The sequence below is a fragment of the Pseudomonas sp. MF5691 genome (assembly GCF_016405645.1).
Taxonomy (GTDB): domain Bacteria; phylum Pseudomonadota; class Gammaproteobacteria; order Pseudomonadales; family Pseudomonadaceae; genus Aquipseudomonas; species Aquipseudomonas shahriarae.
The window spans coordinates 170,070-227,740 of the sequence record NZ_JAEKDC010000006.1; the positions used below are offsets into that span (position 1 = coordinate 170,070).

General features: G+C 59.7%; 43 protein-coding genes (2 of these 43 cut by a window edge). 38 read left to right on the top strand and 5 right to left on the bottom strand.

Features of this window, described 5'->3' with window-relative positions:
* From JFT44_RS11595 to JFT44_RS11610, 4 genes are all read left to right on the top strand, one after another.
* A protein-coding gene (locus tag JFT44_RS11595; protein ID WP_233098336.1) for a M48 family metallopeptidase crosses the window boundary here: on the top strand, positions 1–833 show its 3' portion. It extends 196 nt beyond the left edge of the window; the window shows 833 of its 1,029 coding nt (coding positions 197–1,029); its start codon lies off the left edge, out of view; the stop codon is at positions 831–833.
* A gap of 303 nt (positions 834–1,136) precedes the next feature.
* Positions 1,137–1,991, top strand: a complete 855-nt coding sequence (locus JFT44_RS11600) for a hypothetical protein (RefSeq protein ID WP_198830690.1) — start codon at positions 1,137–1,139, stop codon at positions 1,989–1,991.
* Between the two features lie 722 nt (positions 1,992–2,713).
* Positions 2,714–2,920 carry a hypothetical protein gene (locus tag JFT44_RS11605; protein WP_198830691.1) on the top strand — a complete coding sequence of 69 codons (207 nt, stop codon included), beginning with the start codon at positions 2,714–2,716 and terminating at the stop codon, positions 2,918–2,920.
* A gap of 417 nt (positions 2,921–3,337) precedes the next feature.
* Positions 3,338–4,504 (top strand): hypothetical protein, encoded by a 1,167-nt coding sequence (locus JFT44_RS11610; RefSeq protein ID WP_198830692.1) that lies wholly within the window; start codon positions 3,338–3,340, stop codon positions 4,502–4,504.
* A 139-nt stretch (positions 4,505–4,643) separates the two neighbouring features.
* Here the strand turns inward: JFT44_RS11610 and JFT44_RS11615 are convergent, their stop codons facing one another.
* The 3 genes from JFT44_RS11615 to JFT44_RS11625 all read right to left on the bottom strand — a co-directional run bounded on the left by JFT44_RS11615 (position 4,644) and on the right by JFT44_RS11625 (position 12,789).
* Positions 4,644–8,969, bottom strand: a complete 4,326-nt coding sequence (locus JFT44_RS11615) for a hypothetical protein (protein ID WP_198830693.1) — start codon at positions 8,967–8,969, stop codon at positions 4,644–4,646.
* 1,117 nt (positions 8,970–10,086) lie between these two features.
* On the bottom strand, positions 10,087–11,706 hold the full coding sequence (locus JFT44_RS11620; protein ID WP_198830694.1) for a hypothetical protein: 1,620 nt from the start codon (positions 11,704–11,706) through the stop codon (positions 10,087–10,089).
* Between the two features lie 678 nt (positions 11,707–12,384).
* Complete coding sequence (locus JFT44_RS11625; protein ID WP_198830695.1) at positions 12,385–12,789, bottom strand: DUF2251 domain-containing protein; 405 nt, start codon at positions 12,787–12,789, stop codon at positions 12,385–12,387.
* A gap of 185 nt (positions 12,790–12,974) precedes the next feature.
* Between JFT44_RS11625 and JFT44_RS11630 the strand changes: the two genes are divergently transcribed.
* The 10 genes from JFT44_RS11630 to JFT44_RS11675 all read left to right on the top strand — a co-directional run bounded on the left by JFT44_RS11630 (position 12,975) and on the right by JFT44_RS11675 (position 27,324).
* Positions 12,975–13,202 carry a hypothetical protein gene (locus tag JFT44_RS11630; protein ID WP_198830696.1) on the top strand — a complete coding sequence of 76 codons (228 nt, stop codon included), beginning with the start codon at positions 12,975–12,977 and terminating at the stop codon, positions 13,200–13,202.
* A gap of 107 nt (positions 13,203–13,309) precedes the next feature.
* On the top strand, positions 13,310–14,035 hold the full coding sequence (locus JFT44_RS11635; RefSeq protein ID WP_186625374.1) for a molecular chaperone: 726 nt from the start codon (positions 13,310–13,312) through the stop codon (positions 14,033–14,035).
* 23 nt (positions 14,036–14,058) lie between these two features.
* The gene (locus tag JFT44_RS11640; RefSeq protein WP_169989710.1) at positions 14,059–15,045 is read left to right on the top strand and encodes a hypothetical protein; all 987 of its coding nucleotides are present in this window, start codon (positions 14,059–14,061) and stop codon (positions 15,043–15,045) included.
* Positions 15,046–15,109: 64 nt separating this feature from the next.
* Positions 15,110–17,920 carry an ATP-binding protein gene (locus JFT44_RS11645; RefSeq protein WP_198830697.1) on the top strand — a complete coding sequence of 937 codons (2,811 nt, stop codon included), beginning with the start codon at positions 15,110–15,112 and terminating at the stop codon, positions 17,918–17,920.
* Positions 17,907–19,100 carry an EAL domain-containing protein gene (locus tag JFT44_RS11650; protein WP_057959499.1) on the top strand — a complete coding sequence of 398 codons (1,194 nt, stop codon included), beginning with the start codon at positions 17,907–17,909 and terminating at the stop codon, positions 19,098–19,100. The genes JFT44_RS11645 and JFT44_RS11650 overlap by 14 nt, the downstream gene beginning before the upstream one ends.
* 82 nt (positions 19,101–19,182) lie before the next feature.
* Positions 19,183–22,371 carry a hybrid sensor histidine kinase/response regulator gene (locus JFT44_RS11655; protein WP_198830698.1) on the top strand — a complete coding sequence of 1,063 codons (3,189 nt, stop codon included), beginning with the start codon at positions 19,183–19,185 and terminating at the stop codon, positions 22,369–22,371.
* A gap of 73 nt (positions 22,372–22,444) precedes the next feature.
* Complete coding sequence (locus tag JFT44_RS11660; protein WP_057436542.1) at positions 22,445–23,092, top strand: response regulator; 648 nt, start codon at positions 22,445–22,447, stop codon at positions 23,090–23,092.
* Positions 23,093–23,239: 147 nt separating this feature from the next.
* On the top strand, positions 23,240–23,842 hold the full coding sequence (locus JFT44_RS11665) for a fimbrial protein (RefSeq protein WP_057436544.1): 603 nt from the start codon (positions 23,240–23,242) through the stop codon (positions 23,840–23,842).
* A 73-nt stretch (positions 23,843–23,915) separates the two neighbouring features.
* Positions 23,916–24,662: a molecular chaperone gene (locus JFT44_RS11670; RefSeq protein WP_115128233.1), complete on the top strand. Its 747-nt coding sequence runs from the start codon at positions 23,916–23,918 to the stop codon at positions 24,660–24,662.
* Positions 24,663–24,858: 196 nt separating this feature from the next.
* Positions 24,859–27,324 carry a fimbria/pilus outer membrane usher protein gene (locus JFT44_RS11675; RefSeq protein WP_057959496.1) on the top strand — a complete coding sequence of 822 codons (2,466 nt, stop codon included), beginning with the start codon at positions 24,859–24,861 and terminating at the stop codon, positions 27,322–27,324.
* Here the strand turns inward: JFT44_RS11675 and xerC are convergent, their stop codons facing one another.
* Positions 27,325–28,239, bottom strand: a complete 915-nt coding sequence (xerC, locus tag JFT44_RS11680) for a tyrosine recombinase XerC (protein WP_057436550.1) — start codon at positions 28,237–28,239, stop codon at positions 27,325–27,327. It lies immediately after the preceding gene.
* Positions 28,240–28,347: 108 nt separating this feature from the next.
* Complete coding sequence (locus JFT44_RS11685) at positions 28,348–29,133, bottom strand: M949_RS01915 family surface polysaccharide biosynthesis protein (RefSeq protein WP_057959495.1); 786 nt, start codon at positions 29,131–29,133, stop codon at positions 28,348–28,350.
* A gap of 453 nt (positions 29,134–29,586) precedes the next feature.
* On the opposite strand from JFT44_RS11685, the gene arnC reads away from it, so the two are divergent.
* From arnC to JFT44_RS11805, 24 genes are all read left to right on the top strand, one after another.
* Positions 29,587–30,621: an undecaprenyl-phosphate 4-deoxy-4-formamido-L-arabinose transferase gene (gene arnC / locus JFT44_RS11690; protein WP_198830699.1), complete on the top strand. Its 1,035-nt coding sequence runs from the start codon at positions 29,587–29,589 to the stop codon at positions 30,619–30,621.
* The gene (gene arnA / locus JFT44_RS11695; protein ID WP_198830700.1) at positions 30,618–32,621 is read left to right on the top strand and encodes a bifunctional UDP-4-amino-4-deoxy-L-arabinose formyltransferase/UDP-glucuronic acid oxidase ArnA; all 2,004 of its coding nucleotides are present in this window, start codon (positions 30,618–30,620) and stop codon (positions 32,619–32,621) included. The genes arnC and arnA overlap by 4 nt, the downstream gene beginning before the upstream one ends.
* The gene (gene arnD / locus JFT44_RS11700; protein WP_170059307.1) at positions 32,618–33,505 is read left to right on the top strand and encodes a 4-deoxy-4-formamido-L-arabinose-phosphoundecaprenol deformylase; all 888 of its coding nucleotides are present in this window, start codon (positions 32,618–32,620) and stop codon (positions 33,503–33,505) included. Before arnA ends, arnD begins: the two co-directional genes overlap by 4 nt.
* Complete coding sequence (gene arnT, locus JFT44_RS11705; protein WP_198830701.1) at positions 33,502–35,157, top strand: lipid IV(A) 4-amino-4-deoxy-L-arabinosyltransferase; 1,656 nt, start codon at positions 33,502–33,504, stop codon at positions 35,155–35,157. The genes arnD and arnT overlap by 4 nt, the downstream gene beginning before the upstream one ends.
* Positions 35,154–35,501 (top strand): 4-amino-4-deoxy-L-arabinose-phosphoundecaprenol flippase subunit ArnE, encoded by a 348-nt coding sequence (gene arnE / locus JFT44_RS11710; RefSeq protein ID WP_057959490.1) that lies wholly within the window; start codon positions 35,154–35,156, stop codon positions 35,499–35,501. Before arnT ends, arnE begins: the two co-directional genes overlap by 4 nt.
* Entirely contained in the window at positions 35,498–35,902 is a 405-nt protein-coding gene (arnF, locus tag JFT44_RS11715) for a 4-amino-4-deoxy-L-arabinose-phosphoundecaprenol flippase subunit ArnF (protein ID WP_057959489.1), read from the top strand. The genes arnE and arnF overlap by 4 nt, the downstream gene beginning before the upstream one ends.
* Positions 35,899–37,272 (top strand): UDP-glucose/GDP-mannose dehydrogenase family protein, encoded by a 1,374-nt coding sequence (locus JFT44_RS11720; RefSeq protein WP_198830702.1) that lies wholly within the window; start codon positions 35,899–35,901, stop codon positions 37,270–37,272. The genes arnF and JFT44_RS11720 overlap by 4 nt, the downstream gene beginning before the upstream one ends.
* A gap of 3 nt (positions 37,273–37,275) precedes the next feature.
* Positions 37,276–38,883 (top strand): glycosyltransferase family 39 protein, encoded by a 1,608-nt coding sequence (locus JFT44_RS11725; protein WP_057959488.1) that lies wholly within the window; start codon positions 37,276–37,278, stop codon positions 38,881–38,883.
* 190 nt (positions 38,884–39,073) lie between these two features.
* On the top strand, positions 39,074–39,292 hold the full coding sequence (locus tag JFT44_RS11730; RefSeq protein ID WP_233098337.1) for a type VI secretion system contractile sheath small subunit: 219 nt from the start codon (positions 39,074–39,076) through the stop codon (positions 39,290–39,292).
* A 188-nt stretch (positions 39,293–39,480) separates the two neighbouring features.
* A complete protein-coding gene (locus JFT44_RS11735) occupies positions 39,481–40,185 on the top strand; it encodes an HPP family protein (RefSeq protein WP_120733143.1) in 705 nt (234 codons plus the stop codon).
* A 158-nt stretch (positions 40,186–40,343) separates the two neighbouring features.
* Complete coding sequence (locus JFT44_RS11740; protein WP_057959485.1) at positions 40,344–41,450, top strand: enoyl-CoA hydratase/isomerase family protein; 1,107 nt, start codon at positions 40,344–40,346, stop codon at positions 41,448–41,450.
* 3 nt (positions 41,451–41,453) lie between these two features.
* Entirely contained in the window at positions 41,454–42,605 is a 1,152-nt protein-coding gene (locus JFT44_RS11745) for an acyl-CoA dehydrogenase family protein (protein ID WP_120733147.1), read from the top strand.
* Positions 42,606–42,703: 98 nt separating this feature from the next.
* Positions 42,704–43,153 carry an SRPBCC family protein gene (locus JFT44_RS11750; protein ID WP_198830703.1) on the top strand — a complete coding sequence of 150 codons (450 nt, stop codon included), beginning with the start codon at positions 42,704–42,706 and terminating at the stop codon, positions 43,151–43,153.
* A 166-nt stretch (positions 43,154–43,319) separates the two neighbouring features.
* Positions 43,320–43,766: a DUF411 domain-containing protein gene (locus JFT44_RS11755; RefSeq protein WP_057959482.1), complete on the top strand. Its 447-nt coding sequence runs from the start codon at positions 43,320–43,322 to the stop codon at positions 43,764–43,766.
* Between the two features lie 3 nt (positions 43,767–43,769).
* Positions 43,770–44,198: a YqaA family protein gene (locus JFT44_RS11760; RefSeq protein WP_057436587.1), complete on the top strand. Its 429-nt coding sequence runs from the start codon at positions 43,770–43,772 to the stop codon at positions 44,196–44,198.
* Positions 44,199–44,231: 33 nt separating this feature from the next.
* Positions 44,232–45,185 carry a D-2-hydroxyacid dehydrogenase family protein gene (locus JFT44_RS11765; RefSeq protein ID WP_057959481.1) on the top strand — a complete coding sequence of 318 codons (954 nt, stop codon included), beginning with the start codon at positions 44,232–44,234 and terminating at the stop codon, positions 45,183–45,185.
* A gap of 558 nt (positions 45,186–45,743) precedes the next feature.
* Positions 45,744–47,303 carry a glycogen synthase GlgA gene (glgA, locus tag JFT44_RS11770; protein ID WP_057436591.1) on the top strand — a complete coding sequence of 520 codons (1,560 nt, stop codon included), beginning with the start codon at positions 45,744–45,746 and terminating at the stop codon, positions 47,301–47,303.
* A 14-nt stretch (positions 47,304–47,317) separates the two neighbouring features.
* On the top strand, positions 47,318–49,075 hold the full coding sequence (gene treZ, locus JFT44_RS11775; protein ID WP_057959480.1) for a malto-oligosyltrehalose trehalohydrolase: 1,758 nt from the start codon (positions 47,318–47,320) through the stop codon (positions 49,073–49,075).
* The gene (malQ, locus tag JFT44_RS11780; RefSeq protein ID WP_198830704.1) at positions 49,072–51,156 is read left to right on the top strand and encodes a 4-alpha-glucanotransferase; all 2,085 of its coding nucleotides are present in this window, start codon (positions 49,072–49,074) and stop codon (positions 51,154–51,156) included. Before treZ ends, malQ begins: the two co-directional genes overlap by 4 nt.
* Positions 51,153–53,906: a malto-oligosyltrehalose synthase gene (locus tag JFT44_RS11785; protein WP_198830705.1), complete on the top strand. Its 2,754-nt coding sequence runs from the start codon at positions 51,153–51,155 to the stop codon at positions 53,904–53,906. Before malQ ends, JFT44_RS11785 begins: the two co-directional genes overlap by 4 nt.
* Before the next feature lie 23 nt (positions 53,907–53,929).
* The gene (locus tag JFT44_RS11790; protein ID WP_057444084.1) at positions 53,930–54,160 is read left to right on the top strand and encodes a DUF2934 domain-containing protein; all 231 of its coding nucleotides are present in this window, start codon (positions 53,930–53,932) and stop codon (positions 54,158–54,160) included.
* Between the two features lie 112 nt (positions 54,161–54,272).
* Positions 54,273–56,414: a glycogen debranching protein GlgX gene (glgX, locus tag JFT44_RS11795; protein ID WP_057436597.1), complete on the top strand. Its 2,142-nt coding sequence runs from the start codon at positions 54,273–54,275 to the stop codon at positions 56,412–56,414.
* A gap of 1 nt (position 56,415) precedes the next feature.
* Positions 56,416–57,417, top strand: a complete 1,002-nt coding sequence (locus tag JFT44_RS11800) for an acyl-CoA dehydrogenase family protein (RefSeq protein ID WP_057959477.1) — start codon at positions 56,416–56,418, stop codon at positions 57,415–57,417.
* Positions 57,414–57,671 carry the beginning of a PIG-L deacetylase family protein gene (locus JFT44_RS11805; protein WP_057959476.1) on the top strand. It continues 501 nt past the right edge of the window, so 258 of the gene's 759 nt are visible here — the first part of the coding sequence; it begins with the start codon at positions 57,414–57,416; its stop codon lies beyond the right edge, outside the window. The genes JFT44_RS11800 and JFT44_RS11805 overlap by 4 nt, the downstream gene beginning before the upstream one ends.

The window sequence follows — 57,671 nt, forward strand, 5'->3', positions numbered from 1 at the left end:
AGAAGTGGGCGATCGCCTGGAGAGACTCTGATCCGTCAGCGGGTCGGGGAGGTCACAGAGAATCCGGCTTAGGGGCCTACGTGCTTGCAGATGTGAGCAGCGGCACCGTTGCCTGCCATGGGAGCATGCCTAGGCCAAACAATGGCCACGTGTGTGACACCGGCGTGTTTTGCCTCGAAGATTGGCATTTTGGGAGCACCCTGTCTGGGACGTTCAGCGTTTTTGATCCCAGTGGCTCTGTGATTCTCGCTAAAGATCTAACCGCCAATATTCTCACCAGCGGTATCTCTAAGCATGGGAAATACGCATTCTGCGCCACCGCCAACAGCCCAACCGAGGATGGCAACAAGGTGTTCTTGTTTGACCTGGTCAATCGGGTGGCAATGTATAGCGTCACGCCGAAGGCCGGATGGCCTGACAGCTACGAAGTGGACGAGGGTACCGGGGAACTCATGGCGCAGTTCAAGGACATGGGGAGCTTCCGGTACAACGTTCACGGCGGATTCATGGATGCTGATCAGCTTGGCGATGCCAACCTCAACTCCTCCCATTACGACCGCATCATCCTCGCCGCGGAAAAGATCTTGGGGGAGGTCGACCTGACAGACGAGCGCATCCAGGAAGTCCTGATCGCGGTGCAGCGCGCCCGATCGCTCGGCGCCGATGAAAACCTTGCCTGGAAACCCACAGCGCTCAAAGTCCAGGGGCTTGCACACGAGCAGCTGGGTCAGTACCCCGAAGCAGTCCTGGTCTATGAGGAAGCGCTGGCTTTGAATCCAAAAATTGGCGTTAAGCGCAGGTTGGCTTCGGTGGGTAAGCGGATCAAGACTTAATAGCAAAAGCCGCGCCCTATTGGTACACCCATTTTCACACCGGGATTGACGATCGCTTGACGCAGCGCACTTGCCCCTGCGAAATCAGGATGTACCGCGACGCTGCCTTAACGTCCTGATGGCTCATGGCTGTGTGGTCAGGAAAGACAACTCTTCTGAAACACCATTCTTCTAAATTTAACCGGTCAAGCTAGCCCAATCCCACCTTGGAAGCCGGGCCAGAGTGTATAGGCTTCTTCCGGGAATGGTCGATCCTCCTGCCGTCACTATCATCCTCCACGATTCAAGTAAGGTTGAATAAAATTGAGCAGTTCCCATACCAAGATTTTTGATGAGAAACAAGCTAAAGACTCCGCCATTCAGGCTCTATTCGGCGTTACCGTGGTGGTCGTCGTCATGTTTTTCATCGCGATTTCATATACTAGCGGCGATGATCCTGAGCCCGAAAAATTTGCCATATTTATGTGTGGTGCCTTGCTTGGCTCAATTTATGTGTTCTTGGGTTTGGTAGAAGTCACCTTGATGCATCGCATCATGAATCTTAAATCAAGCTTGTTGTTGTGGGCCTTCTTTGTGGCATGCCTAGGCTACGTCGCTAGGACAATTGCCTCAGTGGACATCAACATCATATTCCACATGGAAGCCAGCGCTTTTCCGATGACGTTGATAGCAGCCACTTTATTGCACATGATCAACCTCCTGTTTTGGTTTTTCTTTATCTCAGGAATTGTGTGCTTCCTAGTGGCCGTTAGCTCGGTCATGGAAGGGCTTCATCTTGGTAAAGGGCTCATGCTCATAACCTGCCAAGTCGTTGCTGGGCTAGCATTCATGATCATTTCTTGGTTTTCGCATTACAAGATTGGGAAAGAGGGTGTGAGACATCAAATAATTTACAGAATCGCTCACTCCGTAGATTTCAATGCACACTCTCCCTGTGCAAATATAGACAGTGCCAAGACGGCCATGGTGTTTTTGGATGCCGACAAGCGCTTGGCTCTACTTGCCCCGATCCTAGACGAGTTTGCAGGTTTCGAGTGGAGAATAGTGCCTTACCTGCGCTCGGTTCCTATTCCAGAAAATTTCCAGACAGTCGTATGTGAATATTCCGTCTCAAGCGAAAACGCCACAGCGCCTTGGGACATCGAACGGCATCAGTAGAGTATTTTTCGATTTGAGCATGGTCGGTCACTGCATTCGCGGCCGGCCAAATCCTGGAGTTTCAGCTCGATGCAAGCCGGTGGAGCCCCATTCGTGCTTCGCTCGATTTTCATCAGACGTTCTCGTTGTACCGGTATTGAGGAAAGATTGGAGTAGGGCGCACCTGCCTGGCAGTCAGCATTAACCGACCTCGTAAGCTACTAATCTAAGCATCTGCCTCGCTCAATCCATAGTTATCTTGCTTGGTTGAAAAGCAGGCAAAGAACTGAGCCGCCATCAAAGATGGCAACCTCAGCCGGTACCACAAGAGCGGAGAACCTTGGCCGTACTGATTGTTTTTCTCAATTTAAGCTTCAACTGTAAAACATTAAATCTATCGTACCAGTCAGCCCCTCGGAGACATAACCGCTTAAAGGAAATTAAGTGCGCCTAGTTTACTGACTCCTGTGATTGCTGCCGCTCGCCCAGCAATGCATTGATTATGCAAGAGGATTGAGCCTCATCCATTAAGTACACTTAGTATACTATTAAGGTGATTAATGGCACATTGCCAATATCCATTGCCTTGCAAATTCCCATGCTGATTATTTAGTTGGGATCACTATCCAATTACGAACGATGAAGAGTCACCTTGACAAGCTTGGCTGACGGCCTACTCTCAAGCCCACGACGCCAATGAGCAGGCTTGCTACATGGCCTCAATAATGCGGGGAGAAGATCAGATGAAAAATGACCCCACAGTTGTGCAGGTAGACTTTACAGTCATAGATGTTCTGTTCGCCGACGAAGACTACTCCGCGGTAGAGCAGAACTACAAGCTAGTTACTTATCAAGACTCCAAAACACGCATCATCCTTGATTATAGCCTGGAACCCATGAGTCCAGACGGCCTGAGCGAAACGGATGAGGATGGGGCGCTCCCCAAATAGCTGCCTCATGAGTCATGTGAAGGCGGCACTATTGACTGCATGACGAGTGTGCTCTTGCTTTCGGAAACGTTTTGGAGAGTGAAATCGCATGAAAGAAGTCCCCCCGGATGAGCCCACGATTCGCACGATTGTTATCGCTGCGGCTATAAAACTCAACGCATCTGGAGAGACTCGACCATTTTTAACCTGGGTAGCCGACGCAAATACAAACCTCATACTTGGAGGCGTCATCCTAATACCTGAAGGATTAGAGCCAGAACATGAGTAGATAAGGGGTGCCCCTAAGTCCTCCTGGAATTTCTAAGCGTGAAGTGCGGATATACGAGCAAACAATATCAAGCTAGGTTTAATTAAAGACACCTTTCGAACCAACCACACCGACAGACATCCGATTCCGCTTTACAGGCAGAGGTAGCTATGAAGCCCCTTATTGATCATGCAGCCGATCACGCCGCAACCATTCTCGCCCGATGCGATGCACAAGTGGACTACTCCGCGCTAAATGAAGTGGTGGCGGGCTGTCTGGGGTATGAGACCTTTGCTTTCGTAACTGAAGAGGAGGGTGCGGCTGAGCTCTCTCATCATCTCGGGGAAGCCGAAGCATTGGTGCTCAACGTAAAGCTGGGTTCCGAACGAGCAGTGACCATCTGCGGCGCATCGGAGCCCTGCCTGACTGCATGCCTGGAGGGTCTTGAGCAGGCAGCCAAGATGATCACCCGGGAGGGCAAAAGGTCTTGTATGTCTGTCTATCGTGGATTCAAGGACTTTTACTTGCGGCATGCGCATGACGATATCCGCCGCCGTTTAATCGAGGAAGGGCGTGAAGCCACCACCTTCAGCACCCTGCACCCTACTGATGACGACGAGCCCTCAACGTTGTGGACTGCGTCTGACCACTGGGTGTTGACGTGCCATGGCACATGCAAACACGGAGATGGGAAGACACACGCCACCACATGCAGCGTTACGTACGCAAAAGCCGGTCGGGCAGGCCTGGTTTTCGAGACCTTCGAGTCTAATTTCAGCCAGCTCGAAAGCTTGCATCTCTCGCTTGAAGTGTTAGTGCCGGATATTCAAGTCGTGGCTGAGGATGGGACGGTTTGCCGCCCCCGGGTGACGTTGATTTTGGATAACACAAGCATGAGGATTTTGAAAAGCGCGGTTGGTGACGATGAAGACGCCACCGAATTGGCGTTAAAGGCTTTGGAACAATCACTCGGTCGACCTGTGCAAGTGCATACCACTTCTTACGTACACCAGGGTCAACCGAAACGGCTCATCGTTGACGTGGGCGAAGCAGACTGGAACGAATCATTCAAGAAATGTGGCGAGCGACATGGGATTGAGGTAGGGCAGCGATCCCGCAGGCCTCAAAACGGAGGTTTGATAGAGCGCTTATTAGGATCTCTCAGCACCACTGAAATCCACCGTCGGCTCCATGATTGCGTCTACACGATGGAGGATTTTTTGCGATTGCTAACGGCTGAAATTCGACGCTATAACGATTCCGTTAGCGAGCGAAGCTGCCTTACGCCAGGTCAGCGGTGGGCTCAGTTTTACGGCTCCCTTAGTGGCAAAAACTGACACTCAAGTCTTCCATGACCCACCACATGACCTTATCTAACCCTCCAGAGCCGTTCCCGGTTGAAGCCGATATGGAACGGCTTTGTCTGGATGGAAATCAGCAACCATTGAGTTCTACGACAATTACCCCGAGAGCAGGTCATGCACCACGCTCTCCAGTTTGCTGCCCGCCCGAGCCCAATGCAGGCACTTCACTTCCTGTCTCTAACTGGGTGGCAGTCAACATGGACGGGGCTGCTACTGACCAGAATGGGACTACGAAGGCGTAGGTGATCTCCGCATTCAGCTTCACCAGCTTGCAGGGACGCTCCGCTCGCTGTTCAGCCGCTTGCAGGCTTTGCTCAACGGCTCGACGAGCCGCGGGACTGATTCTATATCTGTGGAATTTGAGGAAGACATGCTCAAGGGCCAACTGGCAGAAGCCATCTGGACAGTGAGGGTGCCTGAACAACGGCTCGAAGCAGAACTCAATCAATTGGAGCATCACACCTAGGTTGCAGCGGTTCTGCATGAACATTCCGCACACAAAATCTACGAGCACAGGTACTGCAGTGTCGAATGCAAGGTGCTCTTCCGCCAAGTAGCTACGCAGGCGGTTGATGCCAAAATTCGCAAACGTCTCACCCTGATTCATCATGACGATGAGATCCACCGCCCGAACCGAAACAAAGCTACGCCTGGCCATGACGAGTCGCATTACGGCCAGGGAATACTCCTCCTGCGATAGCCCATCTGCCCGTTGGGCTTCCCTCAGCAACATTTGAGTGGACGCGCCAACGATCCCCAGCATGCCGGCAAGATCGCGCAACCGCGCATCAATCGACAGAAGACCTGCACCATACTCTTGGCAAGCGAGCAGGACTGCATGGTCTTCATCGCCCAGGATGTCCTCAAGCATCTGCATCTGCTCGGACGCCTCAGGCGGCCCGTATGCCGGCACCACCTGACAGAACGCCCCGATAGCCTTCTCGATCGATTCGAGATACTCACGATCCTTGCGCCAAGCGTCTTCAGTGAGCTCTTGCATGCCAAGATGGCCACCGTGGGAAAAGAGTGTACCGCTCTTTCGGTAGTGGGCCGATTTCTCCAGCTTTACGTCCAAGAGTTGCTTGGTGGCAGCTGTGACGTACAAACGAGGGAAAAGCTCCAGGACATCGAGTAAACCGAGGGTTGCAAGCTCCACCAGCATAGACAGGTCAATGAGCCATGCCTGATCCTGGGATGTGTCCGTCGGGAAGACATCGTGGGGGCCTAACCCCGTCGATACTTGAAGAAGCGCCCCTTCATCGGGCCAACCCCTCACCAGTTCAATGACGTCCGTACCCAGCAGGCGTGCGAGCAGGCCTAGGGTGGCGTGATGCTGACCGTACAGGCTGATGGTATTGAGGCCTTGAGATTTCTTTTGCTCTAGCTGATCGACGAAGAAAGCCGTATCGATCTCGCCATCATCCCGGGTTGGAATACTCATCGCCACGACTGTCTTGCTCGGGACGACCGAACTGGACACCCGCTCGTAGGAAAGGTCGATCAGGCGTCGATGGAGGGTGATGATCCGTTTCACCGTGAGCGTCTGCTCTCCGACCACACTGCTGACGGTTGTGGTATCACCCACTTTCAAACCGAGCAGTTGGGCGGCCCGCGACGAGTCCGCGGCAACGAATTCACCTGCAGGTGCCAGTGGCGGCTCAGAGGCAAAATCGATTGAGACATATCCAGTCCTGCCGGTGCTGTCTTCAAGCTCGACAGCGGTGCCTTCCTCAACCGCAGAGGGAAGGGCATGAACGACCTCAATCTCCTTCGATGCTAGGAACATGAGAGAGATGTGGCCAGCTGCTGCTTCAACATCCTCCCCATTCAACCGCATCGCACGGTAGATACGGTCAAGGCCACGTTCCAGCAGACCTCTACTGAGCTCTGCGTTGGCCAGCTTCAACTGTTCTTGAGCGGAGCCGCTCAGTTGTGCAGGTAACCGGGCAAGAGCCTCATCCATCCGACCATGGCTTTCGTTCGCCAGAACTTGAATGAGCAGTAACCAGCCTGCGGCCTCACCAGGACTTTCAGCGACGAGCAACTCAGCCATCTCGCGCATTCTTGGCCAGTCACAGGCCTCGCCGTAAACACTCAATGCCACTTGGCGGGCGTCTGCTGAGTGTCGCCATTCTCCCGGAAGTGATTCCAATAGGTCTCGAACTTTGGATCTTTGACCACTGAGCGCGTAGCAGTGCAGTAAATCAACATGCAGGGGACTGAACGAGTCTCTTGGTAGGAGGCGTTCAAGCATCGCAATGGCGTCACCGTAACGTCGCACATGAAGCATCCATTGCGATGCCATGGATAGATCCAGTAGGTCAAGGCTCTGCGGTGCGAGCTCAGCAACGCGATCTCCGAAGGCCTGACGCATCTCCTCGTTGCCCGCATACGCCCGGGCAGCAAACACACCATCACATATACTGCTGTTTTGCGGCGTGATACCGAGATGGGCGAGCTCATTCCGCACGGCCTCGTGCTGACCTTCGCGTAACAGCAGCTCCCAGTGCAAATGCCTCAGCATACGAGTCGCTCTGAGAGAGACATCCGTATCAGCCTGACTGAGCTGAGCGCTGTAAGCCGCGGCAAGCATTTCCGGATTGTTGGCAACCAGGCACGCCTGCCCAAAAACCACACGAGCTTCATCAGAGAGCTGTTCGACACGATCAGCGCAGCAAGCAACAGCTTCGCTGTGACGCTGGAGATCGCAGAGCGCCTCCAACTCCACCCTAACCGTTAATTCGTCCTCGGGAACGCCACGCTGCCTACCAGCTTTGATCATGTTCAACGCTTCAGCTGGCTCACCCAGCAAAAGATGCGCATACGCTAGGTGAAAGACAATTTCGGTTTTTGTCCTGGGGCTCTGCTCAGCCCATAACACACCCTCGCGATCATCGAACTTCGACATGGCGTCGAGGATCAGCACACGCCGATCCTGGGGCTGCGATCGCGTGTTCACGTGGAAGGGGTTGGCAGTGGCCAATCGAAGGACAAACCGGAGATAATTTTCGAGTATGAAAATTGAGCCGTCAGACTGCTCCATTGCCGTCCGGATGGCACCCACCGCGCCTTCATCATCCCCGGCCCCGGCCATTGAGCTGGCTACCATCTGCCAAGCTCCCGACTTGTCACGGAACGCCTCAGGTATTTCTTCGGCCGTCAGCTGCTCTCTGTTTAAGAGCCTCGCATTTGTCAGTGCCACCCAGACTGAGTACGAATCAGGGAAGCGCGCGATGGCCTCCTGTCCAACCTGGATCGCAGTCTGTACGTCGTTCTTGAGCATCCACGCCCGGACAAAGCCTGCCGCAATACGCTCATCGTCCTGGTATAGGCTGGCAGCCATTTCGAGGTCTGCCGCGGCTTTAACGTCATCAGCCAAATGCCAGGAACACATCCCACGGAGGAAATACCATCGGGCCTGTTGGTGCGCATCGTATGTGTCAAGACCGTCTTCTAGCACCTCCAGCTGAGCCAGCGCATCGCGGTAACGGTGGTCGTTGTGCAGTTGACTGATGCGATCGAGCTGGCGAGAGGCGAGGGTGTTATCTGATATCGGGTTCGCTGGCGGAAGCTCATCCGCGAGAAAGCTGCTCGTGGCAGGGCGGCTGCCTGAAAGAAGAGGCGCTAGGTATTCCGCTAGAGGGGCAAGCTGAGTGTGCCGCTCTTGGCTAACAACTACAGTGCCCAAGCTCAGGTCTTTGATGGCTTCACGCATGAGCCGCGCCCTGTGAAAATCTTGAGCTAGTCCTTCCAAGTGCAAGTGAAGTGAGGTCAGGTCGATTTCTGCGCCACTGCCATTCAGCTCAGCACAAACGCCGACCAGCTTCGCCCACACAGCGCCACTGTCTTTATGGGGCAACGTGTGCTGGATCAATTGCCTCTGCAACCCAACTTCATGGCCACGTTCCGAATCCAGATCATGAGGAAAAAACTTGAGGTGGAGCGCAAACTGCCGCAAATCTTCGTCCGCAACAGGCGCTTCGTTGTAGTGCTCAGCAGCAGCTCTAATAGCCGCGTACGCAGCCCTGTTCCGTTCATTGCTCCCTTCAGCATGAACGCGGGTGTACCAGGTGTCGTGCGACAGTGAGCCGAGCGCAAGTCTCACAACCTCGACAGCGCTTTCCATGTGCGATGAGCTTGCTACGTGATAAACGATCAGGTTGTCGTCGACGCCTCGCTGGAATGGCGGCGCTATGAAGTCGAGCCAGGCAAGACCCACGGACTCTTTGAAAGCTTCGTTACTGGCGATCGCCCGAGGCGACCGCTTCATCTGCATTCTGATAGTAGCTTTCTGGCCGGAGCCAGGAGATACAGCCTGGATCACAAGGTCGTCGGTGTTATGGCCGAACCTCCTGCCTTGGAACAGCAGGGTCTCGATGACAAAGCCCTCACGCAACCCTGCACAGTGGTCGCCAAGGCACATAGCGAGTAGGCGCACTGCCTGTACACGATGTTCGAACGCAACACCTCGTGCACCTGTAGAAATAGGGCTTGCGACCTGTTTCTGCGGGCTTGTCGATTTAGAAGCGGGAGCTTTTGCTGCCTTAGTCCGTGGAGGCCTTGCCATACCTGGTTCGCGCAAATGAGATGCTGGCCATCTTATCACCGGAGACATGGGCGGAGTGGCATTAGAGATCCAATCTACTTCCAGGGCGACTGCGGCGCCGGCGAGGCGAGGGCTTGCAGCCATGGGCGGCGGGCGGTTCGAGAGTTTATAGGCTTGCCACCAATCTAAGGCACGTTGAAACTCAAATACTGTACATGCATGCAGTTGTTTTATTACCCCCTGGGTCTTGGTAACCATCCCAGCATTCAAGGGCAGGGCACCAGTGACCGTCAGCGACAAACTCCCGCCCATTGAAAAGAGCTGAAAGCCCCGTGTTTTTGGCCATCGGGGCTTATCTGCTTGTCCCTGAAGATTGCTAGACGGAGGCGCGGTTTAGTTTAAGTAGGACATGGCGCATTACTGTGTATGCATACAGCTTTCTTTGAGCCGCAAGTCTGTCCTCACATCGATAGCAAAACTCTGGTAGGTAGTCGTGGCTCTTTACGCCCTGTACGGTACCACTCGTTCGATCACGCTACGCCATGACCAGGTCACTTTTGGGAGTTTCGTGGATGAGCAGGAATGGACGCCGACGCCGGGCACGACTTGGCATCGCACGAATGATTACAAGGCTCCAGCTACTTGAAAAACTGGGCCAAGCAGCAAAGTACAGTTTGCGGCAGCGCCTTTGGGAGAGCATGGCCGTGTTCCTGCGAGGGTTAGCTGGAGCTAGGCTTGAGAGCAGCAAAGATCAGCCAGAGCGGCTCGGGTGCTTACCCCATGGAGCTATTTTTGTGCAGGGAAAAACGAAGAGGAGGGCGCATGTAACGATCATGCACTCGATTTTTCGTTGGCCGGGGCGTCCAGGTTTAGGGGATTTTCGTCCGAAAATAGCGAAACGCTGACACCGGCTCTTGGGCACTCAAGGATCAGGAAATCAGATGGACTGAGGAGGGCGGTCGTGCTTCGCTGCTTGAGTAAACTTGCGTAGTTTTAAACATCTAACTCCCTAGTCCAGCAAATTTGAGAAAATGTTTATCTTGATTGATTCGATCTTGAGTAATGAATCACAAACGTTATCGCACCAGTCTATGATTCGAGCTGCTCGCACAACCATGTCGTGATCGCCACCGGAGATGCGGACAAATGGAGCCCACTTAGGATTTGGTATCACGCTCTTAATTTCCACATGCAGCCTTGCCTGGGAATACCTAGTCGTCCAGCTAGCAGGCGGCGAAAGACAAAACTCGTAAAACTCCCGACCATCAAGCGGTCTCAAAGAATGAAGGCATTTTTGTTTAACGTAGATTGACCACAAAAGCAGTTTTTCAAGCGCCACTAGCTTTAGCCGATCCGCACTGCACGATCGATATGCTCGAATTACCTCAAACGAGTCCATCGCGACGGTGAAGCATTTTTTAGGAAAGCAACTTTCGACATAGGCTTCGGCCTGTGGCTTCGTAAAAACTATTACGTCTCTCTGGTGCATGCCAAATAACGGAGGCGGGCGATTCTGTTTGTGGTAATCCGTGTCCAGATTCGCAGTATCCTGATCATGAATGACTCCGCGTGCTTTCGATAGCTGCTTACGCGTCCAGCCCAACCGGTACTGGCGCGACGTTTCGCTGGGTGACGGGCGAATCGGGGCTGGCTGATCGAGCTGAGTGACGCGGAAACCCACGGCTCGATCAAGCAACTCACTCGGAGAACACTCCAAGCCAGGCATTTTGGGAAGTCTCCACATTAACTTATTGAGCAACGCCTCCGTGAGTATTGGATCGACTTCGTCCACTGATGGAATGGCGCTCATACCCAGACCGTGCCTGTATCTGGCTATCGTGTCTATAAGGGTTTGAGGAACGGGGATACTGTAGTCCCGCAGATGACCTCGCATAGTGAAGCGGGGATCGTCCGAGCCTATTGATGAGAAGCACGACATTGAAAAGTGAAGTCGCGCTGAGCGCCACTCCTTGAAGCTGAGGCACAAGTGATAGCAGATCGAGCATACGAACAAACTACGCTCAGAAACCTTGGTGGACGGCGTCAGGTTGGCTAGGTAATGAAGGTACGCCTGGGTTTGGGAGTCGTCTTGCTCACTGAAGGGCATTCGGGGAGCTCTATTCAAGTCGGAGCTCGACAGCTTGGGCTGGACACCCAAGTCCAAGCTCAAAAACTCAAAGAACCGATTTAGCACGTATCCAAATTGGGGCTCTTTTATGGGCTGGACGAATGGCTTCCAGTCTTCACTAAGGCGCTCTATGCCTTCATCAATGTCGAATCTCGCATTTCGAACGCCAATCCAAGCTTCTGGAGGCCCCGCGCAGAAGGCGTTGAAGGCCCTGAGATCCGCTGCCGTAAATTCAGCCAGTGGCTTCCTTGCAATGCAAAGAGCCCAGAGGACGAACTTTTCCAGGAACTTCACGATGCGAGGCGTGCTTCGCATGTAAGGAGGAAGACTTTCGACGTACCGGCAAAAATGCTCGTAGGTTTCGACTGCGTGTGTCTTTGTTGGGAATGAGGCTAGGTAGCCAAAGATCAGGGACGATTGGGCTGCAAAACGCCCACCGGCTTCGATGTCGTTAGCGTTGGCTTCAGTACGTTGTGCGGTTTCACCGTGGTCGGTAAGCATTGATCTCGGGAACACCATGACGTCCTTGATGAGTCCGATTGCAGCGATGTACCGGCCCAATGTAGCTAATTATCTCCGCTTGGCAAACCTTGAAGACAAACGCATTGCGCAGCGCGTCTTTTATCCGATTTGGTTACGACAGCGATGATCTGAGGTAAAAAAAGCGCTTTTAAGAAAAGCATATATTTCAGCTGGTTAGGCGCAGCAGAAGCGGAGATCTAAACATTTTTCCGTTCTGGCTGCGACAGGCCAGAACGCAAAAAGACGAGTCCCAAGCCGCTTAACACTCCGGCCTGGATTCGACAGTGGCCGGCCGCAGCTCAGGTTTCACGTGAGCTGTCGAGAGCAACGCGTTGAGAAGGGATTGTTTCCGGTGATGCGACAGAGTTCCGTTTTGGTTTCAACGTTCACAGGATGCCAGAATCGGCTTTGTCGAATCAGTGCCTGACGAGGCTCATGACCATTTCTAACATGATACATAATTTAACATAATATACATTATGCGAACCTATGGGATATCCTCGTTGGGCTCTGCTTGACGCTTTTCACCAAGCGGCCCCCCGTGTTTCTCGCCTGCTGGAAAAACACGATGCTGAAACTCGCTGTGGCGCTGCCTACCCGTTAAACCTGGTGGATCCTTTGCGCAGAAGAAAAAGCCTGGCTAACCCAGGCTCGTACTCATGCGAACAGTTCAAGCGCAGCATCATCCCAGTCGTGGCCATGTTCAGACCAACCATTGCCAGTGTGCGGTGGAAACCCGGTACGGCAATAGCCTTGTTTCGCCGTGAAATCGAATATGGCATGCGGATAATCGTTGATTAGCAACACGGCCTTGCTGTGATCAACTGACCAACCGATCTTCAAACTGGAGGGTTTATGTTTGTCTGAAACGTCCGCGACGTTGTAGATATGCAGCGCGTCTTGAATCGGGTTGCTTTCAGCCGCTGTATCCAGGGCGTAGAAATAGCCGGTGTCCTCGTCGTCTTCGAATACGACAACGTAACTTCCTTCTTCCGCGGGTGCTTCTGTGACCGAGTTTTGGCCCACGTGCAGTTCTGATTCGGCAGCGAGGTATATTGGCATCGGGTATTCCTTTACGAGTTGAATGTTTCAGACATCAAGAATACCAACAGCCCACGGCTGGGTGACAACTGTTAACCTGCCCTATGTCTGTCAAAAAAACAAAAAAGAATAACTAAACTAAATAACTGTTTAGTTTAGTTATATAAATGTGCAGTAGAATACGATCCTGCCGCCGCTGATCGCCTATGATCGTCCCGGCTCGCGCTGTGGTGCCCCGTCCACCACCGACTCCCCTGCCCCAGCCGGCACTGTATGAAGTGGCTGCGCAATTGGCAGGCACGCTCGACTCTAGGCAGCTCAAGCTGATATCAGGTTTTAACCTGGCCCATGACCAGCACTGGCATGTGGTGGTGTATTTCTTTAACAAGGGCGTCACTTTCGGCGGTGACAAACACAAAGCCCCCCAACCCTGAGCCTGTAATTTTCCCTTTTAAGGATCGCCTGAGAGAATCCCTGACGCCCACCTCCTACCATGGACCCCGAAGCCACTCCAACACACCCAGGAAAGCTACGGGCCCTCATGTCACCTCTCAACCACTTGCCATTCTGCCGCTCCCTGCTCTGGATCAGTGCGCTGATTGCAGCGTTGCTGGCCCTGGCGCCCTGTGCGCAGGCGACGGTCAAGATTGAAGGCACGCGCCTGATCTACTTTGGCCAATATAAAGAAGCCAGCATCAATATCGTCAATCAGTCCCCCAGCGAACTGGCGGTGCAAAGCTGGGTCACCCGCGAGGACGATGATGCAACGTCGCCGGTGCCCTTTGCCGTGGTTCAGCCGCTGGTTCGCCTGGATGCTCAACAGCATCACCTGCTGCGCATTCTGTACGCCGGCGCAGGCTTGCCCAGCGATGTGGAGTCGATGTTCTTGCTTAACGTCATGGAAATCCCGCTGAAGCCGGAAGCCGCCGACAGCGTGCAATTTGCCGTGCGCCAGCGCCTCAAGCTGTTCTATCGCCCGGCCGGGCTGGCAGGCAGTTCGTCAGAGGCCGTGCCGCAACTGGTATGGAGCCGCACCGATGGGCAAACCCTGACCGTCACCAATCCCAGTGCGTTTCATCTGTCCCTGGTGGATGTGCAAGTCGACAAAGGCGGCCAGGTTCAAGTGCTGGATGACTACCTATTGCTCAAGCCCGGTGAGCGCAAAGTCTTCAGCACCCAGGCCCCCATTAGCGTCGGGAGCCAAATCAACTTTACCGAAATCACCGATATCGGCTTGCAGGCCCGCCATCGCGCGGTTCTCAAGTGATGGAACGCGGGGAATACCGACCTATGTCACCTCTTAAATACCTACTCGTGGCCACCCTGCTTGTCAGCGCTGCCCTCCCCGCTACCAGCTATGCGCTGGCCTGCCGGGTGGACGGTAGCGGCTCGGTCGCCGACACCGCACCGCTGGGTACCGCATTGGCGGTGGCGGCCGATGCGCCGGATGGCACGATTATCTGGGAGTCGGGCCCACGCTCGGTCAACGTGATTTGCAAGGATGACTTTGAGCACGGCCGCGAAGAAGTGTTTTTTTACCTGAACCCGGCAAGCGTCAGTATCGGCAAGGGCATTCGCGCCGGGATCCGCTATAACTCAGTGCCCATCACCCAAAGCAGTGGCAAGTACGGTACTGGGTTCTACTCCGACCGCGGTTGCAACCTGTCAAATTGCGTCGGTTGGGACAAGGCCCGGTTCACCCTCAACTTCAGCGTGTTTATCGAGAAGTTTGGTAGCACGCCGCAAAACGGCCAGGCCAGCACCCTGTCGCAATACCGGGTCTTTCAACTGGACGGGATTACGGGGCTCAACAGCCGGCCCAACAGCAACCTCAACTACATCGTCACCGGCGTGAACGACATCCGCTTTGTGCCCTGCACGCCAGACCTGACGATTACCCCCAGTGTCGTCAACTTTCCCAAACCCTCGCGCCTGGCAAAGGTCGGTGAAGTGGCGAGCACCGCTACCTTCAATCTGAGCCTGCGCAAAGCCTGTGACACTCCGTACACGGTGAGCGCTCGCTTCGCCACGACACCGGGCGGCGGGAGCGTGATCGATGGTTTGTTGGTACCCGCTAATAACAGCTCCGTGGGCATCGCGTTATCCTGGGACTACACCCATCAAAACCTGCCATTCAATGAATGGTTCCCCTTGGCCAAAATGAATGGTGCCAACCAGACCTTCCGCCAAGACTTCAGGGCTGATTTGAAGTGGCGCGCCCTGCCTCAGCCTGGTGCGTTCGATGCCGCGGTGGTCGTCGATATGTTCTACAAGTAAGCCCATGGGCGCTTTTAAGGATCGTCTTATGCCCAGGCGGCGGATGGCTCATTAAAATCCGCCGATGCGATTTAAAAGTTATCTGTTCCAGATCAATCCCGTCCTGTCCCGACCCGAAGCAGCCAGAAGGCTGCTTCGTCTTTTCGCCATCGTGTTATTGATTGGCATCTTTAGCGGTGTCTACACGTTTCTGCTGTCCACGTTCAACAATGACATCTCTCAGCGGCGCGGCTACATGAGCAGCGCGATTGCCGAAGCCCATACGTTTTTCACCACCCGCGAAGCCTTGCTCGAAAGCCTGAGCCTGTCGGCGGTGCGCAAATCCATGCAGGCCAAAGCGCAAGCGTATCCGGCTTCCAGCGAAGAGCAGCGCCTGCAGTTGGGCAGTACACCGGGCAACCAGTGGAGCATCTGGCTGACCTCACGCATGCGCAACTACCTGAAGGTCAAACAGGTCAACCTGCTTTACGTGACCGCCGGCCCCAACCCGCAATTAACCCGACTCTACGATTCGACGGCGCAGGTATTACCGTTCTCCCAATGCATGCTCAATCGCCTCAGGACGCTGAAGAAACGCAACCCAGTGGACCCAGGCGAACTCTGGCTGAGTGACCAGAGCGAAGGGCATTCACATTTGTATCTATTCATTCTGCTGGATGAGCGTGACCCCAATTCCGGCTGGCTGGGCCTGGAAATGGAAAGCCACGAAGTGTCCATGACCCTCAATGACCAGAGTGCGGGCGAGTTCATGATGCTCAATTCCAAGGGCATGCTGGTCTTTACCAATAGCCACGAACCCCAACTGAACCAGTCATTGCTCGAGCCCCAGGGTGCGAACTTTTTCGGTTTTGTCGGCAGTGGCCTGGTGCCGGATCATCTGGTCATTCGCAAGCAACTCAAGTCGTCGGACTGGCAACTGATGTACTCGATCAACCTGCGGGATGTGGTCCGCGGATTGTGGCGCGAACTGCTCGGTTCGCTGGTGTTTTGCCTGTTCAGTGTGACGCTGATCTGGCTGGTGATGCGCCGGGTCAACCAGCGCTTCATCATCCCCTCGATCAACGGGATTCAGGCACTGATTGAAAGCGAGGCCTTCAGTCGCGACGTGATCCAGACCGCGCCGGTCGCCTTGTGCGTGCTGCGTCGCACCGATGGCCAGGTTGTGCTGGAAAACACCCTGGCCCAGCATTGGCTGGGTAACGGCCTGGAGCGCGAAGCGCTGTGCACCGGCTGGATCCGCCAGGCGTTCGATAGCGCTCCGTCCGGGCATTGCGACTACTTCGAGACCCTCGACGGCCGCCACCTTTACCTCAGCAGCGCGCCTACCCGCTATAGAGGCGAGGACGTGCTGTTTTGCGCCTTCAGTGATATCAGTGCGCGCAAGCAAGTTGAAGCCGCCCTGGAAGAGGCCCGGCAGTCGGCCGACGCAGCGAATGCCGCGAAAACCCTGTTTCTGGCGACCATGAGCCATGAAATACGCACGCCGCTGTATGGCGTACTGGGCACCCTGGAGCTGTTGGCCCGCACCCAGCTCGACAACCAGCAAAAAGACTATCTGCATGCAATAGAAGGCTCTTCGGCCACCTTGTTGCAACTGATCTGCGACGTACTCGACGTGTCGAAGATCGAGGCCGGGCAACTGGCTCTGGAACTGAGTGAGTTCTCGCCGCTGGACCTGGTCAATGAAATCATCCAGGGCTATGCCGCCGCTGCCATGGGCAAGGGCTTGCAGCTCTACGCCTGCTTTGACCCCAAGTTGCCCGAGCGGTTGATCGGGGATGTCACGCGCATTCGCCAGATCCTCAATAACCTGCTGAACAACGCCGTGAAGTTCACCGACTACGGGCGCGTGGTGCTAAGGGTCAAGTTGCTGGACCGCGACGACGAGCGCTCCAGCGTTCTGTGGCAAGTGTCCGACACCGGCAAAGGGATTGCCCAGGAAGACCAGGCGATGATTTTCGAACCTTTCTACCAAACCGAAGGCAACACCAACGTGGTGGCCGGGACCGGGCTCGGCTTGCCGATTTGCCAGCGCCTGACGCAATTGATGAACGGGCATATCCGTATGGTCAGCGAACTGGGCCTGGGCAGCAGTTTCAGCCTGACCCTGCCCCTGGAAGAGGCGCCCTGTACGCCCATGAGCAGCTTGTTGGCAGAGACGATCTATGTGGTTTCGCCGATCCCCGAACTCGCTCAATCCATCGGCGGCTGGTTACGCCGTTGGGGCGCCCGCGCACAGATCGGCCAGCCGACCCACCCCGAGGGCCAGTTACTGTTGGAACTGCATCCAGGCAGTTTCGAACAGCCACTGGTGCCCGCCTGGCCGGGGCCGGTAATCCTGGTGAGCAGCAACAGCAGCAATGGCCAGCAGAGCGAGACCGGCGCGTGGCATGCCAACCTCAATCAGTTGAGCGCGATTCACCAGGCTGTCAGCCAGGCGCAAGGGTTGTGGGTGGCCAGGGTCGACGAGCAGGCGCACACGCGTGAACTGCGCAAGCTCAACCTGCATGTGCTGGTGGCCGAGGACAACGTTATCAATCAATTGATTTTGCGCGATCAGCTTGAGGAACTTGGCTGCACCGTAGAGTTGGCCTGCGATGGTCATGAAGCGCTGCTGCTGTGCAAGGCCTCACACTTCGATGTGGTACTGACGGATGTGAATATGCCCAGAGTCAACGGCTATGAATTAGCCAGGGAGTTACGCAGCCAAGGTTGCTCGCTGCCCATCATCGGGGCTACCGCCAACGCCATGCGCGGCGAGGCCGACTTGTGCCTGGCCGCAGGTATGAACTATTGCCTGGTCAAACCCTTTGCGTTGCGGGCCCTCTTTAATTACCTGGAGCCTTACGCACGGATCCCCCATGAAGCGCTATAGTATTTTGATCGTCGAGGACCATCCTCTGCAGCACTTGTACCTGCAGAACCTGCTCAATGAATTGGGAGACTTCATGCTTGAAGCCGCCCAGGATGGGAACGAGGCACTGGAGCGTTTGCGCCAGCGGGATTTCGACCTAGTGCTGACTGATCTGCTGATGCCGGGCATGGATGGCGTGCAGTTTATCCAGAGCCTGGCAACCCTGCGCTGCAAGCCCGCCCTGGCCATTATGAGTGCCGCGTCGCGGCGCATGTTGATGGCGGCCAGCCTGGTGGCGAAAAACCTTGATGTGAAAGTCATCGGTCTGATCTCAAAACCCGTCGCCGCCGACGCGCTGCGCAGCCTGGTCGGCCAACTCAATCACAAGGATCGCAGCCCTGACCCGTCGCTCCCCGCCGCAGCGGAAATTGGTCGGCATACGCTGCTCCAGGCCATGGGTAACGGGCAAATCCAGGCGTGGTTCCAACCCAAGAAATCCTTGGCCAACGGCCGTATCGTCGCCGCTGAAGCGCTGGTGCGCTGGATGCACCCCGAACAAGGGCTAATGTTGCCCGCGGCGTTTTTGCCGGCAATCAAGACCTTCGAACTGGAGGAGCGCTTGCTGTGGCTGGTGCTCAAGCAGGCCATTCATGCGCAGGAGCGATGGCGTCAGCGCGGATACGATGTTCCAGTGTCGATCAACCTGCCGACCCATCTGCTCAATAGCCATGACTTGGCAGACCGCCTGCTGGATTTTGTCCTGGATAACCAGGGTATTCCGGGAATGATCTGCTTCGAACTGATGGAGTGCTCGGTGCCCCAGGACATCAGTAACTTCTATGCCGGAGCTTGCCGCCTGCGTATCAAGGGGTTTGGCTTGTCCCAGGACGATTTCGGCAAAGGCTACAGCTCATACCTGAACCTGGTCTCGACCCCTTTTACCGAGCTCAAGATCGACCAGGCGCTGGTACAAGGCTGCCACGATAACGAAGGCATGACGTCGGCCCTGGCCAGTATCATCGCACTGGGCCGTAAACTGGGGCTGACCGTGGTTGCCGAAGGCGTCGAAACGCCCCAGCAGCTGGCCCTGCTGCGCAAAATTGATTGCACTCAAGTTCAGGGTTTCCTGATCTCTCAGGCAGTCTCCTCGGAACAATTTCAGCAACTGTTGAACAATGATGGCCCCGCGACATCTCATTAGCCTGCGGCCCGAATTTGTCTAACCTCTATCAGGAGTAAGCTCCATTCAGTGCCGATTTCTCATCCGCCTGCGAAACCCCTTAATGAAGCACAACGACGCCATCCTTGAAGCATTCACCCGCAGCTCACTGCGCCTGAATAAAGGGCTGATGGTGGTGCTCGGTCTCGCATTGCTGTTGGCGGGCACCAGTTACTGGGCACTGCAGCGAGTGATCGACGAGCAGTACGCCGCCGTGCGTTTTCATTTTGCCCGGCTGATGGAAAATATCCAGGAACAGGAAACGTTCTTGAGAACCCTGGCGCAGCCCGCTATCCAGCGCGATCTGATCAGTGACAAAAACACCCAGGCCCGCCTCAAGGGGCAAAGGCTGGATGCGTACAACACGCGTTTTGAAGGCCGCGAGTTCGCCTTTTCGGTGCCCTTCAGCAGCCGATTCGATGAGCAACGGGTCAGCGCTGGCGAGCAGCAGAAGATATTTGCCCTGGGGACCCACCTGGCCAGTTACTACAGCGCATTCTGGTCATCGTCGCCCTACCCTTCACCCCATGCGTTTGTCTTCAATCGGCTCGTCAACTACTACATAACGGTGCCGGCGGTCGGCTACCAGCGCGGCGGGAAGACCGCCTACAACGGCCCCTCCGCCGAGCGGGCCGACGCCGTGCAACAAAGGCTGGGGCAACTGCCTCAGCCTCTGGCGGACGATCAGCTTTACTGGGAAGCCTACGTCACCTCCGGCGAAGACCTTGCGCCTCCGCGTCTGCTGGCCTACATCGGCATTACCCTGAACCCCCAGGTGATGCGCAGGCATGAAGGCAATAAACAGGTGCTGGTGGCCACCCTGCTGGATATGGCCCAAGTCAACGATGTGGAGCGCACGATCGAGTCGTCCGTCTACGACCGCTTCACCCTGCTCTCACCCAGCGGCCAGACGCTGGCGGGGCCTTCTGTCCTGGCCTCTTCGCTGAGTGAGGGGCTCAACTTTCGGGCCACCGGCCTGGAGTTCAAAATTACCCACGACACCGAGCAGCAGTGGACCGCGATCTATGGGATCAGCTACAAGCATTTTTTTCGCTATGCCTTTTGGCCGCTGACCAGCCTGGCGCTGTTTATCTGTGCGGTGCTGGCGATCTCCTGGGCCGGCACCCGCTGGTATCGCAAGCAAGTCATTCGCCCGGCGCGCCAGGCCCATGAACGCATCGCAGAGAGCGTGGCCTTTAGCCGTGTGATCATCGACACCGCGCCCACTGGGCTGTGTGTGGTGGGCCGCGCAGATGGTCAGGTGTTGATCGAGAACCAGCGTGCTCAGCAATGGCCGGGCACGGCCAGGCTGGTGGCTGCCCTCGGCCGCATCCAAGAAAGTGCCGAGAGCGGCGAAACCTACCTGGAGATCGAGGGCCGGCATTTGCAGGTTGGCTTTGTCTCGACCCGTTACCAGGGCCAGGATGTGCGCCTGTATGCGTTCAGCGACGTCACCCGCCATGTCGAGGATGCCTTGGCCCTGGAAGATGCCAGGCGGGCCGCCGACGCGGCCAACGAAGCCAAGACGCTGTTCCTGGCGACCATGAGCCATGAAATTCGCACGCCCTTGTATGGCGTGCTGGGCACCCTGGAATTGCTCGGGCTGACGCCCCTGGACCCACGCCAGAAAACCTACCTGCACACGATCCAGCGCTCATCTGCGACGTTGTTCCAACTGATCAGCGACGTGCTGGATGTGTCGAAAATAGAATCCGGGCAGATGGCAATCGAATCCATCGAGTTCTGCCCCCTGGACATGTTGGAAGACACGCTGCACACCTACACCGCCTTCGCTCAGCGCAAGGGCCTGCAACTGTATGGCTGCATTGACGCGCAACTGCCGGACTGCGTAGTCGGCGACCCCATGCGTATCCGCCAGATCCTCAACAATCTGGTGAGCAATGCCGTCAAGTTCACCGACATCGGGCGCGTGGTGATTCGGGCCAGGGCCGTGCGCCGCGGCGACGATCGCGTCGACCTCGAATGGCAGGTGACCGATTCTGGCGTGGGCATCAGCCAGGCGCAGCAAGCCAAGCTGTTCGATTTGTTCTACCAGGCCCCGGACACCGCCGGCCAAGGCGGCGCAGGGTTGGGGCTGCCGATTTGTCGCTGGCTGGCCGAGATGATGGACGGCCAGATCAAGGTCGTCAGCGAACCCGGCCTGGGCAGCAGTTTTACCCTGAAGATGCGCTTGCCGCTCGGCACCAGCGAGCTGCCGGGCCTCACGCCCATTGAACCGAGTACTTCTCCTGTGTATGTGCAGGCACCCGTGCGCGAGTTGGCGGAGTCCCTGTGCGACTGGCTCAACCGCTTGGGTATCCAGGCCACGTTGGCGGCGCTGCCCCTGGAGCAGCAGAGTGCGCAGGCGGTGCTGGTGGATATGCTGCCTGCCGGTCCCCTGCAGCCTTGGGCTGGACCGCGGGTGCTGTGTGTGCCGGGCGCGCATAGCCCGCCCCTGTGCACCGCGCAGGGCTGGGAAGTGGATATGCATGATGTGCGCGCCATTGCGTCAGTGGTTGCGCTGGCACAGCAAGGTAAACAGGCGTCAGCGCTGCGTGTCGAGCAACAGAGCGCGGGGCAGTTGGAGCTGCGCATTCTGGTCGCCGAAGACAATCCGGTGAACCAGGAAATCATCAAGGAGCAACTCGAGGCCCTCGGCTGCACGGTGACGCTGGCAGACAATGGCGAGCAAGCGATGCACCTGTGGCAACCCCAGGCCTTTGACCTGGTGCTGACGGACATCAATATGCCGTTGATGAACGGCTATGAACTGGCCCGCACCCTCAGAGAGCATGACCCCCAATTGCCTATCATCGGTGTCACCGCCAATGCCATGCGCGAGGAAGGCATTCGTTGTCTGGCGGTCGGGATGAATGCCTGGTTGGTAAAACCCTTGAGCCTGCAAACCCTGCGTGCGCAATTGATCAAACTGTGCAAACCGACATTGCGCGCCGAGCTGCTGGTGATTGACACGGTCCAGCTGTCGGACAAAATGCGCCCGTTGTTTATCAGCAGCGTGCAGCAAGACTTGCAGCGCATCAGTGCCGCACTTGAGCAGCGTGATTGCCGGTGCCTGGCTGAAACCCTGCACTCGGTTGCCGGCGCATTGGGTGCCGTGCAGGCACTCGACCTGGCCCAGGCGTGCATCGAGCTGGAAAGCCAGTTGGCAGTCGGTCGGCTCAATGCCGGGCTGGAACTGCGGATAAAGCAGGTTATCGGCAGGCTGTCGGCCTTGCTCGGGGCGCAGCTATGAGCGCACCGCACGCCCTTGTGTACACGCGCATGGGATCACCTCACTTACTGAACCAGGATTACGGCTCCCCCCTATGAAGACATTCACTGTGGTAATTGCAGACGATCACCCCATCGTGCTTCTGGGGGTGCGTGAACTCGTCGAGAGAGACGAGCGTTTTCAAGTCATCGGCGAAGCGATCTGTTCGGCGGGCCTCATCAAATTGCTTGAGCAGCAGCCCATCGACATTGTGATCACCGATTACAACATGCCCGGTGATTCGCCCTACGGCGATGGCTTGAAGCTGGTGGAGTACCTGAAGCGGCATTTCCCCGACGTGCAGATCCTGATTCTGACCATGATCTCCAATCACCTGATTCTTACCCGCCTGCAGGAATTGGGCGTGGTGGGCGTGATCCAGAAAAGCCAGTTGCATACGGAAATTCAGGTCGCCCTCAAGTCCATTGCCCAGCAGGCGCATTACCGGAGCCTGGAGCCGGCCAAGACCTCCGTTATCGAGTCGTTGACCGCTATTGATGAACGCTTCTCTACGCTGTCGCCCAAAGAATTTGAAATATTGCGCTTATTTATTTCAGGAAAAAGTGTCAGTGATATCGCGCGCAGCCAAAATAGAAGTTCAAAAACCATCAGCGCGCAGAAGATTTCCGCCATGCGAAAACTTGAAGTAAGCAGCGATCAGGACTTGTTGGCCTACTGTCTGGAATACAATATTTTTAACTAAACTCCTTTTATTAAGCCCGCTATAAAACCGATTACCCCTCACTTAAGTGCTTTATAAGAATCGTCTTATTCTCTATAAAGTCCAGATTAACTATTGTTCGTTGGCAGTTTCAACCCATCACCACAACCAACACTAACGGACATCATCATGAAGAAGTTTTCCCTGGCCCTTATCGCTGTGTCAGTTATCGCCGCCAGCAGCAGTGCGTTTGCCGAAACTACCCCGGGTACGGGTACCCCGGGCGGCGGCGGCAAAATCACCTTCACCGGTTTGATCAACAACGACGCTTGCTCGGTTGATGGTGCCAACGCCGATCGCGTGATCTCCGTCGACATGGGCACTGTCTCTATCAAAGACATGGGCACCGCTGAAAACCCAGCTTCGGGCCGTGTGACCGCCAAGGACTTCAACCTCAGCGTGAACTGCAACCTGGGCACTAAAGTGGCAATGATCTTTGACGCCAAAAGTGGCGGTTCAGGCCTGGTTACCGGTAAAAAAGTCCTCGCCCTGACCCCTGGTAACGGCAGCGCAAGCAACGTCGGTATCGCACTGCTCGACAGCACTGGCGCGCTGATCGACCTCAGCTCCCCGGCCACCGCCCGTATCGAAAGCGCCATGCACGGCCAAGGCAGCGACGGCGGCGATGCAACCTTGAGCTTTGCCGCAGCCTACGTCACCACCGGTGCAGCCGGCGCCTCCACCGCGGGTCGCGGTGACGCTACCCTGCCGTTCATCCTGCAATACGAATAAACGACACGCAGCGCCTGTCACGTGCGAGGTCTTCGGACCTCGCCACTTATCCGACCACTAAACGGTAGACATCATGTTACCTCGTTCCATTGCCACAGGCCTGGGGCTGCTGACCCTGCTTATGGCGACCCAGGCTGCCGCCAGCATTTCACTGAGTGCCACCCGTATCGTCTTCGATGGCGATCACAAGGAGGCCAATATCACCGTGCGCAACGGTAATCAGGACGTCTTGATTCAGTCTTGGGTCGATACCAGCGATGCACAAGACAGTGCCGCGCCGTTCGCCGTAACCCCGCCACTGGCACGCATATTTGCCAAGGAGCAGCAGTTACTGCGAGTTCTCTACCAGGGTGCCGGGATGCCAACGGATCGTGAGTCCGTGGTCTGGCTCAATGTGCAGGAGATCCCGCAAGCCGCCGCCTCCGACAACACGTTGCAACTGGCCGTACGCCAGCGCATCAAGATTTTCTTCCGCCCCTCCGGGTTGCCTGGCGATGCCCTGTCGGCACCCGCGCAATTGGAGTGGCAACTGGTCAAGCGCGATGCCGGGTCAGTACTGACGGTAAAAAACCCGACGCTGTATCACGTGTCCATGGCCGATATAAAACTACAGGCCGGGCAACAAACGGAACTGGCTGCCGACTCGACAATGATTGCGCCAGGCGCAGAGAAACAGTTCAGCATTAAACAACTGAGTCGCCAGGATTCAGTACAACTGTCTTTTTCCAGTATTAACGACTATGGCGCACAAGATAAATACAGTGCCCAACTTGTACCGCACTTGGCGGCCAAGGCTACGGGTACTCGCGCCAAGCCATAAGTAGTTCCCTTAAACCCTCAGGTTCGATTCGAGTGCGTACTCGCGTGCCTCGCCTGTTCGATAAACAGGAATGATATAGGTTCTTTGCATGTTTTTTCTTTTAGGCTGCAGGCCCAATCATTACATATCAAGCGAGCGCACTTCACGCGTGTCGACAACTTGTACATCACTCAAGTTGAGCACGCTATCGCTGGCCATGCTTGCCGGTTCGCCGTCTTTGGCGATTGCCGATGAGCCCGCCGTGAACGTCTTCAACACCACCTTCTTGCAGGGCGCGCAATCGTCGGTAGACCTGCAGCAACTGCTCTCGGCCAACAGCGTGCTGCCCGGCAACTACCGGGTCGACCTGTACAGCAACGAGGTCCTGGTGGGCCGGCGCGACATCGACTTCAAGCGCAACCCACAGACCGGCCGGGTCGATCCGTGCCTGACCCTGGACCTGCTCAAGCAACTGGGCATCGACATGAGCCTGTTGCAGGCCCAGGGCAAGCTCGACCCCAACCAACCCCAGGACTGCTACGACCTGCCGACACTGATCGACCAGGCGACCTTGCGCTATGACGCCAGTCGCCTGCGCCTGGCGGCGAGCATTCCGCAGGTCGCGATGCAACGTGGCATGCGTGGCTATGTCGATCCCCAGTTGTGGGAGGATGGTGTGCCGGCGGCGTTTATCAACTATCAACTCAACAGCAGCCGCACTGCCGGCGACTATGAAACGCGCATCAACAACAACCTGGGGCTGCGCAACGGCATTAACTTGGGCGCCTGGCGGCTGCGCAATGAGTCGAACCTGAGTAGCGGCACCGGCCGGCCGAGCACCTTCACCAGCAACCGCAGCTACGTGCAGCATGACGTGACCGCGCTTAAGGGGCAGTTCAGTGCCGGCGAGATTTTTTCCGATACCGACCTGTTCGACAGCGTGCGCTACCGGGGCCTGAAGCTGGCGTCCGACGAAGGCATGCGCGCCGACAGCGAGCGTGGTTATGCGCCGGTGATTCGTGGCGTGGCGCAGACCAACGCCACGGTGGAAATCCGCCAGAACGACTACATCCTGTACACCGCCAACGTCGCACCCGGGCCTTTCGAGATCAACGATATCTACCCTAGCGGTTCGAACGGCGACCTGGAAATCACCATCATCGAGGCCGATGGCCGTCGGCGTGTGACCACGCAGGCGTTCTCCAGCCTGCCGATCATGGTGCGTGAAGGGCAGGTCAAATACAGCGTTTCGGCCGGTAAATTCAGTAGCAATGCTGACGGTTTGGCGAGCCCGCAATTTGTCAGCAGCACCCTCGCCTACGGCCTCACCAGCAACCTCAGCGGGATTGTCGGCCTGCAAGTCAGTGAAGACTACAAGGCGTTCTCCCTGGGGGTGGGCCGCAACACATCGCTGGGTGCCGTGTCCATGGACGTCACACACTCGTCGAGCGCCGCCCAGGGGCAAACCACCCAGGGCAACAGTGTGCGTGCGTTGTATGCCAAGACCTTTGCTGGCACTGACACCAACTTTACGCTGGCCGCGTATCGGTATTCGACCGAGGGTTACCGCACCCTGACCGACCACGTCGAGGACACCAGCGAAGATGCAGTCAAACGTACCGGTAACTCGAAAACCCGTACCGACCTGACGATCAACCAAAGTCTCGGGCGCAACCGTGAGTTCGGCAGCCTGTATGTGAACGCCAGCGATCAGCGCTATTGGAACCGTGGCGGCTCCCAGAGCTTTTCGGCCGGCTATAACAACAACTGGGGGGACCTGAGCTACAACCTGGGCGTGACACGCACCAAGCAGATCGCCAGTTGGGGCGCACCCGACTCCGACACCCAGTTCAACCTGTCTGTTTCGTTTCCCTTGGGCAGCCAGCCTCGGGCACCCCGCGCTTTTGTCACCACCAGTACGCAGCAAGGCGACACCAGCACCCAGGCCGGTATCAACGGTTATGTGGCAGATACCAGCGATGTGTTCTATTCAGTCCAGGCCGGCCATAGCAGCACCGGCGGCCAATCGGGATCGGCCAACATCAACAGCCGCACCTCCATGGCCGATATCAGCCTGGGGTACAGCCAGGGGCGTGGTTATGACTCACAAAACCTCAACGTTTCCGGCTCGGTAGTGGCGCATGCGGGTGGCATCAACTTGGGGCAGACCGTCAGCGAGACCTTCGCCCTGGTACAGGTACCGGGCATCAGTGGGGCAAAAATCAGCAGCTACAGCGGCGTCGAAACCGGACGCAACGGCTATGCCGTCATCCCCTCGGCGCAACCTTATCGAGTGAACTGGATCAGCCTCGACACCCGTGACCTGGGCGGTGATGTAGAAATCACCCAGGCCACACAGCAAGTGGTGCCGCGCCGTGGTGCGGTGGTATTGGCCCGCTACAGCGGCAAAACCGGGCGTCGCGTGCTGTTTGAGCTGTTTGATGCACAGCACCAGCGCCTGACGTTTGGCGCCTCACTGGAAGACGCCAGCGGCAAGCAGTTGGCCATCGCCGACCCCAGCGGTAACGCCTTGGTGCTGGTTGAAGAGGACCAGGGCAGCCTGACTATCAAGTGGGGGGGCCAGCAATGCACTGCGGCGTATGCACTGCCCGCGCAAGACAAGGCGCTGAACTACGAGCGCCAGGCGTTGGTGTGTAGCAGCGAACCCGCTGGTGACCGTTGATCAAAGATCAAACCGATCAATCGCCCGCCGCCGCTCGTTGTCATCGCGCACGTCGTAGCTGGCGGTGGTCTGGATATTGGTGTGGTGCGCCAGTTTCTGCGCAATGGACAAGTCATGTTCTTCAATCACCCGGGTAATAAACGAGCGGCGGAAATCATGGGGCATGATCTTCACACCCACCTGTTCACCACGCTGGCGGGCGATGTAGTAAATCGCATGTTTGGTGATGCGTTCGCGGGTGATATGGCTGCCGCGGCGGATGCGGTTGAACAGGAAGCTGTCGTCCTGCTCCCCTTCCTTTAACTGCTCGCGGCGAAACTCCAGCCATGCCTGCAATTTGGCAAATGCCCAGGCCGGTGCGTACTTGAGCAGTTCCTTGTTGCCCTTGCCCGTCACCCGCAGGCTGCGTTCGGCAAAGTTCACCTGGGCCAGGTCGAGGTTGACCGACTCTGACTTGCGCATCCCCGAACCGTAGAGGATCCCGATCACCGCCGCGTCCCGCAGGCCCTGTGGCCGTGGATCGGCGGCGCAGACATCCATCAGTTCGCGGATCAAGGTGCGACGCAGGTTACGCCCCTGGCTCAAGCGCGTGCCGGCGGTGGCTTTGACCGAACGCATCTTCAGCAGGTGTTCCTGGCTGATCAGGCTGATGCGCCAGGCTTCGTTCATTACCCCGCGCACGGCGTTGACGTACAGCGATGAGGTGTTGGGTGCATACCCGTCTTCGCGCAACACGGCGACCAGGGCCATTACGTGTTCCGGTTGCAACAGATGCCAGTCGATATCTTCGAGGTTGATCTCTTCGAACCCCAGGCGGTCGGCGGCATCTTGCAGCACGTAGCGCATGGTCAGTTGGCTGGAAGGCGCCAGGCGCGCGAGATACAGGGTCAGGGGGTTGCGGGAAATCTCGGTCAAAATAGATCAGCCTTGAGATTAAATATAGAGACTAAGCCTATGTTTAATATCAGTATTTAGTGGTTTAGCGAGCGCCGAGTCTAACCCAGGTCGGCGCCGCATACCAAACTAGGGCTCATCCTCGGCGGGTGCCGGGCTTTGCTGCTGGCTCCAGTCGGCGTTCTGTTTTTGCATCAGCGCAAACCACTGCTGACGCATGAAAGCCAACAACTGGGCTCGCGCCTTGGCGAAGTCCTGCTCGTCGTTGTAGCAGCCTGGCAATGGCAGGTCGGTGCCCTGCTCCTGGTATTGACTGAGCAACGCCTGCTGCCCGGCAACACTGCAATCGGTGGGCAGCGGCATGCCGCGCAGGGCGCCGGCTTCCTCGTCCCACCAATTGGCGCCATAGCGGTCAACCCCGCGCAGTGCGTATTTGTGTGATTTGCCGATATGCATGATCAGCTTGAATTCACGGGGGCTGACATCACTGGTGCAGGTGCGCGAATAGCCCACGGTCACTTGGCTGGGGCCATCTCCCAGCAGGTCGGTGACGTGAGTCGCGGCGCTATCGAAATGCAGGCCGGCGTCGAATTCGCAACGCTGCACATCGTCATGCAGCATCCACAGACGCTTGGGCCGATCACCGTCCAGCAGGTACTGCGCAGCATAGATCGCCGCCGATTGTGTGCCGTCGTCATCGCGCTCGCCGGCTTCCTGCTCGGCCAACACCAACAGGTTGTGGCCCTGCCGGTCATCCCAGCTATACGCGGCGACCTGCCGGCCCCTGACTTCGACCCCGGCGGGAACCTGAGCGACCGGCGTCAGGCTCAGCCCCTCGTCCGCCCCGGTGGCATGGGCCGTGCCGAGCGTCATCCACAACATCATCAAGACTGGCCGTATCTGCACGCTGTTCATCCGACTACCCAGGCAAGAGATCGCTTACTTTACCGGGACTTGCAGAGGGTTGCAGAGAAGATTCTTCAGGCGTTACGGATTAACAAGCCGAGTGATTCAGCGTGAATACGCATTAAATTACTTACAGATAATGACTACAGCGCAAACAGTTATCGTTTGTCTGCGTTCCTTATTGTCTAGCTGAACACTAGCTGTCTGCCCACCAAATAAACGAGTTTTTCATCGGCCTTTCATATTCGCTGGACAAATTTGCGCTTAACCTTGGCCGCAATACTTGAGGGAATGCCCTGCTTTGCTGACTAACCCCTTGATAATGCTTTATCTTTGGCCGTAATGGGCTTTACTCAGGATGGGTATGCTATCGGCCATTTTTTATTGAGTCGCCTGCACTTTAATCCCATGTTTGTTGTCATCTCTACGCTCAAAGTTGCTCTAATCCGAGGTCATGAATCTTTGAAACCCTACCCTATTCATTGCGTGTCGATCGTTATCCCGGTCTACAACGAAGAACAGAGCCTGCCCGAACTGCTGCGCCGTACCCGTGCGGCGTGCGAGCAGTTGGCCTATGAGTATGAAATCATCCTGGTAGACGACGGCAGCCGCGACAGTTCCGCCCAACTGCTCGAAGACGCGGCAACCGAGCCCGGCAGCCCTGTGGTGGCCGTGATCCTTAACCGCAACTACGGCCAGCACGCGGCAATCATGGCCGGTTTCGAGCAGTGCCGGGGCGAGGTGGTGATTACTCTCGATGCCGACCTGCAAAACCCGCCCGAAGAGATTCCACGCCTGGTCGAGCAAGCGGCCCTGGGCTACGACGTGGTCGCTACCGTGCGCAATAATCGCCAGGACTCGGCCTTTCGCCGCTGGCCTTCGCGCCTGATCAACCTGGCCGTGCAGCGCTCCACCGGCGTGGCCATGACCGACTATGGCTGCATGCTGCGCGCTTACCGGCGCACCATCGTCGATGCCATGCTCGCCTGCCGTGAGCGCAGCACCTTTATCCCGATCCTGGCCAACGGCTTTGCGCGCCATACCACGGAGATCCTAGTGCACCACGCCGAGCGCGAACACGGCGAATCCAAATACAGCGCCATGCGCCTGATCAGCCTGATGTTCGACTTGTTGACCTGCATGACCACCACCCCTCTGCGTCTGCTGTCCATCGTCGGCTTCAGCCTAGCGGCCCTGGGCATGCTGTTTGCCTTTGCCTTGATCGTGCTGCGCCTGGCCTTTGGTGCCGATTGGGCCGGCGATGGCCTGTTCGTGCTGTTCGCCGTGCTGTTTGTGTTTACCGGCGGCCAGTTCATCGGCATGGGCCTGTTGGGCGAATACCTCGGGCGGATGTACAGCGATGTGCGTGCCCGCCCCCGCTTCTTTATTGAAAAGGTGCTGCGCAACGAGCCGACAGCCCCTACGCCAACGGTCATCGTTGATGGCCTGCCGTCCTCCCCGTCTTCCCCTTCCTCTTCCAGTCAGGTTTCGTCATGAGTTCTAAAGCTGTTGTTTTTGCTTACCACGACATTGGCTGTGCAGGCATCGAAGCCCTGCTCGCTGCGGGCTACCCGATTGCTGCCGTGTTCACCCATGCCGATGACCCCAAGGAAAACACCTTCTACGGCTCGGTCGCCCAGCTGTGCGCCCGCCACGGCATCCCGGTGCACGCCCCGGAAGACGCCAACCACCCGCTGTGGGTCGAGCGTGTGGCCAAGCTGAACCCGGACTTCATCTTCTCGTTCTACTACCGCAACCTGCTGGGCGAGGCGTTGTTGGCCACCGCGCGCCAGGGCGCGTTCAACCTGCACGGTTCGCTGCTGCCCAAATACCGTGGCCGTGCGCCGGCCAACTGGGTGCTGGTCAACGGCGAAACCGAAACCGGCGTGACCCTGCACCGCATGGTCAAGCGTGCGGATGCTGGCGCGATTCTCGCCCAGCAAAAAGTCATGATCGAACGCAGCGACACCGGCCTGACACTCCACGCCAAGCTGCGCGAGGCGGCCACCCAGTTGCTGCGCGATGCCCTGCCGCAACTCGCCAAGGGCACGTTGAGCGAAACCGCCCAGGACGAAAGCCAGGCCACCTGCTTTGGCCGCCGTACCCCGGCGGACGGCAAGCTCGTCTGGAGCAAACCTGCAGAAGAGCTGTTCAACCTGGTGCGGGCCGTGACCCAGCCGTACCCTGGCGCCTTCTGTGCCGTGGGCGAACACAAGCTGATCGTGTGGCAAGCCGAAGTACTCAAGGGCAACGAAGGCCAGGCGCCCGGCCGTGTGATCAGCGTCAACCCGCTGCGCATTGCCTGCGGTGAAGACTCTCTGGTCATCCACTTCGGCCAGCGCAATGACCATGGCCTGTACCTGACCGGCCCGGCCCTGGCCGATGAGCTGGGCCTGGTGGATGGCTCGATCCTGCGCGGCGCCGAGTCGGGCGGTAAACCACGGCGTACCCGCGTGCTGATCCTGGGGGTCAACGGCTTTATCGGCAACCACCTGTCCGAGCGCCTGTTGCGCGACGATCGCTACGAAGTCTACGGCCTGGATATCGGCTCCGACGCCATCGAGCGCCTGCGCAGCCACCCCAACTTCCATTATGTGGAAGGCGATATCAGCATTCACTCCGAGTGGATCGAGTACCACATCAAGAAATGCGACGTGGTCCTGCCGCTGGTGGCCATCGCCACGCCAATCGAATACACCCGCAACCCGCTGCGCGTGTTCGAGCTGGACTTCGAAGAAAACCTCAAGCTGGTGCGCTACTGCGTCAAGTACAACAAACGCGTGATTTTCCCGTCGACCTCTGAAGTCTATGGCATGTGCCAGGACCAGAACTTCGACGAAGACACCTCCAACCTGGTGGTCGGCCCGATCAATAAACAGCGCTGGATCTACTCGGTCTCCAAGCAGTTGCTGGACCGGGTGATCTGGGCCTGTGGCGCCAAGGGTCTGAATTTCACCCTGTTCCGCCCATTCAACTGGATGGGCCCGCGCCTGGATCGCCTGGACTCGGCACGCATCGGCAGCTCCCGGGCCATTACCCAGTTGATCCTCAACCTGGTGGAAGGCACGCCGATCCGCCTGTTTGACGGCGGCGAGCAGAAGCGCTGCTTCACCGACATTGCCGACGGCATCGAGGCCCTGGCGCGGATCATCGACAACGATAACGACGCGTGCAACGGCCAGATCATCAATATCGGCAACCCGGACAACGAAGCCAGCATCCGCCAGTTGGGCGAAGAGCTGCTGCGTCAGTTCGAGGCCCACCCGTTGCGCGGTAACTTCCCGCCATTCGCGGGCTTTCGCGAAGTGGAAAGCAAGGCATTCTACGGCGCCGGTTATCAGGATGTGGCGCACCGCAAGCCGAGCATTGCCAACGCCAAGCGCCTGTTGAACTGGGAGCCGAGCGTGGCGATGAGCGAAACCATCGGCAACACCCTGGACTTCTTCCTGCGTGAAGCGATGCTGGAAATCGCCCAGTCCAGCGAAGCAGGCAAATAATGAAGGCAGGTCTGCGCATCGACGTCGACACCTACCGCGGCACCCGTGATGGCGTGCCACGGTTGCTGGAGTTGCTGGATGAGGCCGGCATCAAGGCGACGTTCTTCTTCAGTGTCGGCCCGGACAACATGGGCCGCCACTTGTGGCGCCTGATCCGCCCGCAGTTCCTGTGGAAGATGCTGCGCTCCAACGCTGCCGGGCTGTATGGCTGGGACATTCTGCTGGCGGGCACTGCCTGGCCGGGCAAGCCGATTGGCCGCGACCTGGGGCACCTGATGCGCCAGGCCAAGGCCGCCGGGCACGAAGTGGGCCTGCACGCCTGGGATCACCATGGCTGGCAAGCCAATGCCGGGCGCTGGAGCGATGCGCAGTTGGTGGAGCAGGTACGCCGTGGGCTCGACACCCTGGGCGATATCCTCGGCGCCCCGGTGCAGTGTTCTGCCGCCGCCGGCTGGCGGGCCGATGAGCGTGTGGTGCAGGCCAAGCAAGGCTTTGGCTTGCGCTACAACAGCGATTGTCGTGGCACCAGCCTGTTCCGCCCGGTCCTCGCCGATGGCAGCGCTGGCACGCCACAGGTCCCGGTGGACTTGCCGACCTTCGACGAGGTGGTCGGGCCACAGGTCGCGGCCAAGGACTTCAATCGCTTCATTCTTGATCGGTTCACCGAATCGACACTCAACGTCTATACGATCCACGCAGAAGTAGAAGGGATTCTGATGGCCAATGAATTTCGCCAGTTGCTCGCCCAGGCAGGACAGCGCGGCATCCAGTTCCAACCCTTGGGCAACCTGCTGCCGGCCGATCCGGCCAGCCTGCCCCTGGCGCATCTGACACGCGGCGTACTCGGCGGCCGCGAAGGCTGGCTGGGAGTGCAACAGGCATGATCCGACGTTGGGCCCTGCCCCTGCTCCTGTTGGTCTTCGGCCTGTGCTATCTGTTGCCGATGGTCACCCATGGCCTGTGGATCCCGGACGAAACCCGCTATGCGCAGATCAGCCAGGAAATGCTGCTGACCGGCAAATGGGCGTCGCCGCACTTTATGGGCATCCGCTATTTCGAAAAACCGGCGGCCGGCTACTGGATGATCGCCCTTGGCCAGGCGCTGTTCGGGCAGAACCTGTTCGGCGTGCGCGTAGCCTCTGCGCTGGCCACGGGCTTGAGCATATTGCTGGTGTACTTCATGGCCTGGCGCCTGTGGAACGATCCGCGCAAGAGCCTGGTCTGCAGCGTGCTGTACATGAGTTTTATCAGCGTGGCGATGTCCGGTGGCTACGCCAACCTCGACCCGCAGTTCAGTTTCTGGGTCAACCTCAGCGGCGTGGCCTTGTGGCTATGTATCGACAGCCAGACCCGACGCGCCCGCCTGGGCGCCTGGGCCTTGCTGGGGTTTGCCTGCGCCATGGGCTTCATGACCAAGGGTTTTCTGGCGTGGCTGCTGCCGGTATTGATCGCCCTGCCCTATATGGTCTGGCAAAAGCGTTTGCGTGAACTGTTGGCCTATGGCCTGGTTGCCGTGGCGGTGGCGATTGCGGTCAGCCTGCCCTGGGCGCTGATGGTGCATGCCCAGGAGCCCGACTACTGGAACTTCTTCTTCTGGCACGAGCACATCCAGCGGTTTGCCGGTGAAGATGCCCAGCACGAACAAGCCTGGTGGTACTACCTACCGTTGCTGGCCGCGTTCAGCTTGCCGTGGCTGGCCCTGCTGCCCTCCACCCTGAAACAGGCGTGGCAGGAAAAACGCACGCACAAGATCGGCTTCCTGTTGTTTTGGCTGCTGATGCCCCTGGCGTTTTTCAGCCTGAGCAAGGGCAAGCTGCCGGCCTATATCCTGCCGTGCCTGCTGCCTTTGGCATTGCTGATGGGCCATACCCTGACCGACAAGCTGGCCCAGGCCCGTGGCCGGGTGCTGCAAGTCAATGGCTGGCTCAACCTGATCATCGGGGTGCTGGGCCTGCTGGCAATCGTGTACTTCCAGTTGAAGAAGCCGATTTATGCCCCGCAGCAGGAACTGCTGAGCCTGGTGCTGGTATTCAGCGTGCTGCTGGGCTGGATCATCGCCAACCTGCTGCAGGCGTTACGCCCGTTGCGTTTGTGGGCGGCGCCGGCACTGGGCAGTTGGTTACTGGTGGCCCTGGTGCCGGCGGCATTGCCGCACTCGGTGGTGAATAACAAGACACCGGACCAGTTCATTATCGATCACGCCGTAGAACTGGCGACTACCCAGCGCCTGCTGAGCAACGACCTGGGCGCAGCCTCGGCCCTGGCGTGGCGGCTCAAGCGTCCGGACGTGGCGCTGTACAACACCACCGGAGAAGTCAAATACGGCCTGGCCTATGCCGACAGCGCCGCCCGACGGGTCAAACTCGCAAGCGTCCAGCAGTGGCTGGGCGACGCGCGCAAACAGGGTTCGGTGGGCGTGGTAATGCGCGTGAAGGGCGCATCTGAGCAACGCGAACTGGCATTGCTGCCCGCAGACGGCAAGCGCTACGAGCAAGGCAATATGGTGATTCTGCTGTTCCCGCAGGTGGCGCCTTGATCACCCTGCTGCTGCTTCTGGCCGCGTGCCTGCTGACCTGCATGGGCCAGATCGCGCAAAAGTATGCCGTGGAAGGCTGGCGCGGCCAGCCTGCGGGCTGGGCGTTGAAACTGCGCTCGCCCTGGCTCTGGTCGGCCCTGCTGTGCCTGGGCCTGGGCCTGCTGGTGTGGCTACTGGTGCTGCAACGCCTGGAAGTGGGGATTGCCTACCCGATGCTCAGCCTGAATTTTGTATTGATCACCCTGGTGGCGCGCTTTGTGTTCCATGAGCCGGTGGATCGCCGCCACTGGGTGGGCGTGGCCCTGGTGATGGCCGGCGTGCTGCTGCTGGGAGGTCAGGTATGAGCCGGTTGCGCGGTTTCACCCTGGCGTTATCCAGCGTAGCACTGGTCAGCGCGGCCCAGTTGGGCATGCGCTGGAGCATGACGCGCCTGCCATTGCCGGCGGAGTGGCTCGCCGCGCCCATGGTTGATCCCGTGGCCTTGGGCGTGGTCGCCCTGGCCATCGTGGCCTACGCCCTGTCAATGCTGTGCTGGCTCGGCGCGCTGCAGCACCTGCCCCTGGGTCGCGCCTATTCGTTGCTGAGTATCAGCTACGTCCTGGTGTACCTGCTGGCGGCCAGCCTGCCGGGCTTCAACGAACCCTTTTCCCTGTCACGGACCTTGGGGGTGGCTCTGGTCATCCTGGGTGTGCTGACCATCAACTCCCGTCGTATCGGCAACACAAGCCCCAGGAATACCCCATGAAAATCAGCGTATTTGGTAGTGGTTACGTTGGCCTGGTACAGGCCACCGTATTGGCCGAGGTCGGTCACGATGTGATCTGCATGGACGTTGACGAAAACAAGGTGCGCCTGCTGCAACAGGGCCATGTGAGCATTTTCGAGCCGGGGCTTGCCAGCCTGGTCCGGGAAAACCTGGAAAACGGCCGGTTGACCTTCACCAGCCAGGAAAAACTCGCGGTCGAGCATGGCGAAGTGTTGTTTATCGCCGTTGGCACGCCTTCGGACGAAGACGGCTCGGCGGACTTGAAGTATGTGCTGTCGGTGGGCGATGCGGTGGCCCGCCATCGCGTCGAGCCGGTAATCCTGGTGGAAAAATCCACGGTCCCGGTGGGCACCGGCGACACCCTGCGCGCCCATATCGACAAGGCCCTGGCCGGTCGCAGCCTGGTGTTCGATATTGTCTCCAACCCGGAATTCCTCAAGGAAGGCTCTGCGGTGGCCGACTGCCGACGCCCCGACCGGATCATCATCGGTTGTGAACGCGAAGAAGTGCGTGAGGTGATGCGTGACCTGTACGCGCCGTTCAACCGCAACCACGACCGCATTATCTTTATGGATGTGCGCAGCGCCGAGCTGACCAAGTACGCCGCCAACTGCATGCTGGCGACCAAGATCAGCTTTATCAACCAGATCGCCGAGCTGGCCGAGCACCTGGGGGCCGATATCGAATCGGTGCGCCTGGGCATCGGCGCCGACTCGCGGATCGGCTACCACTTTATCTACCCGGGCTGCGGCTACGGCGGCTCGTGCTTCCCCAAGGACATGCGCGCGCTGATCCACAGCGCTCGCCAAGCCAATTGCTCCAGTGACCTGCTCGAAGCGGTGGAAGCCATCAACCAGCGGCAGAAAAGCAAACTGTTCGAGCGGATCCGGGCGTTCTACAAGGGCGAACTGCGCGGCAAAACCTTCGCCTTGTGGGGCCTGGCGTTCAAGCCCAACACCGACGACATGCGCGATGCCCCCAGCCGGGTGCTGATGGAATCGCTGTGGGCCGCCGGGGCCAACGTGCGGGCCTTCGACCCCGAGGCCATGCAGGAAACCCAGAAGCTGTACGGCAATGACCCGCGCCTGATGCTGATGGGCACCCCGGAATCGACCCTGGGCGGCGCCGATGCCTTGATCATCTGCACTGAGTGGCAGCAGTTCAAAGCCCCGGATTTCGACCTGCTGCACGCCCGCCTCAAGGCGCCGGTGATCTTTGACGGGCGCAACCTGTATGACGCCGAGCGCCTGGCGCGCAAGGGCTTCCACTACTTCCCGATAGGGCGTGGGCAGTCCTGCGACTTGCCGATCCCCCAGCAACAGTGGGTACCCCGGCTGCTGGAGGCCTGAGGCGTGGACAAGCTAGCCAGCCCGGCCCTGCACCGCCAATCCTGGGGCGTCGGGCTCCTGGCGCTGCTGCTGTTTGTCGCCGGCAACTGGGACCAGGCAATTATCGGTTTTGACTCGCGCTTTGTGCTGTTCGCCCAGGAGATGTTGCGCCACGGGCCGGGGTTTTTCCCCACCACCTATGGCCAGCCGTATGCCGATTACCTGTCGACCTCAACCCTACTGACCTGGCTGTTGTCGCTGCCCCTGGGGCGGGTCACCAGCTTCAGTGCCTGGCTGCCGACCGCCGTTGCCTCGGCGGTCATCGTCGCCCTGGTCTACCGCCTGACCGCGCCCTACTCCCAGCGCTGGGCGCTGCTGAGCATCGCGTTGTTGTTGCTCAGCAGCACATTTATCAGCGAAACCCGCGCGGTTTCCCTGGATCAGATGCTGGCGGCGGTGACCCTGGCGCTGTTTTACCTGGGCTACGCCCACGATCACTTCGCCAGTCCTCGGCGCCTGCCCTGGCTATTGCTCCTGTTATTGCTCGGCTTTGCGATTCGCGGGCCCATCGGCCTGGTCATCCCCACCGGGGTGTTGTGCAGCTATTACCTGCTCAACCGTCAGTGGCGCCGGTTGTTCAGCTTCGGCGTGCTGGCCTTGGCGCTGCTGCTGGCGTGTGTCGGCTTGCTGCTGTTGCTGGCCAAGGTCAGTGGTGGCGAAAGCTTTATGCAGGACGTGATCCGCATGCAGTTCCTCGGGCGCATGGACGGCCGCGAAGGCTCCAGCAGCGTCTGGTATTACTTCAGCAGCTCCCTGGGCAACTACGCCCCGGCCTACCCGTTGGCCCTGCTGGCGCTACTGGCGGTGCTGTTCAGTGCCCGGCGCCCCGCTGATAGCGCATGGCAGTTGTTGCTGGGGTGCACGGCTGCGGGTTTGATCGTGCTGCTTGGCCTGTCGATCCCCGAGGCGAAAAAAGCCCGCTATGTGTTACCGATGATGCCGATGGTGGCGATTATCGCCGCGTACCCGTTCCACAGGGTGGACGGGCGGCTGTTCAAGGGGCTGCGGGGCTTGATGCTGGGGCTGTGGGCGCTGACCCCGGGGCTGTTGATCGGCGCGCTGCTGGTGGCGCGCCAGCGCTTTGCTGCGCAGCTGGAGCATTTCCAGGGCGTGTTGGGCCTGTTGATCGGCTTGCAGCTCCTGAGCGTGGGGATGCTCCTCAAGTGGCGTTGGGGTCCGGTGGGGCCGGCGTTTTGCGCGGTGCTGGCGGTATGGAGCCTGTACATCCTGGTGGTCGAACCGGTGGAGCGCCGCCTCTACGACACCCGCACCTTTGCCCGCGAGGCCCATGCGCTGATCCAGCAGCACCCGGCGCCACTGGTATTGCATGGCTTGGGTAAAGACGCCAAGGCCATCAAGTTCATGGTCAATGTGGAATGTGACCGGGTGCCGCTGTTTACCCAGGCACCTGCCGACCTGGCCTCGTTGCCGGCGCCGGCGTGGCTGGTGATGGACCAGGCTGATTTCCAGCGCCTCGATGAACCACGCTGGCGCGGGTTGACGCCGGTACTGACGGGGTCATTCGATAAAAACACCTATGTGCTGCTGCGTCTGGAGCGGGCTGGGCCATAGCAGGCATTTAAAGCCCTGTGGGGTGGTCATAAGCGCCACACGCACTATCAAGAAAGCTCCTACGTTTGTATCCGTAAATGCCGGTACCAGCGCCCCTATCAGCTCCATAACCCCGGCGCTAAACTGGTTTTACATCTGTGCTGCATAGTTACCGCCAAACGTTCAAAAGACGCCTCAGAGGATCGCCGCCATGGCTAAAGAGCAATTGCCTATTGAGCAGGTACATGTCGGCTATATCCCCATGCCCACCCTTGATCGGCTGATGGAGTTGCGCGACGCCCTGGTCGCGCTCAAGGGGCCGCTGGCCAATGACCCACGGCTGCGGGAAAGTGTGCAGAAGTCGTTGATCAATGCCGAGAACCACGAGCGGGTGCTGGGCAAGGTCAGCCTGGGGTATGAGCGGTGCTGATGCAAAAATACTGCACTTAACCTGCATTAATATGCATTGGCGAGGGTTTTGATTGATCGGCACACTGCGCCGGTTCCTCCCCCAAATGTTGGAACTTTCGGAGGGCTTTGCGGGAAACCGCAAAGCCCTTCTTTTTGCCTGATCCCGCATTATTTCCTGCTCGCCTTTGAAGATTGGACTGCCCCGCAATGCTCGCTCGTTGGTTACCCGCTGCTATCAATACCCGTCCCGCCGAATGGAGCCGCGCCGCCATCGGCATGGCCCTGGGCACCCTGTTTAGCGTATGGCTCTGCGCCCAGGTGTATGGCCTGGAAGTGGCCATGCACCTGCTGGGTCCGCTGGGGGCCTCTGCCGTGCTGTTGTTTGCGGTGTCATCGGGGGCCCTCGCCCAGCCATGGTCGATTATTGGCAGCTATCTATGCGCCAGTGTGGTGGCCTTGCTGGTAGCCCGGGTCTTGGGCCGGACCCTGGGCAGTGCCTGCCTTGCGGCGGGCATGGCGTTGATGCTGATGTGCTGGCTGCGTTGCCTGCACCCGCCCTCGGGTGGCCTGGCCATGACCCTGGTCCTTGCCGACCCGGCCAGCATCGCCCTGGGCTGGCAGGAAGTCGGGCCGGTCATGCTGGGGGCTGGCACCCTGCTGCTCTCGGCACTGGCCTATAACAACCTGACCCGCACCCGTTACCCCAAGGGCCCCGCCGAGGTGCCGGTGATGGTGCAACCGCACGCTCGGGAGGTGGACGCCAAAATCACCGCCGTGGACCTGGAGCAGGCGTTGGCGCAAATGGAGCAGTTTTTCGACGTCACCCCCAGCGAACTGGAAGAGCTGATCCACATCGCCGAAGACCATGCGCGCCGCCGCAGCATTGGCCAAGTGCTGGCCAGCCGGGTGTAGGCGCGCCCACCCTGGTTTTTTATCGAATACCCCCTGCATAAATGCAAAGATGACCTGCAGGATTCCGGCTTGTACTGGGCAAATTTGCACTGGTACGATCCGGAGATGGTTCGCCCGCGAACATTTTGATAAAGAACAATAAAAGCAGGGAGTTACAGATGACTGCTCAGGCTCAGTCCCAGGCGACATGCAGCACCCAGTCCTCCCAGGACAGCGTCCTGGCCGAAGTACGCAACCATATCGGCCACCTGACCCTCAACCGCCCCGCCGGCCTCAATGCCATCACCCTGGACATGGTCCGCAGCCTTTCGGCGCATTTGCGCGCCTGGGCCGAGGATGCCCAGGTGCATGCCGTGGTGTTGCGCGGCGCCGGCGAGAAAGCCTTCTGCGCCGGTGGCGATATCCGCTCGCTGTACGACAGCTTCAAGGGTGGCGACACCCTGCATGAAGACTTCTTCGTCGAAGAATACGCCCTCGACCTGGCCATTCATCATTACCGCAAGCCGGTCCTCGCCCTGATGGACGGCTTTGTCCTGGGCGGCGGCATGGGCCTGGTCCAGGGAGCCGACCTGCGGGTTGTCACCGAACGCAGCCGCCTGGCCATGCCAGAAGTGGCCATCGGTTACTTCCCGGATGTGGGCGGCAGCTACTTCCTGCCGCGCATTCCTGGCGAACTGGGGATTTACCTGGGGGTGACCGGGGTGCAGATCCGCGCTGCCGACGCGCTGTACTGCGGGCTCGCCGACTGGTACCTGGACAGCGCCAGGCTGGCGGAACTGGATCAGAAACTCGACCACCTGCAATGGCACGATTCGCCACTCAAGGACCTGCAAGGCTTGCTGGCCAAGCTTGCGGTGCAACAATTGCCGGATGCGCCACTGGCCGCCCTGCGCCCGGCCATCGACCACTTCTTTGCCCAGCCGGATGTGCCGAGCATTGTCGAACAACTGCAACAAGTGACCGTTGCCGATAGCCATGAATGGGCGCTGAGCACCGCGCAGTTGATGCAGACCCGCTCCCCCTTGGCCATGGCCGTCACCCTGCAGATGCTGCGACGCGGTCGCCACCTGGCACTGGAAGACTGCTTCGCCCTGGAGCTGCACCTGGACCGCCAGTGGTTCGCCCGGGGCGACCTGATCGAAGGCGTGCGCGCGTTGTTGATCGACAAGGACAAAGCCCCGCGCTGGAACCCGCCAACGCTCTCGGCATTGGACCAGCACCACGTCGACAGCTTCTTCCAAGACTTCGCGAAGAACGGGAACTAACTCATGCAAGATATTGAATTTACAGAAGAACAAGTCATGATTCGCGACATGGCGCGCGACTTTGCCCGTGGCGAAATCGCGCCCCATGCCCAGGCCTGGGAAAAGGCCGGCTGGATCGACGACGGCCTGGTCGCCAAGATGGGAGAACTGGGCCTGCTGGGCATGGTAGTGCCGGAAGAATGGGGGGGCACCTATGTGGATTACGTGGCCTACGCCCTGGCCGTCGAGGAGATTTCTGCGGGTGACGGCGCGGTAGGCGCGCTGATGAGTATCCATAATTCAGTGGGTTGCGGGCCGATCCTCAACTACGGCACACAGGCACAGAAAGAAACCTGGCTGGCCGAACTGGCCAGCGGCCAGGCCATCGGCTGCTTTTGCCTGACCGAGCCCCAGGCCGGCTCCGAAGCCCACAACCTGCGCACCCGCGCCGAATTGCGTGATGGCCAGTGGGTGATCAACGGCGCCAAGCAGTTTGTCAGCAATGGCAAACGGGCCAAATTAGCGATTGTGTTTGCAGTGACCGACCCGGAGTTGGGCAAAAAGGGCATTTCGGCGTTCCTGGTGCCCACCGACACCCCAGGTTTCACCGTGGACCGTACCGAACACAAGATGGGCATCCGCGCCTCGGACACCTGCGCCGTGACCCTCAGCCAGTGCAGCGTGCCCGAGGCCAACCTGCTGGGCGAACGCGGCAAGGGCCTGGCCATTGCCCTGTCCAACCTGGAGGGTGGGCGCATCGGTATCGCCGCCCAGGCCCTGGGCATTGCCCGCGCAGCCTTTGAAGCGGCGTTGGCCTACGCCCGTGACCGGGTGCAGTTCGACAAGGCCATTATTGAGCACCAGAGCGTGGCCAACCTGCTGGCCGACATGCAGACCCGCCTCAATGCCGCACGCTTGCTGATCCTGCATGCCGCACGGTTGCGCAGTGCGGGCAAGCCGTGCCTGTCCGAAGCCTCCCAGGCCAAGCTGTTTGCTTCGGAAATGGCCGAAAAAGTCTGCTCTTCGGCGATGCAGATCCATGGCGGCTATGGCTACCTGGAAGACTACCCGGTGGAACGCTACTACCGGGATGCGCGGATTACGCAGATTTATGAGGGTACCAGTGAGATCCAGCGCATGGTGATTGCGCGGGAGTTGAAAAACTATCAGCTATAGCGCTTGCCGGCGTTACGTCGAAAAAAGCCTGGAGACTCCCGTGCGTTGTACGGGAGTGCGACTATTCTGACAGTTCCTAGCCGCACAGGAGGTGTGACATGAATGCAGTTGAGCACCCGCTCCGCGTCGAGCGAATCAGCCAGGAACGCTATATCCAAGCCCCCATCGAAACCGTCTATGACTACGTGACCCAGCCCGACCGCTGGCACGAATGGCACCCCACCTCGTTGAGCGCAGACACCGGTACCAGCGGCTCACTGCCCGTTGGCCAGCGCTTCACCGAAATGATCGACCTGCTGGGGGTACGAGTGCCCATGAGCTACCGGGTGCAGATCGCCGTGCCGCCCCGGGAGTTCAAGACCGTGTTCACCTCCCTCGCCGTGGATGGCAGCATTCACTACTTTCTCCAGGCGCGTGGCAGCGGCACCCTGTTTACCCGGGTGCTCAGCTATGAGACCGATCTGCAGCTCGATACCTTGCAAGCGCGCATGGTGGCGCTGTCGAACCAGGCCATGGACCAACTCAAGCAACGCCTGGAGTCGTTCTGAGCTGACAAACTTGTCATCTTTCTCTCAGTTTGCTGACAGCAGCGGACGCTAAGCTCCGAGACTGTCGCGTGCGCGTATAATTTCGAAACATAACCACCTCACCTGCTTCGCAAAAGCGCGGACAATGCGCGCTCTTTGCGCACTCCGTAACCGATGGGACCTGTCTATGAAAACCACCCTGCGCCTGACTTTGCTGTCCGCCCTGTTCATGACTAGCCTGGCCCAGGCCGCCGAACTGATCCCGATTGACGTGCATCGCGATGCCAACTGCGGCTGCTGCAAAAAATGGATCAGCCACCTCGAAGCCAACGGGTTCAAGGTCAACGATCATGTGGAAGCCGACATGAGCTCGGTCAAGCAGCGCCTGGGCGTGGCTCCGCGCCTGGCGTCCTGCCATACCGCGGTGATCGACGGCAAGTTCGTCGAAGGCCATGTGCCGGCCGATCAAGTGTTGGCCCTGCGCAAACGCGACGATCTGTTGGGCATCGCCGCACCTGGCATGCCCATGGGCTCGCCAGGGATGGAAACCCAGGGCATGAGCGACGCCTATCAAGTCATTGGCCTGACCCGCGCCGGCAAAGATGTGGTGGTAGCCGAATACCCGGCCCACTGATCTATGTTTGCAGGCTATGCCGGGCTGTTTCTCAGCGCTTTCGGGGCGGCTACGCTGCTACCGCTGCAATCGGAAGCGGTGCTGGTGGCGCTGCTGCTCAATGGCAGCTACTCGCTGTGGCTACTGCTCGGCATCGCGACCCTGGGCAACGTATTGGGCTCGTTGGTCAATTGGTTGCTGGGCCGTTCGGTCGAGCTGTTCAAGGACCGTCGCTGGTTTCCTGTGAGCGCTGCACAGTTGGAAAAGTCCCGCGGCCATTATCGTCGTTGGGGCCATTGGTCACTGCTGCTCAGTTGGCTGCCGATCATCGGCGACCCACTGACCCTGGTGGCCGGCGTGATGCGGGAGCCGCTCTGGCGTTTTATATTGATCGTCAGCCTGGCCAAGGCGGCCCGTTACGCGGTGGTGGCAATGGCTGTGCATTGGGTGTAACGGTCATCCCCAGTTAACGCAAGGCAGGTGTGTATGTCAGTACAGATCGCAGTCATAGATGATTGGCAAGACGTCGCGCGGGACGTGGTGGATTGGTCCGTGCTGGAGGCGGTCGGCCAGGTGCATTTCCTGCACGACTATCCGGCCGATACCGCCACCCTGATCGCTCGCTTGCAGGGGTTTGAGGTGATTTGCGTGATGCGCGAGCGCACGCTTTTCGATCAGGCGCTGTTGCAAGGGTTGCCGGCGCTTAAACTGCTGGTCACCGGTGGTATGCGCAATGCGGCCATCGACCTGGCCGCGGCCAAGGCCCTGGGCATCCAGGTGTGCGGCACCGACAGCTACAAGCACGCGGCGCCGGAGCTGACCTGGGCGTTGATCATGGCATCCACGCGCAATCTGCTGGCTGAATCCAACGCCCTGCGCGCCGGCCAGTGGCAACAAGGGCTGGGCGGCGATCTGCATGGCAAGACCCTGGGCATCCTCGGCCTGGGCAGTATTGGCCAGCGCGTGGCGCAGTTTGGCCAGGTGTTTGGCATGCGTGTGATTGCCTGGAGCGAAAACCTTACCCCGGAACGCCCCGCCGCCGTGGGGGTAACCTGGGTCAGCAAGCGCCAATTGTTCGAGCAAGCCGATGTGCTGTCGATTCACCTGGTGCTCAGCGAGCGCAGCCGTGGACTGGTGGATGCCCAGGCCCTGGCCTGGATGAAGCCCAGTGCACGCCTGGTCAACACGGCACGCGGACCGATCGTTGATGAAGCGGCGCTGGTCGATGCACTGCGCCATGGCCGATTGGCCGGCGCAGCGCTGGATGTGTTCGGGCAGGAGCCATTGCCGGCGGACCATGAGTTCCGCCATCTGCCCAATGTATTGGCCACACCCCATGTGGGCTACGTCAGCGAGCAGAACTACCGGCAGTTCTATGGGCAGATGATTGAAGACATCCAGGCATGGGCTGCGGGGGAGATACGGCGCGGCCTGAACTGATAAAAAACATTAGATATCACCTATAACTCATTGATATATAACTATATTAACTCTTAATAAATTACTTTAAGCACGACCGCGCACCACTATCGAGCAGCACTGCCTCGGCGCCCCGCCAAGAGGCACCCATCCCCTGTGGCGAGCGGGCTTGCCCGCGTTGGACTGCGCAGCAGTCCCCCTCTCGTGCCTCTACACACCCAGCCATCGATACGATCCCCACCCACCACACCGCCGCAAAAAAGATATTGTCCTACAAATTTTTCCCACAGCCCTTGCAGGCTCTGGGCTGTGTCCTAGACTGATGACCGATGGGTCACGATCAGAACAAAAGCCCCCGCAATAAATCGAAACTTTCCAACTCTGCCGTAGGTCAGGTTTAAGGTAGGACGCACGCCACCGGCGCCAGCCGGACGTCCGCCCATCCAATCTATTTATCAGTTCGGTGCAATTGGCATAAGCCTTGCCAGTCTGTGCAGTGCTAGTGCGCGTGACCGCAGGACGCGGTTGATTTTCGCTGGGGCCTCAGGCGCTCAGTTGACCAACACATGGGAGAGAACAATGATAAGTGCCGCTTCGGGAACTCAGGGACAGCGTTTTAGTCAGCCGGTCGATGGACCAACCACCTTGGTTGACCTTCCCGGCCCAGTGCGGTCGGTGTCGTCGCAAAATCCCAATCGTAAGAAAGTACTGTTTGTGACCTCGGAGCTGGCTGATCTGGTGAAAACCGGCGGCCTGGGGGATGTGTCCGCTGCCCTGCCCCGAGCCATGGCCCACCTGCACGATGTACGGGTGCTGATTCCGGGCTACCGCCAGGTGCTGGACAGCGACAACCCGATCCATATCATCGGCGAACTGGGCGGGCATGCCGCGCTGCCACCGTGCAAGATCGGGCGCATGGACCTCAAGGACGGCCTGGTCATCTATGTGCTGATCTGCCCCGAACTGTACGAGCGTGAAGGCACGCCCTATGGCGCCAACAACGGCCGCGACTGGCCCGACAACCATATCCGCTTCGCCCGCCTGGGCCTGGCCGCCGCCGATATCGCCGCCAACCTCGCGCAAATCCACTGGTGCCCGGACCTGGTGCATGCCCACGACTGGCCAGCCGGCCTGGCGCCGGCCTACATGCACTGGCGGGGTTCGCGCACCCCCACGCTGTTTACCATCCATAACCTGGCCTATCAGGGCGTGGTCAGCTTGGCCTCGTGCCCGGAACTGGGGATTCCCGAACATGCCTTGCAACAGGAAGGCATGGAGTTCTACGGCAAGATGTCGTTCCTCAAGGCCGGCATGGCCTATTCCAGCCATATCACCACGGTCAGCGCCACCTACGCCCGGGAGATCACCACCCCCGAGTTCGGCTGCGGCCTGGATGGCTTCCTTGCCAGCAAGACCCAGCAAGGCCTGCTCAGTGGCATCCCCAACGGCATTGATGAAAGCTGGGAGTCGTCCACCGACCCACACCTGGACCACCCATTCAATATCGGCGACTGGCAAGGCAAGGCGGTCAACGCAAGCCACGTACGCAAGCTGTTCGGCCTGGACGCGTCCAGCGGCCCGCTGTTTGCCGTGGTGTCTCGCCTGGTCTACCAAAAAGGTCTGGACCTGACCGAAGCCGTCGCCGGCTTTATCGTCGAAAACGGCGGGCAAATTGCCATTATCGGCCGTGGCGAGCCGGAAGAAGAACAAGCCATGCGCGCCCTGGCCCTGCGTTTCCCCGGCCGCATCGGCGTGCGGATCGGCTTTAACGAAACCGACGCCCGCCGCATGTTTGCCGGCAGCGACTTTTTATTGATGCCCTCGCGCTACGAGCCCTGCGGCCTGAGCCAGATGTACGCCCAGCGCTTCGGTTCGCTGCCGGTGGCGCGCAATACTGGCGGTCTGGCTGACACCATCGAAGATGGCGTGACCGGCTTTTTGTTCGACGAATCTACCGTCGAAAGCTACGAAGCCGCCCTCGCCCGTGCCTTCAAGGTGTTTGCCTTCCCCGGCCTGCTCAACGCCATGCGCTGCCGGGCCATGTCCGCGCCATTCAACTGGTGCCAGGCGGTGGAGCCCTATGCCGAACTTTACGAACAACTGGTAGCGAAAGCGCTGGGAAAATCAGGAAAAGTATAAAGAGGTTAGGATAGATGCCGTCACGGACTCTGGAAACATGGCCCCACGGCGCGATCATGCAGGATGCGCAACACACCCGCTTCGCCCTGTGGGCGCCTGATGCGTTTTATGTCAGCGTCGAGCTGCAAGGGGGGCAGTCGGTGCCCATGCTGCCCCAGGCAGCCGGCTGGTTTGTGGCTGACGTGCGCTGTGGGGCCGGTACCCGCTACCACTTTAATATTGATGGCGAGCGCGATGTGCCGGACCCGGCATCGCGCCTCCAGCACGCGGATGTACATGGCGACAGCGTGGTGGTCGATCCCTTGGCCTACCCCTGGCGCCACAGCGCCTGGCAGGGCCGACCCTGGCATGAAGCGGTGATCTACGAGCTGCATGTGGGGGTCCTGGGAGGCTACAGCGCTGTAGAGCAACACCTGCCACGCTTGGCCGAGTTGGGCATCACCGCCATTGAGCTGATGCCGCTGGCGCAGTGTCCTGGCGAGCGTAACTGGGGCTACGACGGGGTGCTGCCCTACGCGCCGCAAGCGTCCCTGGGCACGCCGGAGCAGTTGAAACAGCTGATCGACAGGGCCCATGAGCATGGCCTGGCGGTGATTCTGGATGTGGTCTACAACCACTTCGGCCCCGACGGTAACTACCTGGGCCAGTACGCCAAAGGCTTTTTCCGCGAAGACACCCACACCCCCTGGGGCGCCGGGATCGACTTTCGCCGCCGCGAGGTGCGCGACTTCTTTATCGACAATGCGCTGATGTGGCTCCTCGAATACCGCTTCGACGGCCTGCGCCTGGATGCGGTGCATGCCATCGACGACCCGTCGTTCCTCAAGGAACTGGCCCAACGGGTGCGTGAGCAGGTGGACCCGGACCGCCATGTGTGGCTGGTGCTGGAAAACGAATTCAACCAGGCCAGCCTGTTGCAGCAGGGTTTCGATGCGCAATGGAACGACGACGGGCATAACGCCCTGCACGTGCTGTTGACCGGCGAGACCGACGCCTATTACGCCGACTTTGCCGACGAACCCACCGCCAAACTGGCGCGCTGCCTGGGCGAAGGCTTTATCTATCAGGGTGAGACCACGCGCCACGGTACCCGGCGTGGCGAATCCAGCGAGCACTTGCCGCCCAGTGCCTTTGTGCTGTTTTTGCAGAACCACGACCAGATCGGCAACCGCGCCCTTGGCGAGCGCTTGCATCAACTGTGTTCGCTCCAGGCGTTGCAGGCGGCGACCACCTTGTTGCTGATGTCGCCGATGATCCCGCTGCTGTTCATGGGTGATGAGATCGCCGCCGAGCAGCCCTTCCTGTTCTTTACCGACCATCACGGCGAACTGGCCGAGGCCGTGCGCGAAGGCCGACGCAATGAGTTTGCTGACTTCGCCGCCTTCAGCGACCCCGAGCGCCGCGCGCAGATTCCCGACCCCAACGCGCTGCAGACCTTCGAGCGCTGCCTCCCGCAGTTTAGCCAGGCGCCTGCGGCGCTGTATCGCCAACTGCTGGGCCTGCGCCGGCAACATATCGTGCCCCACCTGCCCGGCAGCATGGCCCTCGGCGCGCAGGTCCTGGGCCAGGGCGCGGTATCGGCCCGCTGGCGGATGGGCAATGGCAGCATCCTGCAGATAGACCTCAACCTGAGCCCGGCCACCCTGCACCATCCGGCCGGCATCACTGAGCTGTTCAGCACCAGCAGCGACCCTGGGTCACTCACGCCCTTCTGCGCCCGCGTCAGCCTGACGCCGGGCGACACCTCATCACCTGTTGGAGAGCACCCTTGAGCGAAGCGCAATTGGAAATACTCGCCAGCCGCGCGGGCCTGGCGGTGGATTGGATCGACGCCAATGGCCGTCCGCAACATGTCAGCGCCGACGCCTTGCGCGCCGTGCTCAACGGCCTTGGCCACCCCGCCGACACCGATGAAGCCATCGCTGCCAGCCTGCAAGACCTGGAACGTGTGCAACGAGACCGGCACCTGGCGCCACTGTTAACCGTGGATGTCGGCAGCAGCCTCGACCTGGCCGCATACTTTGCTCCCGGCACGCCGTGCCAGGTTTACCTGGAGGATGGCAGTACCCAAAGCCTTGAGCTGGACGCCGAGGCCAACCTGCCCGGCACCTTGCCCGTGGGCTACCAGCGGGTACAGATCGGCGGCCAGTCCTTCACCCTGGCTGTCGCGCCCCTGCGCTGTTTCAGCGTGGCCGAGGCGGTGGACAGCCAGCCTGCCCGTGCGTGGGGCCTGAGCGCCCAGTTGTATGCCTTGCGCCGTAGCGGCGACGGCGGTTTTGGCGACACCCAGGCCCTGGAACAACTGGCCCGCGCCGCCGCTGAACGGGGCGTCGATGCCCTGGCTATCAGCCCGCTGCACGCAATGTTCAGCGCCGATACCACGCGCTACAGCCCCTACTCGCCGTCCAGCCGACTGTTCCTCAATAGCTTGTACGCCTCGCCGGGGTGCATCCTCGGCGAGCGCGCAGTGCGCAGCGCCATCGAGTCCACCGGGTTGGCCGATCAGCTGCAGGAACTGGAACAACAAAGCCTGATCGACTGGCCTGCCGCCGCCAAGGTCAAGCAACGCCTGCTGCGCGCCCTGTATGAGGACTTCTGCCAGGGCGAGCACCCGCAGCAGGCGGACTTCCTGAGCTTTCGCCAGGCCGGCGGTGAGGCCCTGGAAAACCACTGCCGCTTCGAAGCCATCCAGGCCGAGCGCGCCGCCAACGGCGAAAGCCTCGACTGGCGCCAGTGGCCCGAGGAGTGGCGCGATCCAGGCAGCGCCGCGCTGGCACAATTTGCCGCCGAGCAAGGCGAAGCCATTGGCTTCTATGCTTTTAACCAATGGCTGATCGCCCGCTGCCTTGAACGTGCGCAACAAGCCGCCCGCGGCAGTGGCATGGGCATCGGCCTGATTGCCGACCTGGCCGTGGGTGCCGATGGCGCCGGCAGCCAGGCCTGGAGCCGTCAGGATGAACTGCTGGCCGACCTGACGGTGGGTGCGCCACCGGACATCCTCAACCGTGCCGGCCAGGGCTGGGGCATCTCCGCGTTCTCTCCCGAAGGCCTGAAACGCAACGGTTTTCGCGCGTTTATCGAAATGCTGCGGGCCAACTTCGCCCATGCTGGCGGCTTGCGTATCGACCATGTGATGGGCTTGCAACGGCTGTGGGTGATCCCCAGGGACGCTTCACCCAAACAAGGCGCTTATCTGTATTACCCGGTGGACGACCTGCTGCGCCTGCTGGCCCTGGAATCCAGCCGGCACCAAGCGATTGTGCTCGGCGAAGACCTGGGCACGGTGCCCGAGGGCCTGCGGGAAAAACTCAGCGCCCGGGCCATGCTGGGCATGCGCGTATTGCTGTTCGAACAGGACCACGGCGGGCGCTTCACGCCGATCCTCGACTGGCCGGATAACGCCCTGGCCACCACCAGTACCCATGACCTGCCGACGCTCAATGGCTGGTGGCACAGCCGCGATATCGACTGGAATGTGCAACTGGGACTGATCGACGCGCCGACGGTGGAGCAATGGAGCGAGCACCGCCAGCGCGAGCGTGAAGCACTGCGCCAGGCCCTGGTTCAAGACCCGCAGAACTTCCTCGATGAACTGCGCAACGAAACCGACCACATGCTCGATGCCAGCGTGCGCTACCTCGGCCACACCCGTGCGCCGCTGGTGTTGCTGCCCCTGGAAGATGCCCTGGGCGTCGAAGAGCAAGCCAACCTGCCTGGCACCACCGACACCCATCCCAACTGGCGACGGCGCCTGCCGGGGGACGCCGCGCACCTGCTCGACGATGACAACGCTGCGCGCCGCCTGGAGTTACTGGCGGTCGCCCGTAATCAAGCCCTAGAGCGTGACCGATGAACAGCGTCTTGCTACGAGCCACCCAGCGTCTGCAATTTCACAAAGGCTTTACCCTCGATGATGCGGTGCCGCTGGTGCCGTATTTTGCCCGCCTGGGCATCAGCCACCTGTATGCATCGCCCCTGCTCAAGGCCCGCGCCGGTTCAATGCATGGCTACGACGTGGTCGACCCGACCACCGTCAACCCGGAACTGGGCGGCGAACCCGCCTTGCGTCGCCTGGTGGCGGCCCTGCGCGCCCATGAGATGGGGCTGATTCTGGATATCGTGTCCAACCACATGGCCGTCGGTGGCAGCGACAACCCCTGGTGGCTGGATCTGCTGGAATGGGGGCGCCTGAGCCCTTACTGCGAATTCTTCGATATCCAGTGGCACTCCCCCGACCCGCTGCTCAAGGGCCAACTGCTGATGCCCTTCCTCGGCAGCGATTACGGCGAGGCCTTGCAAAGCGGCAACCTGCCCCTGCGGTTTGACCCGGCCCAGGGTAGCTTCTTTGTCGAGCACTACGAGCACCGCTTCCCGATCTGCCCCAGGGACTACGGCGATATCCTGCGCCTGCATCCGCCCCTCAAAGAGCTGGCCGACCGCTTCAGCGCCCTGGCCTATCAGGCCGATGCCTGGCCCCTGGCCGCCAGCCTGAAACAGGAACTGGCCGTACAGGCGCGCGCCCCCCTCAACCTGACAGCCATCGAGCACATCCTGGCGCTGTTTGATGCGCGCCAGCCCGAGGGATTTTCCCGGTTGCACCAACTGCTGGAGCAGCAAGCCTACCGCCTCGCCAGTTGGCGCACGGCGGCGGATGACATCAACTGGCGGCGCTTTTTCGACGTCAACGAGTTGGGCGGCCTGCGGGTGGAGCGGGCCACGGTGTTCGAGGCCACCCACCGCAAGATTTTCCAGCTGATCAGCGAGGGCCTGGTGGATGGCCTGCGCATCGACCATATCGACGGCCTGGCCGATCCCCGTGGCTACTGCCGCAAGTTGCGGCGCCGGGTGGATGGATTGTCGCCGAGCCGGCACTTGCCGATCTTTGTCGAGAAAATCCTCGGCACCGGGGAAACCCTGCGCGAAGACTGGCGGGTAGATGGCACCACCGGCTATGAGTTCATGAACCAGGTGTCGCTGGTACAGCACGACCCCCAGGGGTTCGAGGCGTTGGCCCAGCTGTGGAGCGAGGCCAGCGAGCGGCCGTCGGCGTTTATCGAGGAAGCCTGGCTGGCCCGGCAACAAATCCTCAACGGCTCCCTGGCCGGGGATTTTGAGAGCGTGGCCCAGGCCCTGCTGCAAGTGGCCCGCGCAGATGTGATGAGCCGTGACCTGACCCTGGGCGCGATCCGCCGCGCCTTGCAGGAGCTGATCGTGCACTTCCCGGTGTACCGCACCTACATCAGCGCCTGTGGCCGCAGCGCCGCTGACGAGGCGCTGTTCCAGCAGGCGCTGGCCGGTGCCCGTGGGACTTTGAGCGAAGCCGACTGGCCAGTGCTCGACTACCTGCAACAGTGGCTCGGCGGCCAACTCTGGCGCGAACGCCCGGTGGGGCAGCCGCGCAAGATCCTCAAGCATGCCTGCGTGCGTTTCCAGCAACTGACCTCGCCGGCAGCCGCCAAGGCCGTGGAAGACACCGCTTTCTATCGCTCGGCAGTGCTGCTCTCGCGCAATGACGTGGGTTTCAGTACCGAACAGTTCAGCGCGCCCCTGGCCGAGTTCCATGCCGCCAACCAGCAGCGCCTGCAGACCTTCCCCGATAACCTGCTGGCCACCGCCACCCATGACCACAAACGCGGCGAAGACAGCCGAGCGCGCCTGGCGGTACTCAGCGAGTGCGGGCCCTGGTATGCCGAGCAGGTGCAACAGTGGCGCAGGCTGGCGGCGCCCTTGCGCGATGATCCGGCCATCCCCTCGGCCGGTGATGAGCTGATCCTGTATCAGGTGCTGCTGGGCAGTTGGCCCCTGGACCTGGGCATTGAGAACACCGACGACTATCAGCAGCGCCTCTGGCAGTGGCAGCAAAAAGCCCTGCGCGAAGCCAAGCTGCACAGCAGCTGGAGCGCCCCCAACGATATTTATGAGCAAGGTGTCGAAGCCTTCCTCAGGCGCTTGTTGCTCGAGCCCGCTGGGCTGACCTTGCGCACCGCGATCCACGCGGCGGCCGAGGCCATCGCCCCCGCCGGCGCGTTGAACGGGCTGGCGCAATCCTTGCTGCGCAACACCGTGCCAGGCGTGCCGGACCTGTACCAGGGCGACGAATTCTGGGACTTGAGCCTGGTGGATCCGGACAACCGGCGGCCGGTGGATTTCAATGCCCGGCAACAGGCATTGGCGGCAGCACCCGGCGCCTTGCTTGAGCGCTGGCGTGACGGGCACTTGAAGCAGGCGCTGATTGCCCAGGTGTTGAACCTGCGCAAGGCCTACCCGTTGTTGTTTGCCAGGGGACGCTATGTACCGCTGCAAGTGCTGGGCCGGCATGCCCAACGGATTGTCGCCTTCAGCCGCGAATATCAAGGCCAGTGGCTGTTGGTGGTGGTGCCACGCTGGACCCACGCTCTGCTTGAAAACAGCGCCCAGCCCCGGGTGGATGCGCAGGTTTGGGGCGATACCCGGATCACATTACCGTTCGACGCCACGCTGCAAAATTGGAAGGGACTTTTGCAAACAGGCGCAGTCACACCCAACAAGGAGCTACTGATCAGCGCTGCCCTGGGGGTACTCCCGGTAAATGTCTTTATCCATTCTGACGATCAAGAAAGCTGAAATTTTCTGTGAGGAGCATTGCGATGAGCACCGAAGACAAACGCGTTCGTGAATTCGCGTATCAGATATGGGAGTCCGAAGGTAAACCTGAGGGCCAGGAAGCCCGTCATTGGGAAATGGCCCGCAAGCTGGCCGAAGCCGAGGCCCTGACTCCGAGTAAGCCCAAGACCGGCACCAAGGCCAAGGCAAAGCCGGCCGCGGAAAAACCGGCGGTCGCCAAAAAGCCACGGGCGGCGCGTAAGCCTGCCGGCTGATCCACCTTCCCACAGGAGCCGGCCACCGGCTCCTGCAGCACACTCAACGATTGATCTGACCTGATGTCAGCACGGCCCCGTTCGGCCTGAAAAACCCTGCAGGAGCAACACCATGAGCAAGACACCCGCTACCGAGCCATCGCGCATTCGTGAAGGCTTGCCCTTCCCCCTCGGCGCGACCTGGGATGGTCTGGGGGTCAATTTCGCGCTGTTCTCGGCCAACGCCACCAAGGTTGAGTTGTGCCTGTTCGACGATACCGGCGAAGTCGAGCTGGAACGTATCGAGCTGCCGGAATACACCGACGAGACCTTCCACGGCTACTTGCCCGATGCCCACCCCGGGCTGATCTATGGCTACCGGGTATACGGGGCCTACGATCCCGCCAACGGCCATCGCTTCAACCACCATAAATTGCTGATCGACCCCTATGCCAAGCAATTGGTGGGCGAGCTCAAATGGTCCGAAGCGTTGTTTGGCTACACCATCGGTCACCCGGATGCCGACCTGAGTTTCGATGAGCGCGACAGCGCACCCTTCGTGCCCAAATGCAAAGTCATCGACCCAGCCCATACCTGGGGCAACGACCAGCCGGTGCGCACCCCGTGGGACCGCACGATCATCTACGAAACCCATCTGCGCGGCATCAGCATGCGCCATCCTTCGGTCCCTGAAGCGGTGCGCGGCACCTGCGCCGGGTTGATGGTGGACGATGTGCTCAAGCACATCCGCCAACTGGGGGTGTCCTCGGTGGAGTTGCTGCCGGTGCATGCCTTCGTCAATGACCAGCATTTGCTGCAAAAAGGCATGACCAACTACTGGGGTTACAACAGCATCGCCTTCTTTGCCCCCGACCCGCGCTACCTGGCCAGCGGCAAGATCGCCGAGTTCAAGGAAATGGTCGCGCACCTGCACGAGGCCAAGCTGGAAGTGATCCTCGATGTGGTCTACAACCACACCGCCGAAGGCAACGAGCAAGGCCCGACCCTGTCGATGCGCGGCATCGACAACGCCTCCTACTACCGCCTGATGCCTGACGACAAGCGCTTCTATATCAATGACTCGGGCACCGGCAACACCCTGGACCTGAGTCACCCTTGCGTACTGCAAATGGTCACCGACTCCCTGCGTTACTGGGCCACCGAGATGCATGTGGATGGCTTCCGCTTTGACCTGGCGACCATCCTCGGGCGTTATCACGACGGTTTCGACGAGCGTCACAGCTTCCTTGTGGCCTGCCGCCAGGACCCGGTGCTGCGCCAGGTAAAAATGATCGCCGAGCCTTGGGATGTGGGCCCCGGCGGTTATCAGGTGGGCAACTTCCCGCCGGGCTGGGTGGAGTGGAATGACCGTTTCCGCGACACCGTGCGCGCGTTCTGGAAAGGCGATGACGGCCAGTTGGCGGACTTTGCCGGGCGCATGACCGCCTCCGGCGAAATGTTCAACCAGCGCGGGCGCCGCCCCTACAGCTCGGTGAACTTCATCACCGCCCACGACGGCTTCACCCTGCATGACCTGGTGTCCTACAACGACAAGCACAACGAAGCCAACGACGAGAACAACCAGGACGGCAGCAATAACAACCTGTCGTGGAACCACGGCGTCGAAGGACCGACCGAAGACCCGGAGATCAACGCGCTGCGCCTGCGCCAGATGCGCAACTTCTTCGCCACCCTGCTGCTGGCCCAGGGCACGCCGATGCTGGTGGCCGGGGATGAGTTCGCCCGCACCCAGCACGGCAATAACAACGCCTACTGCCAGGACAGCGAAATCGGCTGGGTCAACTGGGAGCTGGATGAGGATGGCAAGTCCCTGCTCAAGTTCGTCAAACGCCTGATCAAGTTGCGCTTGGCCTACCCCATCCTGCGTCGCGGGCGCTTCCTGGTGGGCGACTATAACGAGGACATCGGGGTCAAGGACGTGACCTGGCTGGCCCCCGATGGCAATGAAATGACCATCGAGCAATGGGAAGACAGCCAGGGCCGTTGCCTGGGCATGTTGATGGATGGGCGCGCCCAGGAAACCGGGATCCGCCGGCCGGGGGCCGATGCTACGCTGCTGTTGGTGGTCAATGCGCACCATGACCTGGTGAACTTCCGCTTGCCCCAGGTGCCGGATGGCGGTTTCTGGACCTGCATGGTCGATACCAACCAGCCGGCCGTGCGCGGCCAGGAACGTTTCGATTTTGACCATGAATATGCCGTGACCGGGCGCTCGCTGCTGCTGTTCGAGCTGCAACACGAGGAAGAGGTGTGAAATGGATTTACACGGGTTCCTGCAACGCAATCGTAAGGGTCTGGCCGATACCGAGGGCCTTGGTCAGACCCTGAGCGCCATGGTGGCGGCTGGCCTGGATCAATTGCCATTGCCGGGTGGCGGGCAGACCCTGCTGCGCTTCAGCCTGCTGGCCCAGGTGGCCGGGCACAACCTGAGCCTGTGCAAGCTGTTCGAAGGGCACACCGACGCGCTGGCAATCATGGCCGACCTCAACAGCGCGGCGCCGCCGGCGGGCAGCACCTGGGGCATGTGGGCCGCCGAACCGCCGACGGCACGGGTGCAGGTCAGGCGTGAGGGCTCGCAGTACCTGCTGCATGGCCGCAAGGCCTGGTGTTCCGGGGCCGGGGTGGTCAGCCACGGGTTATTGACCGCCTGGGATGCGCAGGAGCGCCAGCAGTTGGTCGCGGTGTCAATGGACCAGCCGGGGGTAACTGTGACCGCCGAAGGCTGGAACGCCGTGGGCATGGGCGCTTGCGCGAGTGTCGATGTGACGTTCGAGAACGCCGTGGCGCTGGCCGTAGGCGCCCCAGGGGATTACCTGCAACGCCCCGGCTTCTGGCACGGCGGGGTTGGTATTGCCGCCTGTTGGTACGGCGCGGCGCAGCGCTTGGCCGAGGCCCTGCGTGAACACTGCGACCAACGCGAAGAGCCCCATGCGCTGGCGCATCTGGGCGCGGTGGACATGGCCTTGTACGCGGCCGCTACGGTGCTGCGCACGGCTGCGCGGCAAATCGACGATCAGCCCCAGGCCAATGCCCAACTGCTGGCACGCCGCGCGCGGGCGGTGATTGAGGCGGCGGCCAACCAGGTCATCCATCACACAGGCCGGGCTTTGGGCGCCGGGCCTTACTGCAAGGATGAACACTTCGCCCGGCTGATGGCCGACTTGCCGGTGTACTTGCGCCAAAGCCATGCCGAGCGTGACCTGGCGGCCCTTGGCAAGCAGGTGGCGATCCAGTCCGGAGGGACGTGGCAATTATGAAAGCCAACCCCATTGTCGGCCAGGGCACCCCGCTGCGGGCCTGGCAAGGTTCAGCCCGGGTCGCCGGCCTGCCCGAGGTCAATGTGGCGCAATTGGTGCCTGATGGTTGCCGCGCCGTGATAATCGCGCCCCATCCGGATGATGAAGTGCTCGGCTGCGGCGGCCTGTTGCAAGGCTTGGCCGCGCTGGGCCGCGAACTGCTGCTGATCTCGGTGACGGATGGCTGTGCCAGCCACCCCGGCTCGCCCCGTTGG

What these genes read in the sequence shown, in the direction of transcription:
- JFT44_RS11790 (WP_057444084.1), top strand. Translation starts at nt 53,930, where the DNA reads ATGAGCACCGAAGACAAACGCGTTCGTGAATTCGCGTATCAGATATGG.
- JFT44_RS11685 (WP_057959495.1), bottom strand. Translation starts at nt 29,133, where the DNA reads ATGAACAGCGTGCAGATACGGCCAGTCTTGATGATGTTGTGGATGACG.
- glgX (WP_057436597.1), top strand. Translation starts at nt 54,273, where the DNA reads ATGAGCAAGACACCCGCTACCGAGCCATCGCGCATTCGTGAAGGCTTG.
- JFT44_RS11640 (WP_169989710.1), top strand. Translation starts at nt 14,059, where the DNA reads ATGTCACCTCTTAAATACCTACTCGTGGCCACCCTGCTTGTCAGCGCT.
- arnA (WP_198830700.1), top strand. Translation starts at nt 30,618, where the DNA reads ATGAGTTCTAAAGCTGTTGTTTTTGCTTACCACGACATTGGCTGTGCA.
- JFT44_RS11745 (WP_120733147.1), top strand. Translation starts at nt 41,454, where the DNA reads ATGCAAGATATTGAATTTACAGAAGAACAAGTCATGATTCGCGACATG.
- glgA (WP_057436591.1), top strand. Translation starts at nt 45,744, where the DNA reads ATGATAAGTGCCGCTTCGGGAACTCAGGGACAGCGTTTTAGTCAGCCG.
- JFT44_RS11635 (WP_186625374.1), top strand. Translation starts at nt 13,310, where the DNA reads ATGTCACCTCTCAACCACTTGCCATTCTGCCGCTCCCTGCTCTGGATC.
- JFT44_RS11630 (WP_198830696.1), top strand. Translation starts at nt 12,975, where the DNA reads ATGATCGTCCCGGCTCGCGCTGTGGTGCCCCGTCCACCACCGACTCCC.
- JFT44_RS11670 (WP_115128233.1), top strand. Translation starts at nt 23,916, where the DNA reads ATGTTACCTCGTTCCATTGCCACAGGCCTGGGGCTGCTGACCCTGCTT.
- JFT44_RS11610 (WP_198830692.1), top strand. Translation starts at nt 3,338, where the DNA reads ATGAAGCCCCTTATTGATCATGCAGCCGATCACGCCGCAACCATTCTC.
- arnF (WP_057959489.1), top strand. Translation starts at nt 35,498, where the DNA reads ATGAGCCGGTTGCGCGGTTTCACCCTGGCGTTATCCAGCGTAGCACTG.
- JFT44_RS11730 (WP_233098337.1), top strand. Translation starts at nt 39,074, where the DNA reads ATGGCTAAAGAGCAATTGCCTATTGAGCAGGTACATGTCGGCTATATC.
- JFT44_RS11660 (WP_057436542.1), top strand. Translation starts at nt 22,445, where the DNA reads ATGAAGACATTCACTGTGGTAATTGCAGACGATCACCCCATCGTGCTT.
- JFT44_RS11720 (WP_198830702.1), top strand. Translation starts at nt 35,899, where the DNA reads ATGAAAATCAGCGTATTTGGTAGTGGTTACGTTGGCCTGGTACAGGCC.
- JFT44_RS11750 (WP_198830703.1), top strand. Translation starts at nt 42,704, where the DNA reads ATGAATGCAGTTGAGCACCCGCTCCGCGTCGAGCGAATCAGCCAGGAA.
- JFT44_RS11650 (WP_057959499.1), top strand. Translation starts at nt 17,907, where the DNA reads ATGAAGCGCTATAGTATTTTGATCGTCGAGGACCATCCTCTGCAGCAC.
- JFT44_RS11740 (WP_057959485.1), top strand. Translation starts at nt 40,344, where the DNA reads ATGACTGCTCAGGCTCAGTCCCAGGCGACATGCAGCACCCAGTCCTCC.
- JFT44_RS11760 (WP_057436587.1), top strand. Translation starts at nt 43,770, where the DNA reads ATGTTTGCAGGCTATGCCGGGCTGTTTCTCAGCGCTTTCGGGGCGGCT.
- JFT44_RS11785 (WP_198830705.1), top strand. Translation starts at nt 51,153, where the DNA reads ATGAACAGCGTCTTGCTACGAGCCACCCAGCGTCTGCAATTTCACAAA.
- JFT44_RS11645 (WP_198830697.1), top strand. Translation starts at nt 15,110, where the DNA reads ATGCGATTTAAAAGTTATCTGTTCCAGATCAATCCCGTCCTGTCCCGA.
- JFT44_RS11665 (WP_057436544.1), top strand. Translation starts at nt 23,240, where the DNA reads ATGAAGAAGTTTTCCCTGGCCCTTATCGCTGTGTCAGTTATCGCCGCC.
- JFT44_RS11755 (WP_057959482.1), top strand. Translation starts at nt 43,320, where the DNA reads ATGAAAACCACCCTGCGCCTGACTTTGCTGTCCGCCCTGTTCATGACT.
- JFT44_RS11765 (WP_057959481.1), top strand. Translation starts at nt 44,232, where the DNA reads ATGTCAGTACAGATCGCAGTCATAGATGATTGGCAAGACGTCGCGCGG.
- JFT44_RS11800 (WP_057959477.1), top strand. Translation starts at nt 56,416, where the DNA reads ATGGATTTACACGGGTTCCTGCAACGCAATCGTAAGGGTCTGGCCGAT.
- JFT44_RS11735 (WP_120733143.1), top strand. Translation starts at nt 39,481, where the DNA reads ATGCTCGCTCGTTGGTTACCCGCTGCTATCAATACCCGTCCCGCCGAA.
- JFT44_RS11605 (WP_198830691.1), top strand. Translation starts at nt 2,714, where the DNA reads ATGAAAAATGACCCCACAGTTGTGCAGGTAGACTTTACAGTCATAGAT.
- JFT44_RS11675 (WP_057959496.1), top strand. Translation starts at nt 24,859, where the DNA reads ATGCTTGCCGGTTCGCCGTCTTTGGCGATTGCCGATGAGCCCGCCGTG.
- JFT44_RS11625 (WP_198830695.1), bottom strand. Translation starts at nt 12,789, where the DNA reads ATGCCAATATACCTCGCTGCCGAATCAGAACTGCACGTGGGCCAAAAC.
- treZ (WP_057959480.1), top strand. Translation starts at nt 47,318, where the DNA reads ATGCCGTCACGGACTCTGGAAACATGGCCCCACGGCGCGATCATGCAG.
- JFT44_RS11620 (WP_198830694.1), bottom strand. Translation starts at nt 11,706, where the DNA reads ATGCTTACCGACCACGGTGAAACCGCACAACGTACTGAAGCCAACGCT.
- arnT (WP_198830701.1), top strand. Translation starts at nt 33,502, where the DNA reads ATGATCCGACGTTGGGCCCTGCCCCTGCTCCTGTTGGTCTTCGGCCTG.
- JFT44_RS11655 (WP_198830698.1), top strand. Translation starts at nt 19,183, where the DNA reads ATGAAGCACAACGACGCCATCCTTGAAGCATTCACCCGCAGCTCACTG.